Source organism: Arcobacter cryaerophilus gv. crypticus (genome assembly GCF_002993025.1).
Lineage (GTDB): Bacteria > Campylobacterota > Campylobacteria > Campylobacterales > Arcobacteraceae > Aliarcobacter > Aliarcobacter cryaerophilus_B.
Genome location: NZ_NXGI01000012.1, coordinates 147,222 through 204,892, shown reverse-complemented (window position 1 = coordinate 204,892; position 57,671 = coordinate 147,222). Strand labels below are relative to the sequence as shown.

The 57,671-nt window shown below is 26.3% G+C and carries 59 protein-coding genes and 1 pseudogene (2 of these 60 cut by a window edge); 40 read left to right on the top strand and 20 right to left on the bottom strand.

Going from position 1 to position 57,671, the window contains the following annotated elements; genetic code table 11:
- Positions 1-1,133 carry the 5' portion of an imelysin family protein gene (locus CJ670_RS06945; protein WP_105939409.1) on the bottom strand. Its footprint begins 217 nt before the window's first position, so the window shows 1,133 of its 1,350 coding nt (coding positions 1-1,133); its start codon is at positions 1,131-1,133; its stop codon lies off the left edge, out of view.
- 88 nt (positions 1,134-1,221) lie between these two features.
- Positions 1,222-2,676, bottom strand: coding sequence for a hypothetical protein (locus CJ670_RS06940; protein WP_133161064.1), 1,455 nt, complete (start codon positions 2,674-2,676; stop codon positions 1,222-1,224).
- Positions 2,677-2,866: 190 nt separating this feature from the next.
- Between CJ670_RS06940 and CJ670_RS06935 the strand changes: the two genes are divergently transcribed.
- Positions 2,867-3,181, top strand: coding sequence for a F0F1 ATP synthase subunit C (locus CJ670_RS06935; RefSeq protein WP_066156262.1), 315 nt, complete (start codon positions 2,867-2,869; stop codon positions 3,179-3,181).
- Between the two features lie 65 nt (positions 3,182-3,246).
- Here CJ670_RS06935 and CJ670_RS06930 read toward each other — a convergent pair whose 3' ends face one another.
- Genes CJ670_RS06930 through CJ670_RS06915 form a run of 4 tightly spaced genes read right to left on the bottom strand, consistent with a single transcriptional unit; the run spans position 3,247 to position 6,991 of the window.
- Positions 3,247-4,215 (bottom strand): ABC transporter substrate-binding protein, encoded by a 969-nt coding sequence (locus tag CJ670_RS06930; RefSeq protein WP_105939407.1) that lies wholly within the window; start codon positions 4,213-4,215, stop codon positions 3,247-3,249.
- Positions 4,216-4,245: 30 nt separating this feature from the next.
- Positions 4,246-5,457, bottom strand: a complete 1,212-nt coding sequence (locus CJ670_RS06925) for an NnrS family protein (protein WP_105939406.1) — start codon at positions 5,455-5,457, stop codon at positions 4,246-4,248.
- Positions 5,454-6,221, bottom strand: a complete 768-nt coding sequence (locus CJ670_RS06920) for an ABC transporter ATP-binding protein (RefSeq protein WP_105939405.1) — start codon at positions 6,219-6,221, stop codon at positions 5,454-5,456. Before CJ670_RS06920 ends, CJ670_RS06925 begins: the two co-directional genes overlap by 4 nt.
- Positions 6,209-6,991 (bottom strand): ABC transporter permease, encoded by a 783-nt coding sequence (locus CJ670_RS06915; RefSeq protein ID WP_105939404.1) that lies wholly within the window; start codon positions 6,989-6,991, stop codon positions 6,209-6,211. Before CJ670_RS06915 ends, CJ670_RS06920 begins: the two co-directional genes overlap by 13 nt.
- Positions 6,992-7,201: 210 nt before the next feature.
- Here CJ670_RS06915 and CJ670_RS06910 point away from each other — a divergent pair, with 210 nt between their 5' ends.
- The 3 genes from CJ670_RS06910 to CJ670_RS06900 are packed head-to-tail and all read left to right on the top strand — an operon-like array spanning position 7,202 to position 10,039.
- A complete protein-coding gene (locus CJ670_RS06910) occupies positions 7,202-8,194 on the top strand; it encodes a DctP family TRAP transporter solute-binding subunit (RefSeq protein ID WP_105911144.1) in 993 nt (330 codons plus the stop codon).
- A 13-nt stretch (positions 8,195-8,207) separates the two neighbouring features.
- Entirely contained in the window at positions 8,208-8,756 is a 549-nt protein-coding gene (locus tag CJ670_RS06905) for a TRAP transporter small permease (RefSeq protein WP_105939403.1), read from the top strand.
- Complete coding sequence (locus CJ670_RS06900; RefSeq protein WP_105911142.1) at positions 8,756-10,039, top strand: TRAP transporter large permease; 1,284 nt, start codon at positions 8,756-8,758, stop codon at positions 10,037-10,039. Before CJ670_RS06905 ends, CJ670_RS06900 begins: the two co-directional genes overlap by 1 nt.
- Positions 10,040-10,098: 59 nt before the next feature.
- Here CJ670_RS06900 and CJ670_RS06895 read toward each other — a convergent pair whose 3' ends face one another.
- A complete protein-coding gene (locus CJ670_RS06895; RefSeq protein WP_105939402.1) occupies positions 10,099-11,565 on the bottom strand; it encodes a cache domain-containing protein in 1,467 nt (488 codons plus the stop codon).
- A gap of 67 nt (positions 11,566-11,632) precedes the next feature.
- On the opposite strand from CJ670_RS06895, the gene CJ670_RS06890 reads away from it, so the two are divergent.
- Positions 11,633-12,313, top strand: a complete 681-nt coding sequence (locus CJ670_RS06890; RefSeq protein WP_105939401.1) for a response regulator transcription factor — start codon at positions 11,633-11,635, stop codon at positions 12,311-12,313.
- Between the two features lie 5 nt (positions 12,314-12,318).
- Here CJ670_RS06890 and CJ670_RS06885 read toward each other — a convergent pair whose 3' ends face one another.
- Together CJ670_RS06885 and CJ670_RS06880 are read right to left on the bottom strand one after the other, a co-directional pair.
- Positions 12,319-13,263, bottom strand: coding sequence for an endonuclease/exonuclease/phosphatase family protein (locus tag CJ670_RS06885; protein WP_105939400.1), 945 nt, complete (start codon positions 13,261-13,263; stop codon positions 12,319-12,321).
- Positions 13,264-15,369: a cache domain-containing protein gene (locus CJ670_RS06880; RefSeq protein ID WP_105939399.1), complete on the bottom strand. Its 2,106-nt coding sequence runs from the start codon at positions 15,367-15,369 to the stop codon at positions 13,264-13,266.
- A 148-nt stretch (positions 15,370-15,517) separates the two neighbouring features.
- On the opposite strand from CJ670_RS06880, the gene CJ670_RS06875 reads away from it, so the two are divergent.
- The 15 genes and pseudogenes from CJ670_RS06875 to CJ670_RS06810 all read left to right on the top strand — a co-directional run bounded on the left by CJ670_RS06875 (position 15,518) and on the right by CJ670_RS06810 (position 29,651).
- Positions 15,518-15,997, top strand: coding sequence for a Spy/CpxP family protein refolding chaperone (locus CJ670_RS06875; protein ID WP_105939398.1), 480 nt, complete (start codon positions 15,518-15,520; stop codon positions 15,995-15,997).
- Positions 15,998-16,027: 30 nt separating this feature from the next.
- Positions 16,028-16,708, top strand: a complete 681-nt coding sequence (locus tag CJ670_RS06870; RefSeq protein ID WP_105911134.1) for a response regulator transcription factor — start codon at positions 16,028-16,030, stop codon at positions 16,706-16,708.
- The gene (locus CJ670_RS06865; RefSeq protein ID WP_105939397.1) at positions 16,705-17,925 is read left to right on the top strand and encodes an ArsS family sensor histidine kinase; all 1,221 of its coding nucleotides are present in this window, start codon (positions 16,705-16,707) and stop codon (positions 17,923-17,925) included. The genes CJ670_RS06870 and CJ670_RS06865 overlap by 4 nt, the downstream gene beginning before the upstream one ends.
- A gap of 3 nt (positions 17,926-17,928) precedes the next feature.
- The gene (locus CJ670_RS06860; protein ID WP_105939396.1) at positions 17,929-19,089 is read left to right on the top strand and encodes a BaiN/RdsA family NAD(P)/FAD-dependent oxidoreductase; all 1,161 of its coding nucleotides are present in this window, start codon (positions 17,929-17,931) and stop codon (positions 19,087-19,089) included.
- A gap of 52 nt (positions 19,090-19,141) precedes the next feature.
- A pseudogene (locus CJ670_RS11065) lies at positions 19,142-20,128 on the top strand (methyl-accepting chemotaxis protein); the annotation flags it as partial.
- 6 nt (positions 20,129-20,134) lie between these two features.
- Positions 20,135-20,545, top strand: a complete 411-nt coding sequence (locus CJ670_RS11090; RefSeq protein WP_228154222.1) for a CZB domain-containing protein — start codon at positions 20,135-20,137, stop codon at positions 20,543-20,545.
- Between the two features lies 1 nt (position 20,546).
- Positions 20,547-20,924, top strand: a complete 378-nt coding sequence (locus tag CJ670_RS06850; protein WP_105939394.1) for a response regulator — start codon at positions 20,547-20,549, stop codon at positions 20,922-20,924.
- Between the two features lie 2 nt (positions 20,925-20,926).
- Complete coding sequence (locus tag CJ670_RS06845; protein WP_105939393.1) at positions 20,927-22,861, top strand: PAS domain-containing protein; 1,935 nt, start codon at positions 20,927-20,929, stop codon at positions 22,859-22,861.
- On the top strand, positions 22,858-25,281 hold the full coding sequence (locus CJ670_RS06840; RefSeq protein ID WP_105939392.1) for a PAS domain-containing sensor histidine kinase: 2,424 nt from the start codon (positions 22,858-22,860) through the stop codon (positions 25,279-25,281). Before CJ670_RS06845 ends, CJ670_RS06840 begins: the two co-directional genes overlap by 4 nt.
- Positions 25,278-26,102 (top strand): TIGR00282 family metallophosphoesterase, encoded by an 825-nt coding sequence (locus CJ670_RS06835; protein WP_105911128.1) that lies wholly within the window; start codon positions 25,278-25,280, stop codon positions 26,100-26,102. The genes CJ670_RS06840 and CJ670_RS06835 overlap by 4 nt, the downstream gene beginning before the upstream one ends.
- Positions 26,103-26,152: 50 nt before the next feature.
- Positions 26,153-26,944, top strand: coding sequence for a P-loop NTPase family protein (locus CJ670_RS06830; RefSeq protein WP_105911127.1), 792 nt, complete (start codon positions 26,153-26,155; stop codon positions 26,942-26,944).
- Positions 26,941-27,189, top strand: a complete 249-nt coding sequence (locus CJ670_RS06825) for a hypothetical protein (protein ID WP_105939391.1) — start codon at positions 26,941-26,943, stop codon at positions 27,187-27,189. The genes CJ670_RS06830 and CJ670_RS06825 overlap by 4 nt, the downstream gene beginning before the upstream one ends.
- 38 nt (positions 27,190-27,227) lie before the next feature.
- Positions 27,228-27,938, top strand: coding sequence for a bifunctional demethylmenaquinone methyltransferase/2-methoxy-6-polyprenyl-1,4-benzoquinol methylase UbiE (ubiE, locus tag CJ670_RS06820; protein ID WP_105939390.1), 711 nt, complete (start codon positions 27,228-27,230; stop codon positions 27,936-27,938).
- Positions 27,939-29,132, top strand: a complete 1,194-nt coding sequence (gene xseA, locus CJ670_RS06815; RefSeq protein ID WP_105939389.1) for an exodeoxyribonuclease VII large subunit — start codon at positions 27,939-27,941, stop codon at positions 29,130-29,132.
- Positions 29,133-29,174: 42 nt separating this feature from the next.
- On the top strand, positions 29,175-29,651 hold the full coding sequence (locus CJ670_RS06810; protein ID WP_105911123.1) for a chemotaxis protein CheW: 477 nt from the start codon (positions 29,175-29,177) through the stop codon (positions 29,649-29,651).
- A 26-nt stretch (positions 29,652-29,677) separates the two neighbouring features.
- On the opposite strand, the gene CJ670_RS06805 is transcribed toward CJ670_RS06810, so the two are convergent.
- Positions 29,678-30,226 (bottom strand): peptidylprolyl isomerase, encoded by a 549-nt coding sequence (locus CJ670_RS06805; RefSeq protein ID WP_105939388.1) that lies wholly within the window; start codon positions 30,224-30,226, stop codon positions 29,678-29,680.
- A gap of 78 nt (positions 30,227-30,304) precedes the next feature.
- Here CJ670_RS06805 and panD point away from each other — a divergent pair, with 78 nt between their 5' ends.
- The 7 genes from panD (at position 30,305) to CJ670_RS06770 (ending at position 37,238) form a co-directional block, all read left to right on the top strand.
- Positions 30,305-30,688, top strand: a complete 384-nt coding sequence (panD, locus tag CJ670_RS06800; RefSeq protein WP_105939387.1) for an aspartate 1-decarboxylase — start codon at positions 30,305-30,307, stop codon at positions 30,686-30,688.
- A complete protein-coding gene (locus tag CJ670_RS06795) occupies positions 30,681-31,010 on the top strand; it encodes a YbaB/EbfC family nucleoid-associated protein (protein WP_105939386.1) in 330 nt (109 codons plus the stop codon). Before panD ends, CJ670_RS06795 begins: the two co-directional genes overlap by 8 nt.
- Complete coding sequence (locus tag CJ670_RS06790; protein WP_105911119.1) at positions 31,011-31,883, top strand: polyprenyl synthetase family protein; 873 nt, start codon at positions 31,011-31,013, stop codon at positions 31,881-31,883. It abuts the gene before it with no gap.
- A 123-nt stretch (positions 31,884-32,006) separates the two neighbouring features.
- On the top strand, positions 32,007-32,264 hold the full coding sequence (gene groES / locus CJ670_RS06785) for a co-chaperone GroES (RefSeq protein WP_105939385.1): 258 nt from the start codon (positions 32,007-32,009) through the stop codon (positions 32,262-32,264).
- Positions 32,264-33,892, top strand: a complete 1,629-nt coding sequence (groL, locus tag CJ670_RS06780) for a chaperonin GroEL (RefSeq protein WP_105939384.1) — start codon at positions 32,264-32,266, stop codon at positions 33,890-33,892. The genes groES and groL overlap by 1 nt, the downstream gene beginning before the upstream one ends.
- Positions 33,893-34,172: 280 nt before the next feature.
- Positions 34,173-34,937 carry a D-alanyl-D-alanine carboxypeptidase family protein gene (locus CJ670_RS06775; protein ID WP_105939383.1) on the top strand — a complete coding sequence of 255 codons (765 nt, stop codon included), beginning with the start codon at positions 34,173-34,175 and terminating at the stop codon, positions 34,935-34,937.
- Between the two features lie 39 nt (positions 34,938-34,976).
- Positions 34,977-37,238, top strand: coding sequence for a diguanylate cyclase (locus CJ670_RS06770; protein ID WP_133161063.1), 2,262 nt, complete (start codon positions 34,977-34,979; stop codon positions 37,236-37,238).
- Here CJ670_RS06770 and CJ670_RS06765 read toward each other — a convergent pair.
- Genes CJ670_RS06765 through exbB form a run of 3 tightly spaced genes read right to left on the bottom strand, consistent with a single transcriptional unit; the run spans position 37,235 to position 38,753 of the window.
- Positions 37,235-37,954 (bottom strand): energy transducer TonB, encoded by a 720-nt coding sequence (locus CJ670_RS06765; protein WP_105939381.1) that lies wholly within the window; start codon positions 37,952-37,954, stop codon positions 37,235-37,237. The genes CJ670_RS06770 and CJ670_RS06765 overlap by 4 nt on opposite strands.
- A 9-nt stretch (positions 37,955-37,963) precedes the next feature.
- The gene (gene exbD / locus CJ670_RS06760; RefSeq protein WP_105911113.1) at positions 37,964-38,341 is read right to left on the bottom strand and encodes a TonB system transport protein ExbD; all 378 of its coding nucleotides are present in this window, start codon (positions 38,339-38,341) and stop codon (positions 37,964-37,966) included.
- Positions 38,322-38,753, bottom strand: coding sequence for a TonB-system energizer ExbB (gene exbB / locus CJ670_RS06755; RefSeq protein ID WP_105911112.1), 432 nt, complete (start codon positions 38,751-38,753; stop codon positions 38,322-38,324). The genes exbD and exbB overlap by 20 nt, the downstream gene beginning before the upstream one ends.
- Positions 38,754-38,899: 146 nt before the next feature.
- Between exbB and CJ670_RS06750 the strand changes: the two genes are divergently transcribed.
- From CJ670_RS06750 to CJ670_RS06735, 4 genes are read left to right on the top strand one after another with little or no spacing between them, the layout of a single operon-like run.
- On the top strand, positions 38,900-40,132 hold the full coding sequence (locus CJ670_RS06750) for a TolC family protein (protein ID WP_105939380.1): 1,233 nt from the start codon (positions 38,900-38,902) through the stop codon (positions 40,130-40,132).
- A 13-nt stretch (positions 40,133-40,145) separates the two neighbouring features.
- On the top strand, positions 40,146-41,399 hold the full coding sequence (locus CJ670_RS06745; RefSeq protein WP_105939379.1) for an efflux RND transporter periplasmic adaptor subunit: 1,254 nt from the start codon (positions 40,146-40,148) through the stop codon (positions 41,397-41,399).
- A 6-nt stretch (positions 41,400-41,405) separates the two neighbouring features.
- Positions 41,406-42,110, top strand: a complete 705-nt coding sequence (locus tag CJ670_RS06740; RefSeq protein WP_105939378.1) for an ABC transporter ATP-binding protein — start codon at positions 41,406-41,408, stop codon at positions 42,108-42,110.
- Positions 42,110-43,321 (top strand): ABC transporter permease, encoded by a 1,212-nt coding sequence (locus CJ670_RS06735; RefSeq protein WP_105939377.1) that lies wholly within the window; start codon positions 42,110-42,112, stop codon positions 43,319-43,321. Before CJ670_RS06740 ends, CJ670_RS06735 begins: the two co-directional genes overlap by 1 nt.
- A 7-nt stretch (positions 43,322-43,328) precedes the next feature.
- Here the strand turns inward: CJ670_RS06735 and CJ670_RS06730 are convergent, their stop codons facing one another.
- Positions 43,329-43,907 carry a ribonuclease HII gene (locus tag CJ670_RS06730; RefSeq protein ID WP_105939376.1) on the bottom strand — a complete coding sequence of 193 codons (579 nt, stop codon included), beginning with the start codon at positions 43,905-43,907 and terminating at the stop codon, positions 43,329-43,331.
- A 120-nt stretch (positions 43,908-44,027) separates the two neighbouring features.
- On the opposite strand from CJ670_RS06730, the gene CJ670_RS06725 reads away from it, so the two are divergent.
- The 8 genes from CJ670_RS06725 (at position 44,028) to CJ670_RS06690 (ending at position 51,694) form a co-directional block, all read left to right on the top strand.
- On the top strand, positions 44,028-46,607 hold the full coding sequence (locus CJ670_RS06725) for an ATP-dependent Clp protease ATP-binding subunit (RefSeq protein WP_105939375.1): 2,580 nt from the start codon (positions 44,028-44,030) through the stop codon (positions 46,605-46,607).
- A 77-nt stretch (positions 46,608-46,684) separates the two neighbouring features.
- On the top strand, positions 46,685-46,819 hold the full coding sequence (rpmH, locus tag CJ670_RS06720) for a 50S ribosomal protein L34 (protein WP_105911105.1): 135 nt from the start codon (positions 46,685-46,687) through the stop codon (positions 46,817-46,819).
- Positions 46,807-47,142 carry a ribonuclease P protein component gene (rnpA, locus tag CJ670_RS06715; RefSeq protein ID WP_105911104.1) on the top strand — a complete coding sequence of 112 codons (336 nt, stop codon included), beginning with the start codon at positions 46,807-46,809 and terminating at the stop codon, positions 47,140-47,142. The genes rpmH and rnpA overlap by 13 nt, the downstream gene beginning before the upstream one ends.
- The gene (yidD, locus tag CJ670_RS06710) at positions 47,139-47,465 is read left to right on the top strand and encodes a membrane protein insertion efficiency factor YidD (protein WP_105939374.1); all 327 of its coding nucleotides are present in this window, start codon (positions 47,139-47,141) and stop codon (positions 47,463-47,465) included. Before rnpA ends, yidD begins: the two co-directional genes overlap by 4 nt.
- Before the next feature lies 1 nt (position 47,466).
- A complete protein-coding gene (gene yidC / locus CJ670_RS06705; protein WP_105939373.1) occupies positions 47,467-49,050 on the top strand; it encodes a membrane protein insertase YidC in 1,584 nt (527 codons plus the stop codon).
- Between the two features lie 10 nt (positions 49,051-49,060).
- Positions 49,061-49,936, top strand: a complete 876-nt coding sequence (locus tag CJ670_RS06700; RefSeq protein ID WP_105939372.1) for a Jag N-terminal domain-containing protein — start codon at positions 49,061-49,063, stop codon at positions 49,934-49,936.
- 2 nt (positions 49,937-49,938) lie between these two features.
- On the top strand, positions 49,939-51,282 hold the full coding sequence (gene mnmE / locus CJ670_RS06695) for a tRNA uridine-5-carboxymethylaminomethyl(34) synthesis GTPase MnmE (RefSeq protein WP_105911100.1): 1,344 nt from the start codon (positions 49,939-49,941) through the stop codon (positions 51,280-51,282).
- Position 51,283: 1 nt separating this feature from the next.
- Entirely contained in the window at positions 51,284-51,694 is a 411-nt protein-coding gene (locus CJ670_RS06690; protein ID WP_105939371.1) for a hypothetical protein, read from the top strand.
- Between the two features lie 18 nt (positions 51,695-51,712).
- On the opposite strand, the gene CJ670_RS06685 is transcribed toward CJ670_RS06690, so the two are convergent.
- Positions 51,713-52,192, bottom strand: a complete 480-nt coding sequence (locus tag CJ670_RS06685) for a SixA phosphatase family protein (RefSeq protein ID WP_105939370.1) — start codon at positions 52,190-52,192, stop codon at positions 51,713-51,715.
- A 163-nt stretch (positions 52,193-52,355) separates the two neighbouring features.
- Between CJ670_RS06685 and CJ670_RS06680 the strand changes: the two genes are divergently transcribed.
- Positions 52,356-52,976: a TIGR02117 family protein gene (locus tag CJ670_RS06680; protein WP_228154219.1), complete on the top strand. Its 621-nt coding sequence runs from the start codon at positions 52,356-52,358 to the stop codon at positions 52,974-52,976.
- A 41-nt stretch (positions 52,977-53,017) separates the two neighbouring features.
- Here CJ670_RS06680 and CJ670_RS06675 read toward each other — a convergent pair whose 3' ends face one another.
- The 5 genes in view from CJ670_RS06675 to CJ670_RS06655 are tightly spaced (at most 53 nt apart) and all read right to left on the bottom strand, a layout consistent with a single transcriptional unit that may run on beyond the window.
- Positions 53,018-54,322, bottom strand: coding sequence for a diguanylate cyclase (locus CJ670_RS06675; protein ID WP_105939368.1), 1,305 nt, complete (start codon positions 54,320-54,322; stop codon positions 53,018-53,020).
- A gap of 53 nt (positions 54,323-54,375) precedes the next feature.
- A complete protein-coding gene (locus tag CJ670_RS06670) occupies positions 54,376-55,446 on the bottom strand; it encodes an ATP-binding protein (protein WP_105939367.1) in 1,071 nt (356 codons plus the stop codon).
- On the bottom strand, positions 55,443-56,369 hold the full coding sequence (gene pdxA / locus CJ670_RS06665; protein WP_105939366.1) for a 4-hydroxythreonine-4-phosphate dehydrogenase: 927 nt from the start codon (positions 56,367-56,369) through the stop codon (positions 55,443-55,445). Before pdxA ends, CJ670_RS06670 begins: the two co-directional genes overlap by 4 nt.
- The gene (locus CJ670_RS06660) at positions 56,366-57,148 is read right to left on the bottom strand and encodes a pyridoxine 5'-phosphate synthase (RefSeq protein ID WP_105939365.1); all 783 of its coding nucleotides are present in this window, start codon (positions 57,146-57,148) and stop codon (positions 56,366-56,368) included. Before CJ670_RS06660 ends, pdxA begins: the two co-directional genes overlap by 4 nt.
- Positions 57,149-57,171: 23 nt before the next feature.
- Positions 57,172-57,671, bottom strand: partial view of an anthranilate synthase component I family protein gene (locus tag CJ670_RS06655; RefSeq protein WP_105939364.1) — the 3' portion only. Its footprint extends 913 nt past the window's final position; only the last 500 of its 1,413 coding nucleotides appear in the window; the start codon falls outside the window, past its right edge; its stop codon occupies positions 57,172-57,174.

The window sequence follows — 57,671 nt, the reverse complement described above, 5'->3', positions numbered from 1 at the left end:
CTCATAAGTTTTAAAACTCTAGCTTTATCATCTTTGCTTAATGAATCAAGTAAAGATTCTCCATATTTTTTACCATTGTATGTTGAAGTTAAAATATTTTTAAACCCTTCATAGTTTTTTACTAAATCTCTATGAGTATTGTCTGAAAAACAAGAGTGTTCGTCTTCTTCACTAGGAGTTAAAACTGCAACTGCTAATCTCTCATTTGCAAGTTCTGATTTTATAAATACTCCCATTCCTGCAATAATTTGTTGCATTGTTACTTTTTTGTCTAAGTTTTTATTTTTTTCTTTACCTTTTAATTTTCCTAAAAGAGCAGCTCTATAAAGTCCAGCATTACCTTTAATATCTTTTTCCCAAGCACTTGTTACAACACTTAAATCTTCAACTAATTTTTGTGTAACAACACTTAAATACTCTAATCTTCTTTTTGAATCTTTGTCTGTCGTAAAATCACTAAGTGGTCTTAAACCAGCCTGCATTGCACCATTTGTAATTTTATCTTCTAAAAAATTGTTATAATCTTGGTCTTGTCCCCAAAGCAAAAATTCAATAGCATGGTAACCAGTTGAAACATTTGCTTCTCCACCATTTTCATTAAGTTCTGTTAAAGCTTCAACTGTAATTTTTGTTACATCAACTTCTTTTGATTCTTCACCACCTGGATTAAACTTTCCAATAGTATCAATAATATTTCCAGATGTTCTTTTTCCATCTGCATCAATAGTATAATCAATCATATTTTCATCAAGTGGCCAAGCATTAATTTGACCCTCTAAAGCACCATAAGTTTCTGCAATCCATCCATCTTCAGCATCAATTGGACCATTTGTAAGTCTAAAAATCTCTGTACTTCCATAAGACTCTCTTGATTGTAACCAAGCTTTTTTTGCACTATCAAGATTTTCTTGACTTGGATTTGCAACAAATTTATCAATAGAAATTTTTAAATTCTTTGCATCTTTTAGTGCATCTGTATAGTTGTCAAATGCTATATTTGCATAGCTTTCAAGAAATGTTAAATTTTTTGAAACACTAGAGTTTACCTCATTTTTTGAAGTAGCAGCCCCTGAACTTATAGCTAAAGCAGCCGCAATTGATAAAGAAACTAAAAGTTTATTTGTAAATCTCATTTTAAAATCCTCGTAATATTAAATTTTTTTAAAATTAAATCTAAAAAAAACTTTGAGTTTACTTAAAATGATAATAATTATCAAGATATTAAAAAAGAGATTTAATTCCTTTTAAAAGTTCAATTTTTTGTGCATCATCCTCTTTTTTTAGATATTTATCTAATTTTTTTTCTAAAATATTTTTTATTAAATCTTGTACATCTACACTTATTTTTGGCTTATTTAAATCATCTTCAAGTTTTACAGAAAATATATTTTTATTTAGATTTACATCTAGTTTTGTGTCTATTATATTTTTATTAAAATCTATAAAACTATCCTTTGATTTAATATCACTTTTTTTAGATGTTAAATTAAGATTTGAATATATTTTTTTGTTATCTATTTTGCTATTTATAGTCCCTGTTTCAAATATCTCTTTGCTTAAATCTATTTTTGTAAGATCTTCTATTTTTTGTACAAAGTTATTTTTTATAAAATTACCATTTTTAACTTCAATATTTATATTTCCAACCTTTGAGACAATATTATAATTTGAATCTAAAGATAAATTTGAGTTAAAAAATTCATCTTTATTTAAAAGATATAAAAGTTTTAAAGAGTTCGCATTTTTTAACTTTAAATCTAAATTATCATCTAAAAGTACAAAGTTTGCAACACCATCAGCAATATTTGAATTTCCATCTATTTTTAGAGTTTTTTGATTTTTGTTTATGTTACCAATTACTTTTAAATCTCCATTTAATGCAATATTTATAAACTCTTCAATTTGTCTTAAATTTAAGATATTTAAAATATAGTTAGAGCTTATATCTTTTGTAACTAAATCAATAATCAAATTTTCCATATCTAAATTTGCTAAACTTGAAATTAGTTTTATATCACTTAAAACTTTTGTATTTTCTAGTTTATTTAAGCTTTTTAACTCATAAGTTATGTTCTGTTTTATAGGAAAATTAAACTCTTTTTGAACTATTTCATTGTTTATCTTTCCATAATTTATATCAAATGAAAAATCACCATTAAATAAATCACTACTATTTTTTATGAGTTTTGTTTTTAAATTTAGTTTTCCAAAGCTATAAATAGGTTCGTTTAAAAGTGCTAAAAGTTCATCTATATTTGCATTTTTGATATCCAAATCTAAACTTTTTATGTAAGATTTATCTAAATTTATCTCATATTTTGTTGAGCTATTTGCTATATTTGAATTTCCTATTATTGTGCTTAATCCATCTTTTGTAATTAAATCCCCATTTGCTTCTAAAGAACCTTTTAACTCTTTTTGTGCAAGATTATTAAAAATCGATAAATCTTTTATATCTATTTTATAGACAAACTCTCCTTTTAAATCAATCAAAGAGCTAACTTTTCCATCTATTTTTATTTTAGAACTATCATTTATATTTGCAACTAAATTTATCTCATTTGTATTTATTATAAAAGTATCAAATTTTAGTTTGAAATCATTTTGTTTTTCATTAAAACTATTTTCAATATATTTAGAAACAATGCTGTTTCCACTTTTTGTAAAAAAAAGCATATAAAATATCCCAAAGATAGATATAACTAAAATAAATATAATTAATAGAAATTTTTTCATAAATCACTTCCCAAAGTTTAAATTGCTTTATCTTACTTTTAGTTTACTTAAAATATAATCCGAACCATCAAAGTACTTTGTAGGGATACGCAAGCCGAACAGACTTTGAAAATATTTATAAGGATTTAAGATGAAAAAAATCGTTCTTTTAGTACTAGCTTTCGCTGGTTTTGCATTTGCTGCAGATGCTGCAGTTGCAAATGAGACTTTAAAAGCATACTCTGTAGTTGCTGCTGGAATTGGACTTGGATTAGCTGCTCTTGGTGGAGCTATCGGTATGGGTAATACTGCTGCTGCAACTATTGCAGGAACTGCTAGAAACCCAGGTCTTGGTGGAAAATTAATGACTACAATGTTTATTGCACTAGCTATGATTGAAGCACAAGTTATTTATGCACTTGTTATTGCTATGATCGCACTTTATGCAAATCCATTTTTAGGGTAAGCTTTTAAATCTAACCAGATTTAATAAAAACCAAAAGGCTTGAGATTTTTATCTCAAGCCTTTTTTTATTTGTAATAAAAACCATCATCTGGTAACTTTCCTCCAATTATTTTACTATCATTTTCAAGTAATACATTAAAGAAAAACTCCAAATCTTTTTTACTATTTTGAGCATTTATATTTTCAAATTGAATATAATCAATTGAATCAGCTAAACCATTAATTTCTAGCATCGGTAGTGTTTTAACTACAAGTTCACTAGCCTCTTTTTGATTTGTTTTATACCATTTTATAGCTTTTTCATACTCTTCTAAGATTTTAGAAATCAACTCCTCTTTTCCTTTTGTTTCACCAATTATTGCTAATCCTGCTTGTGGAATTTTTGCTTCAACTTCAAATAATCTTCCCCACTCTTCTTGTATATTAACACTTCTATACAAATCAGGAGATATTAATTTAACAGGAAAAGAGCCTGTTTTTCGTAAGGCAATAGAAATTGCAGGTTCAGCTAAAAGTGCATGGTCTGCTCTTCTTAAAATCAACATCTGCATCGCATCAATAGGTGTTGCAACATAGGTTAATTTAAAATCTTTTTTTATATCAAGATTTGCTTTTTTTATAAGTGCTTGAAAAATAATATCAGGCATATCAGCTCTAAATGGAACAATAATTTCCTTATTTTTAAACTCTTCTATAGTTTTTAAATTTTTATCTCTACTTACAAGTCCCAAAATTCCCCAAGTTGAAACATTTAAAAGCTTTAAATCAACACCTTTATTATATAAATTTGCAGCTACATTTGTAGGAAGTGCTATAAAATCAACCTCTTTTTTAAGTATTAAGGCTCTTAGCTCATCAGGATTATTCCAAAGTTTAAACTCTATTTTTTTCCCAATATTTTTTAGAACATTTTGTTCTATCATATATAATATTGGGTGTGATACACTTGCTATTGGTCCTGCTATTACTATTGTATTTTCATCTTTTGCAAATAAATTTACTAAAAGAGTAAATATTAAAAATATTTTTTTCATAAATAAATCCTTATTATTTTTTATTATCTTTTAACCTTTTATACCATCAGCTCGAACTTGTAGCAAAAATGGGAAAAATATTTTCATATATATTATAAAAGGAATTGCCCAAATAATTGAAGATAGAATATATAAAGTCATACTATATTCAATATAAAATGGAATAAAAGCTCTCATAAATGTTGCAATAATTATTAAAATTAGACCCAAAGTTAAAGCCCAATTTGTAAAAATCTTTCTTCCTGTGTGAATCGTTGATACTATAATCATAATTACATAAAAAACCATTCCAAAGCTTCCTGTTGTTAAAAAATGTCTAAAGTGATTTGTGATATTTAACTCAAAAAGGTAGTTAAAACCTAAAAAGAAAAATCCAATAGCAGTTATAGAAATTGTAGAGATTATGTATAAAACAAAAGGTTTAAATAAAATATTGTTTTCTTTTAAAACAAAATCATTTAAAAGAGCAAAAGTAGCTGAACCACAAGCAAAACAAATATAAGCTAAAGTTGAATTATTTGGAAAAAAGAGTTCAACAAAACCATATAAAAGTAGACAAAAAATAGCAAGATTGTATCTAAAAGATTTTGCTAAAAATATTTCACTTATATTTTCTTGATTTAATAACTCATTTATTGACTCCATACTAACTCTTCTTAAAGCCAATAAAATTAAAACCAAAAATAAAATCATAGACAAAAGAAGAATTTTGTATGAATCTATTTTTAAAACTTCTGCTTCACTTAAAAAAAAGATAGTTTGAATAATAACTATTGAAACCATAGAGTATGCAAGAGAAGTATGTCTTTTGTTTCTATCACGAAAAGCTGGAATTGCTGCAAGATATGAGATATAAGCTGTTAGACCAATATTTATAAATCCTGTAAAAAATATTCCAAAATAGTCAATAAACCAAAAGCTAAATCTTCCTAAAACCCACAAAGCAACTATAAAAGCTAAATGTCTTCCAACTATTGGAACAACTCCAGGAAAAAGTTCAGGTAAACCAGTTAGAAAAAATGCCACTATCATAGCAGTTCCAACTCCAAAAATCATCTCATAAATGTGCCAATTTAGACTGTTTTCAATGGGTAAGTTTATGTAACCTGCGAAAATAAAAGCCCATAAAATAATACTCAATACAATATATGGAGCAAGAAGAAGGAAAATAGGGCGAAAACCATATGCCAAATAGATTGGAAAATCACCTTTTGGATAGTTTAAATAGTGAGAACTGCTCATCTTAACTCCAATTCAAAGCTAGAGATAATATCTTTATCTTTTAAAATCTCTGCGGTTTTACTATATACAAATTCATCATCTCTTTTTTCTCTTGGTTCGTTTATAGTAAATATTTTTTTGATATGACCAATTGGCTGTGCTTTTAAAACAACTATTTTATCACTTAGTTTTATAGCTTCCATCAAATCGTGAGTAATAAAAAGTACACTTAATTTTTTATTTTCTATATTTTCTATCAATAAATTTTGAAGCTCTTTTTTAAGACCAATATCTAAAGCCGAAAAAGGTTCATCTAAAAAAAGTAAACTAGGATTTACAACCAAAGCTCTAGCAAATGATACTCTTTGTTTCATTCCACCACTTAAATCTTTTGGAAATTTAGAAAAATCACTCTCTTGTAATCCAAATAAAATTGCAATATCTTTTGCTTTTTGTTCTGCTATTTTTGTTTTTTCACATTTTGCTTTAAGAACTAAAGCAATATTGTCAATCACATTTTTCCAAGGCAAAAGCCGTGGTTCTTGAAAAGCAAAAGTAGATGATAAAAAACTATTTTTTATCTTTCCAGTATCAAGTTTTAAAAGTTTTGAACAAAGATGAAGTAGGGTAGTTTTCCCACCACCACTAGGTCCAACTATAGATACCACTTCCCCTTTTTTTAAAGTAAAATTTATATCTTTTAAAATCTCTTTAAAACCAAAAGAAAAATTAACATTTTCTACTATAAGTTCCTCTATAACTTCTTTATTAGCTATTTTCTCCATAGTTCAAGCTCCTTTTTAATAGGTTCTAAAACTATATATTCTATCAAAAGAAGTGTTCCTATCATAATAGCAACAATCGCTAAAGCAGTTGAAGTTTCAAGCTGACTTCTTGCTATTGCTAAACTTGAACCTAATCCATCACTTGTTGCTAATAGTTCTGCCATTATTACTATTTTCCAAGACATTCCTAATGCACTTATATATGCTGGAAAAATATATGAAAAAATATGAGGAAAATAGATATCAAAAAGTTTCATAAAAAATGGTAATTTAAAACTATCTGCCATCTGCTTTAAATCACCTTCAATAGTCCTAGTTCCTTGTAAAGCACCTACAAAAACAATAGGAAAAGATGCAATAAATACTGTAAAAATAACTGTTGTGTCACCCATACCAAACCAAATCATGGCTAGAACTATCCAAGCAATTGGTGGCATTCCAAAAAGAATTGTGACTATTGGACGGCTCATAATAGATGCAGTTACAAAAAGTCCTGCAAGAAGTCCTAAAATAGAGCCAATCAAAATTGCTAAACCAAAACCACTTAATGCTCTTTTTAGAGTTATCATAATCTCATTTTGCATTGAGCTATCCTGCAGTATAGAACTCATTGCTATAAATGTATCTTTTGGACTAGGAAGAATTAAATCTCCATAAATTTGGTGTCCAAAATCCCAAAAAGCAAAAAATAGAAATATTGAAGCAATAGACGCCCATCCTCCCCAAAGATAAGAGGGAAAATCTCTTAAGATTTTAATAAAAAATTTCATTTTCTTTCCATAATTTAAGATAATTAGAATTGTATTATAAAATGATATTAATTATCATTGAGTTTGGTCAAGGGAATATTCATTTTCTTTAAGATAGCTTAAGTTTTTTTAAACAAAATAGTAATTTATCAAAAATTTATCTACAGTGACACAACATTTACATAATTTTTGGATAAACTTAAAATCAAACTTTCAATTTTAGGAGTATTTATGAAAAGAAGTATATTTGGAATAGCTGCTGCTGCAATACTTGCAACTTCAAGCTTTGGTGCTGATTATGTTATGAAGATTAGCCATGTTGTAAGTTCTAGTACGCCAAAAGGTATGGCTGCTGATTTCTTAGAAAAAAGAATAGAGGAGCTAAGTGCTGGAAAAATTGATGTTCAAGTTTTCCCAAACTCTCAATTATATGGTGATGCAGATGAGATGAAAGCTTTAGCTATGAACAATGTTCAATTAATTATGCCAAGTCTTTCAAAATTCCCATCAATTGTTCCACAAATTCAACTATTTGATTTACCATTTCTTTTTAGAGACAAAGAACACTTATATAAAGTTATGGATGGAGAAGTTGGAGCAAAACTTAAATCTTATGTAGATGCAAAAAAACAGATGATAGCATTTGATTATTGGGATGCTGGATTTAAACACTTTTCAAGTAGTAAAAAAGCTATTATAAATCCTGAAGATGCTAAAGGTCAAAAATTTAGAATTCAATCTTCAAAAGTTTTAGAAGCTCAGTTTAAAGCTGTTGGTGGAAATCCACAAATTTTACCATTCTCTGAAGTTTATTCAGCACTTCAACAAGGTGTTGTTGATGCAACTGAAAATCCTTTATCAAATTTTTATACAAAAAAATTTAATGAAGTTCAATCTAGTCTTACTTTAAGTAGCCATGGATATTTAGGTTATTTGGTTGTAATGAATCAACAATTCTGGGATAAATTACCAAAAGATTTACAAGAAAAAGTTTCACAAGCTATGAAAGAAGCAACAGAGTTTGAAAGAAAAGCAACTGCAGAAGATGATGCAAAAATTATGGCAGACTTAAAAAAATATGCGGCTGAGTCAAAAAGACTTGAGATTTTTGAATTAAATGACACACAAAAAGCAAACTGGAGAAAAGTTATGGAAGGTATTTATCCACAATTTTACGATGTAATTGGTGAAGATTTAATCAAAAAAGCTATTGATACAAAATAAGTAAAGCGGAAAAATGACTAAAGTTTTTAAAATTATTGATTTAATAGTTGGTACAATAAACCAAACAATAGCAGTCTATGGAATGGTATTGGGAGTTTTATTGGCATTTATTAATGTAGTTCTAAGATATGTCTTTGATATGAGTCTTCCTTGGGCTGCTGAACTTACAAACTATTTATTTATATGGTCGGCACTTTTTGGTGCCGCCTATGGGTTTAAGCAAGGTGCTCACATCTCTATTACTTTGTTAATAGAGAAGTTTTCACCTTCTGTTATGAAAATGTTTTTGCTTTTTGCAAATTTACTTTCTATTATTTATCTTCTTCTGATTTCATATTTTGGATATAAGCTAATTTTTATGTTGATGGATTTTGGTGAAATTAATGTAGATTTACAAGTTCCACTTTGGATACCTCAATTAGTTATTCCTATTGCATTTTTTTTAGCTGCATATAGAGTTGCTGAGAAACTTGTAGAACTTTATAGAACAGATGCGAATGATATCAAACTATTTAGTGAACATGAAGCTATAATAGAAGAGATTAAAGGAGAAAATAAATAATGGTTATTGCAACACTTTTTATTTTACTTTTTGGTTTGATGCTAGTAGGAGTTCCTGTAGCTGTTGCTTTAGGAGCTAGTACATTAGTTTCTGCATTTTTATTTACAAACAACGATTTAATGGGAATTTCATCTTATATTTTTGATGGTTTAAATAAATATACACTTATGGCAATTCCTATGTTCGTTTTAGCTGGTTCTTTACTTTCAAGAGGAAGTGCAGCAACAAGAATTATAAATTTTGCTAAAAGTTTAGTTGGTCATCTTCCAGGTGGTTTGCCAATTGCTGCTATTTTAGCTTCTATTATTTTTGCTGCTATTAGTGGAAGTTCACCTGCAACGGTTGCTGCTATTGGTTCTGTTATGTATGGAGCTATTAAAAGTGCTGGATACAATGAACAATTTGCTATTGGTACAATTACAACTTCTGGAACATTAGGAATTTTAATTCCACCATCTGTTGTATTTATTGTTTACGGTGTTAGTGCTGATCAATCTATTGGAAAACTATTTATGGCTGGGGTAATTCCTGGGCTTATGATAGGTGGTATGATGATGATAGCAACTTATATTCTTGCTAGAAGAAGTGGATTTAAAGCCGAAAAAATGGCTAGCTTGTCTGAAATATTTAAAGCTTTTAAAGATTCTTTTTGGGCATTATTAATTATTTTCGTAGTTATTGGTGGAATTTATGGAGGTATTTTTACTCCAACAGAAGCTGGTGCAGTTAGTGTTATGTATGCATTTTTTATCTCTTTCTTTGTTTATAAAGATATAAAACTAAAAGATTTATATAAAATTACATTAGATTCTGCACAAACAAGCTCAATGATTTTCTTTATCATTGCAAATGCTATGATTTTTGCACACTTCTTAACAGATGAGCAAATTCCTCAAGCAATTACTCAAATGATAATAGATGCAAATGTAAGTCCTTTAATGTTCTTATTAATTGTAAATATTTTACTTTTAGTTATGGGACAATTTATGGAGCCTAGTTCAGTTGTTATGATTACAGTTCCTCTGCTTCTTCCTATTGGAATGGCTCTTGGAATTGACCCAATTCATTTGGGAGTTATAATGGTTGTAAATATGGAAATAGGGATGTTAACTCCACCTGTTGGACTTAATTTATTTGTCGCAAGTGGAATAACTGGATTATCCATGGGGCAAGTTATAAAAGCTTCTATACCTATGACTTTAGTTTTACTTTTTGGATTGGTTTTAATTACTTATATACCAGCTATATCTTTATGGCTTCCAAATTTGATGTTTGGTTACTAAAAAGTTTAGAAATATTAAAAATTGAAAATAGAAAACTGAAAATAAATTTTTCAGTTTTCTTATAATTTTATTGTAAACCTAGCTCCCTTTTCTACATTTTCTACAAATAATTTACCTTTCATACTTTTTTCTAAAATCATTTTTGACATATAAAGCCCAATTCCCATCCCTTTACTTTGATCTTTTGTAGTAAAATATGCTTCAAATATTTTATTTATTGGCTCTGTTGTAATTCCACCTGCATTATCAGTTATAGACAAATATATATTTTTTTCATCTAATTTTGCTTCAATTTTTATATATGGATCTTTTATATTGTTTTCAACTAAAGCATCTTTTGCATTTTTCAAAATATTTAAAACTACTTGTTGCAGTTCGTTTAAATAGTTGTTTAAAATTAGATTCTTATCAATATCGCATACTATTTCTATATTATTGTTTTTAAACATATTTGAGCTAATTAATAGGATATTTTCTATAAGTTCATATAGATAAAATCTCTCTTTCTCTTTCGTTGGAGAAAAGAATCCTCTAAAATCATCAATTGTATGGGACATATATTCTAAAACTTGTGTTGCATCTTCTATTTTATTTTCCATAATTTTAGTATCTAAGGTTTTTGTATCGAATTTCAGTTTTATAAACATTAAAATAGAAGATAGCTCTGTTAATGGTTGCCTCCATTGATGAGCAATATTAGAAATCATCTCTTCAAGAGATTTATTCAAAATCTTTAACTCTTTTTCATTTTCAACAACTTTTTGTTTGTAGTTTTTTAAAATTTTATAAATCTTATTTGAAATAAGAGCTAGTGTAAAAATTGCAATAATTAAAAAAATTAAAAATAGAATAATATTTTGTAGTATCTGCTTTCTTATCTCCTCTTTTAGCTCATCTTTTTTTATTTTTAACTCATTTTCAATATCATCAATATAAACTCCAGCTGCTATTATCCAGTTGAAATTTGGGTAATATTTGAAATAAGATAGCTTATATTTGAGTTCTTTGCTATCTGGTTTTTTGTATGAATATTTTGTATAAGATTCACCATATTTTTTTATATTTTCTAAAAACTCTTCTCTAAATTTTTTTCCATCTCCATCTTCTTCATTTGTTGAGATATGTTTACCAAATAAATCAGGTCTATTTGGATTTACTAACATCTTTGCAAAATCATCTCCACCTTCAAAATTTAAAACTTCATAAACGAATATATAGTTACTGTTATTTTCATCAAATGTAAGATTATTTAAGAAATTAATTGTGTATTTTTTTATATCTTCTTGGCTTAAATTTAAGTTTTTAACGTTGTAGTCTAAAATATCCATTACCATTGTTATTTTCATTTTTAAAGCATCTTCTATTTCAATATAATAATCACTCTTATATTTCAATAGTTGTTTTTCAAAATTATCTTGTGTATTTTTTACATAAAAAAATGATATTGCTAAAATCATAGATGAACTTATTGCAATAAATATAAATAGTATGGTTTTTAATAGATTTTTTTCTATATTGTTATTCAAAATTACCTCATTAATTAAACAGTTTGCTATAATATCATATCTTTACTAATATGGATTTTTATAAAATATGAATAATTTACTAAAAAAACTTCGAGCATTTACTATTTTATATGTTGAAGATGATAGAGGAATAAGAGAAAATTTTGAAGAGATTTTAAAGCACTATTTTAAAGAAGTTTTTGTTGCAAAAAATTCTAAAGAGGCATATGAAAAGTATATTTTAGAAAAACCAGATTTATTAATGACTGATATAAAGATGGAAAATGAATCAGGAATTGATTTAATAAAAAAGATTAGAGAAAATGACAAAGATATAAAAGTAGTAATAACTTCTGCATATACAAATTTGGACTATCTTTTAGAGGCAACTGAACTTAACTTAATAAAATATATAGTAAAACCTATTACAAATGCAAAATTAATTGAGGCATTTGAATCTTTTTTGAAATCAAATCAGAATGTGAGTATTCAAATACTAAAAGATAATTGGTATTTTAATATCCAAAAATCTATTATCTCAAATGATAATGAAGAGTTTGTTTTAACAAAAAAAGAGATTTTGTTTTTGGAGCTTTTGCTCTCAAAAAAATCAGTTATTTCATATGAAGAGATTTTTAATCATATATGTTATGACAATATTTTAATGAGCCAAAATGCAATGAGACAATTTATAAAAAATTTTAGAAAGAAATTACCTTTGAACTATTTAAAAAATATTCAAGGAGTTGGATATTATATAGAGACTTAAAACTTTTAAATCTCTATTTCACAAACAACTTGAGCATGATCACTTTGTTTTAGAGTTCCATTTTTGTTTTTTTTTAAATGCTCATCAAAAATTTTATGATTTTTTATACTATTTTCTAAATCTTTTGATACAAAAATAAAATCAAGAGTGTTTCCATATCCTACAAAATAGCTCGTAGGTACTCTTTTGAATCCTTTAAACTCAGGGTGTGGGTTATAAATTTTTTTTGGAGAAATATCATAACTATCAAAAAGTATAAAATCATCTTTTTTTAACTCATTTATATAAAATCTCTTATTTGTCAAAGCATCAATAGTTATTGAAAACTCTCTATCATTTAAGTCACAAAGTAGAATTGAAGCTATTTTTTCTTTTTTTATATCAAAATGGAGTGTTTTTGCTTCATTAAGTCTTTGTTTAAGTGATAGTGAATAGTTGTTTTTAAGCGCGATATTTAGTTTTTCTTTCTTCTCTTCAAGTGTTGAGTCTTTTGTAAATTTATACTCAAACTCATTTAATCTATTTGATTTTAAATGAGCTACATATACATTTATATCTAAATCATTTTTTAAAGATATTGTTGCTTTTATAGGTTCCCTAGCAAAAGTAAAATTATCACTTTTTGAAACTTTTTTAATCTCTTTTATTGGAAATTTACTAGCTAAGGCTACTGTTGTTGTTTTGTAAACTTTATTTTTTTCATCTAATTTTGCTTCATCAACTACAATAAAATCTTTAAATCCACACTCAAAAACTAACTTTTTTAACTCTTCTTGAGAAAAAACCTCTTGAAAACCTACAATATCACAATCCATTTTTTGTAACTGCACTTTTATCCAAATTTTTTTTTCTTCCCAATCCTCTTTTTTAAACTTCTCTTTTTTTGTATAAAATGAAAAGTCAGGTGAGCAAAACTGAAAAAGATTAAAAGTAGCAATTTTTATTATCATCTATTTTACAACCACACAGTTTCTTCCGCTTTTTTTTGCTTCGTAAAGATTATCATCAGCTTGTTTATATATCTCTTCACTACTATTTATCTCAATAGCATTTTTACAAACTACTCCTAGAGAAATTGTTACATATTTTGAAACTTTATTTAAAGAGTGTTCTATTTTTAGATTCTCTATATCATCTTTAATAGACATTGCATAGTCAAAAACTTTCTCTTTTTCAATATGAGTAATTATTGTAAACTCTTCTCCACCAACTCTAAATGCAAAATCATCAGCTCTATTTGTTTTGTTTTTTAAAATATTTGCTACACTTTTTATTACAATATCACCTTTAGGATGACCGTAAGTGTCATTGTATTGCTTAAAAAAGTCAATATCTAAAATAATTAAACAAAGCTCTTTATTATCTCTTTTTGCTCTATTTATCTCCTCTTCGATTTTTATATTAAAAAATCTTCTATTGTATATTTTTGTTAATTCATCTGTTATTGAAAGCTCTTCTATATGTTTTTTATTTGTTATATTTGATTTAATTGATGTAAAACCTACAATCTCATTATTTTTTAAAATAGGAGTTATAATTGCATAAATCCAATAAATATCTTGATTTTTAGCAAGATTTTTAATTTCGCCTCTCCACTCTTTTTTACTTAAAAGAGTATCCCACATCTCTTTATAAAAACTAGCAGGAGTATTAGGGTGTCTTACAATATTGTGTGATTTTCCTATTAATTCATCTTTTTTATATCCTGAAATTTCGCAAAATGCTTCACTAACTTCAGTTATAACTCCTTGTATATTTGTAGATGAAATTATTACATTTTGATTAACAATATTTATATAATCTTGAAGCTTTTTTTCAACCATATTTTTATTTTCAAGGGTTTTATTTAGACTATTTGCAAGAATTATAAACTCTTTAAAATTAAGTTTATTTGTATCTATCTTTTCATTTTTTAAAGCCGCTTTACTAAAAGAGTAAATTAGATTTTTTATATTTTTATTTATAAAATCTGATATATATTTTGATATAAAATAAATAGCAAGTAAAATAAATAAAAATATAATAAACATAGAAACTATTTGTTGAGTTATATTTTTCTTAAAAATTTCATTTTTTCTTTGTAATTCTTTTTCTATTTCATCTAAATATACTCCACAACCAATAATCCAATTATAATCTTCATAAGTTTTCATAAAAGATATTTTTTCAAACTCTTCATTGCTATTTGGTTTTTTAAACTTATATTCAAAAAAATCACCATTTGGATTTTTAGAAATTTCTAATTGTTGTTTAAATAACTCAGGATATGGATGAGGTTTTGGCTCAACTTTTTTGCCTTCAAAAATTAGAGTATATCCATCTGTAGTATTTAAAAAAGAGTAACTACTATTTTCATATTTTAGAGTATTTAGCCAATTTAGTATCTCTTCTTGATTATTTTTAGTTAATTCATCTATATATTCACCAGTTCCAATATGCCAATCAAAAGGTTCAAAAAGTTTTATATAAGATATTTTTGAGTAATTATTTTTATCGTTTGAGTTTGGTTTTGTAAAGTTATTTGTTGAAAATCCCTCTTTTTGCTCTTTTGCTATTTGTGCTTGAATTTGTATTATATAATCATCATTTGAATCTTTTAAATCCCAAACATCAAGATAATTTTCAAGAGTTATTTTATTATCAAATAGTATAGCTTGACCTTTATTGCTATTTATAAAAAAATAGTTGTTATGGTCTTTAAATTTAAAATTATTTAAAGATTGTGCTATTAAATATTTTATTTCATCTTCAGTTTTTATTTGTTTATTAGTTTGATAAATATCCATAGCTAAAGCATAAGCTTGATTTACTCTATCTATTAATCTATCTTCTACAGTTTTTCTTAATAACTCTTCTTTATATTTTATTAATCCATAAATCATTAAAACTTCATTTTTTACTTCTTTCTTTTTTTGTTCTGTAAACTCTTTTTTGTAGTGGTTAAACTCATTTTTAAAATTTTGATATTGAAAAAAAATAGAGATTAAGAATGCTGCTATAATAGATGAAAATGAAGTAATAAATATAAATTTTGTTATAAATTTTGATAATTTCAAATTAGACCTTTAAATTTATTGAATATGTAAATTTTAACATAATAGATATTATTGTTTGATTTATCTATTAAGTTTGCATTAATATAAAATTTAAATATGATTAAGAAATTTGTGTAATAATTTCACATATCAAAAAAAAGGATAGAAAATGATGAAACAAAGTGGAATCCTGATTTCAGGTAAAAAAATCGTTTCAAGTTTAGCATTAGCTTCAATATTAGTAAGTGGTTTGTACGCACAACAAGGTGATAGAAATTCTGATTTTAAAAAGGATAACAAAAATTGTCCTATGAATCAAAAAGATGGTAAAAAAATGTCAAAACAAAATTATGGTATTGTAGGAATGTTTTATGAACTAAATTTAACAGCAGATCAAAAAACAAAAATTGATAACATAATTGGTGAAAGTAGAAAAAATCAGGAACTTCCTTGTGATGCATTTACTAAAGATAGTTTCGATAAAGATAAATTTGAAAAAATAATGAAAAATAAAAGAGAGAAAAATCAAGAGTTACATGCAGATTTAATTGATAAAGCTTATAAAGTTTTAGATTCAAAACAAAAAGAGCAATTAAGAACTTTACTTGATTCAAGAAAAGATAAGATGAAAAAAAGATTTGAAGACTAAAAATTAAAAACTAGAAAATAAGGAGTTGCTTTGATAAAAATTGCAATGATAGAAGATGATTTAGAATTAGCAGAGGTTTTATCTTTGTATCTAAAGCAGTTTAATATTGAAGTAGTAAATTTTGAAGAGCCATTTTTGGCTCTTTCTAGTTTAAAACTACAAAAGTTTGATTTACTAATTTTAGATTTGACTCTTCCTGGAATGGATGGATTAGATGTTTGTAAAAGAGTTGTAGATGAGTTTCATATTCCAATAATAATTTCAAGCGCAAGAAGCGATATAAGTGATAAAGTGACAGCTTTGAAGCTTGGTGCTGATGATTATTTACCAAAGCCTTATGACCCAAGAGAGTTAGAAGTAAGAATAAGAACAATTTTACGAAGATTTAATAAATCAATGCAAATAGATGAGCCAAATATTAAAAAAACTTTTGTTTTAGATGAAGAAAAAAAAGATATTACTAAAGATGGATTTTCTATAAAATTAACGGCTGCAGAGTTTGAGATTTTAAGTTTATTTATAAAAAGAGAAGGATTTATTGTAAGCCGTGATGATATTTTTGAAAACTCTGATATTTTAAATAGTGATTATGAAAGTAGTGGCTCACTTGCAGTTATTATAAATAGAATAAGGCATAAAATAGAAGATAATCAAAAAGAGCCAAAATATCTTCAAACAATTCGAGGAATGGGATATAAATTTGTACAATGAATAAAAATTCAATAATATTTTCTACAACGCTAAATTTTCTTATAACATCTGTTTTATTGATAATATCTTTTATATTTTTGTTAAGCCACGAAAACTTCAAAAAAAATGAACAAATCTTTGAAAGATATAAACCAATAATAAAAATGGTAAGTGGTAAGAAATTTTATTTTGATAAAGATTTTCATAAAAATTTATCAGATATGAATTATGAACTATTTGAAAGTAAAGAAGAGATAAAAAATATTTTAAGTAATAATAAAAAAATCATTTTTGCAAGATCAAATAAACATAATGAAACTTTTAAAATATTTGAAATAGATGGAAAAATTTATCTATTTTTTGAAAAATTAGATAGTCAAATTTTAATAAAAGATTTAGACACCCAAAATCTTACAAATAGTTTTTATACTATTTTTGTATTTGTTTCTCTTTTAATTGTAATTACAATTTTATATATAAATACTCTCAAAAAACTACTTCCACTAAAAGAGTTAAAAGATAAGGTTATAAATTTTGGTGATGAAAAGTTTGATTTTGAATTATCAAATAGTAGTAGTAAAGATGAAGTTACTCTTTTGGCAAATGAGTTCAAAAAAAGTGCAATAAAACTTAAAAATATAAAAGAGTCAAGAAATATTTTTATAAGAAATATTATGCATGAACTTAAAACTCCAATAACAAAAGGAAAATTTCTTTTGCAACTTGAAAAGAGTGAAGAAAATATTGAAAAACTAAAGATGGTTTTTAACCGCTTAGAAAGTTTAATAAACGAATTTGCAACAATCGAAGAGCTTATTTCTCAAAATAAAGTTTTAGAAAAGAAGAGTTATTTTTTGGAAGATTTACTTGATAATGCAAAAGATATTTTGATGATAGATGATAATTGTGTTAAAAGTTCATACGAAAATATAAAATTAAATGTAAATTTCAAACTATTTTCAATAGCTATAAAAAACTTAATTGATAATGCAATAAAATATTCAAATAATAAAAAAGTGGAAATTTTGACACAAAATGAAAATATATTATTTGTAAATAGTGGAAAAAAACTAGAAGGAGATTTTGAAAAATATCTTGAACCTTTTTATAGTAAATCCTCAAATGAGTCTTTTGGTTTAGGTCTTTATATTGTTTTTAATATTTTAAAGGCAAATGGATATAATTTGCTTTATAAATATGAAGATAGTAAAAATATTTTTACTATCAAAAAAGGATAAAAAATTTTCGATATAGCAATTATTGGAGCAGGTGCAAGTGGACTTATGCTTGCTTCAAATTTGGATAAAAATAAGTTTAAAAATATTTGTCTCATAGAATCAAATAACAAAATAGGGCAAAAAATAAAGGTTTCAGGTGGAGCTAAATGCAATATTACAAATGAGTTTGTAAGTGATAAAAACTATTTAGGAGATAGAACTTTTGCAAAAGAGATTTTAGAAAAATTTTCAAAAAATGATTTATTAAATTTTTTAAATAAAAATCAAGTTTTTCCAAAAATTAACCCTAAAATTGTAAAAGGAACATATTTTTGTAACTCTAGTCAAGATATTATTGATATGTTCTCTTTAAAAACTTCTCATATTAAAAAATATTTTGAAACAAAAGTTTTGGATGTAGATTTTAATAACTTTTTTACAATTCAAACATCAAATGGAAAAATAGAGTCAAAAAAAGTTGTAGTTGCAAGTGGTGGATTATCTTATAGCTCTTTAGGAGCTTCGAGTTTTGCTTTTGATTTAGCAAAAAAATTTGAGCATACAATCAACAAATTAAACCCAGCTCTTGTGGGTTTTACTGTTCAAAAAGAGCAGTTTTGGTTTAAAGAGTTATCAGGATTATCAATATTTGTAAATATTTTTGTAGATGGTAAAGATGGAAAAAAGAAAATTGAAGGAAATCTTCTTTTTGCTCACAAAGGATTTAGTGGACCAGCTGTTTTAACATCTTCTTTATATTGGGAAAAAGGAAAAATACAAATAGATTTTTTACCAAATAAAAAATTAGAGAGTTTTTTAACTGGAAATAAAAATATTTCAACTGCACTTCCTTTGCCAAAAAGATTTATTCAAGAGTTTTTATCTTCAGTTGATTTAGAAGATAAAAATTGTTCAAAATTAACACAAGAAGATTTAGAGAAATTAAAACTTCTAAAAAATTATGAGTTAAGTCCTGCTGGAAATTTTGGATATACAAAAGCTGAAGTTACAAAAGGTGGTATTGATACAAATGAGATAAATCATAACTCTTTTGAGAGTTTAAAGCAAAAAGATTTATATTTTATAGGAGAGTGTTTGGATTTAACAGGAGAGTTAGGTGGCTTTAATTTTCAAATAGTATTTTCTCAAGCTTTTATCTGTGCAAATGAGCTAAATAAGAATTAAGTTATTTTTGGATACTTTTCAAACAATAATAATACAAAAAGGGGATTGTTTTATGTTCTTTGGAAACAAAAAAAATGATATTTTGATAGAATCTTTAAATAATGAGATTTTAGAGCTTAAAAATAGGCTTGAAGATAAAGATAATGAATTAAAAAATTTGGCTAATTCAAGCTCTTTAAAACTAGAGAATATTATTAAAAATAAAGATGAAGAGATTGAACTTTACAAAACTATCTCAGCTTTTTCACAAGAAGAAGGAGTTGTAGTTTTAGATAAAGAGGATAAAGTTTTTTTTGTAAATGATTTATCAAAATCAAATATAAAAGATTTTTCAGAAATTATAAATGCTGTTAAAGCCAATGAAGATAAAGTGATTCTTGAAGAGTGTGAAGCAAAAATCTCAGTAAAAAAATATAATAACTACAATATTATATCTTTGGTAAAAACATCTATTCATGATAATAAAGAAGGTGGACTTTTAGAGCGACATAATAAAAATATGACAAGATCTTTAGGTGATACTCAAACTACATATTTGGAACTTTTAAAAGAGCTTCAAGAAATGCAAAAAGAATCAAAAGAGACAGCAATTGGCTCAACACAAGGATTAACTCTTACAAAAGAAGTTGTAATTGATACAGATAATTTATACAAAGAGATTGCTAGTGAAAATGAGGTTGTAGATTCTTTGGTTTCAAAAAGTAAAGATATCGCTCAAGTTATAAATATAATTCAAGAAATTGCATTTCAAACAAATATTCTTTCATTAAATGCAGCGGTTGAAGCAGCAACTGCTGGAGAAGCTGGAAAAGGTTTTGCTGTTGTTGCACAAGAGGTTCGAAATCTTGCAAGTAGAAGTGCGGATGCTGCAAAACAGATAAAAGATGTTGTTACAACTATTCAAAAAGAGACTGAAAAGATAAAAGAGAGTTCAGATACTGTTACATCGGTTGTAAATGAGACAAAAGGAAGAATTGAAGCTTTAAGTAAATTAATGAATACATTCCAAAAAAATTCAAATAGAGCTGTTTTTGAAGTTGAAAGTATCTCAAATAAAATCTTTATAAATCTTGCAAAACTCGACCATGTTATTTATAAAAATAATTTATATCAACTAATTTTTGGAAACTCTCATAACTTTAAACCAGTTGACCATACACAGTGTAGACTAGGGCAGTGGTACAGTTCAGGACTTGGAAAACAAGAGTTTAGTTTCACACACTCTTATAAAGGATTGGATAATCCACACTCAATTGTGCATAAAGAGGCAAATATTCTTGCAAATGAGTGTTCTGGAAATGAGATATCTTGCTCTAAAGAGTTAATTGAAAATAAAATTGATCTTGTTGAAAAAGCAAGTGAACAAGTGTTTATATTCTTAGATAGAATTCTTGAAGAGAAAAATGAGCAAGTTATGAAAGAAGCTGCAAATAAACTATTTAATGAGGAGAAATAAAATGAGTAAAAAGTATTCAATTTTAGTAATTGATGATGAAATAGAAATTTTAGATATGTTAAGCAGATTTCTAAATAGAAATCCAGATTTTAGTGTTCAAACATTTTCAAATCCTGTTTCTGCTTTGAGTTCAATAAATAGTAGCACAAAGTATGATTTAGTTTTACTTGATATTATGATGCCACAGATGAATGGCTTAGATGTTTTAGAAAAATTAAAAGAGATAAATAGTGATCAAAAAGTTATTATGATGACTGCTTATTTAACTTTGGATAAGGTTTTAAAATCTCATAAAATAGGTGCAACAAACTATGTTATGAAACCTTTTAGTTCTCTTGATTCATTAGAAAAAAAGGTAATTGAAGTTCTAGAAGCTTAAAAATGAAAAATAAAAACCTAATTTTTAGGTATTTTTTATATTTTATTTTATCTTTTTCTATAGCTATTTTTGTAATAAATTGGTTTAAAAATAGTAGTTTTGAAGATATTTTAAATGAGTATAAACAAGAGACTTTAACTAAATATAACAGATATTATGAAGAGTTGATTAAAACAAGTGATTTTATATATTTTAATGGATTTATCAAAAATAAAAAACTAATATCTATTTTTCAAAAAAATGATGAAAATAAGATAAAAGATGAGCTTTATTTTGAGTTTGAGCCAGAGTTTTCATATTATAAAACTTTAGGAATATATGATATTAGTTTTTACTCTTTACAAAATAATCCAATACTAAACTTTAAAGATATAAATTTTGATGATAATTTTAATCTAAAAATTACACAAAAAGTAGTAGCTTCAAAAAAAGAGTTAGTTTCTATAAAATATAGTGATAAAAATAGCATTGTTGTATTTTCAAAACCAATTATTGATGAAAAATTAAATTTGTTAGCAGTTGTAAATTTTGAGTTTAATTTTAATCAAATTTTAAATAAGTTAAATTCAAATTCAGAATTAATATTTGAAAAATTTGTTTCAAACTCTTCTGATATTGAAGAAAATAAACTTTTTATTTTAATCCCAATTTTTGAATTAGAAGATAAAAAAACTCTTTATTTAAAATCAAACTTATTAGAAAAAAATAAAAAAATAAAAAAATTAAATGATTTTTATAATTTTTTGACTATATTTTTAGGTTTGAGTTTTGCAGTTATTGTTTTTTTATTTTATAGAACAAGAATTCAAGAGTTTAGAAATAAACTTTTAAAAAATAGTTATGATGAATTATTATCTCAAGTAGATAGATATGTTTTGAAACTTGATACAGATTTGGACGGGAAAATTACTTTTGCAACAAAATATTTTTGTGAAATGTCAGGATATTCTAAAGATGAACTTATTGATAAAAATGTAAATATTTTACGACATCCTGATATGTCACAAAACTTTTATAAAAACCTTTGGAAAGAATTAAGAGCAAAAAAAACATGGCAAGGTGAAGTAAAAAATATAGATAAATTTGGAAATACATATTGGGTTAAAACATCTTTGTTTCCAAAATACAATGAGAAAAAACAACATATTGGATATTCTTCTATAAGAACAGATATAACTGCAACAAAACAGCTTGAAAAAACAAATAGATTGTTAAAAGATGATTTATCAAATAGATTAAATGATTTGAAAATTCAAGATGAAACAGCTTTGAATTCTTTAAAAGTTGCACTTATGTCAAAAATTTTGGATAGTTTTTCACACCAATGGAAAACACCAATATCAAAAATATATTTTGAGTTATTAAAACTAGAAAATATTAAAAATGATTTTGATATCTCAAAAATAGAAGAGGTCAAAAATAGTATTGAAAATGAATTAAGAGAGTTATCAGATATGTTAAATGAGACAAAAACTCTATTTTCTTCAAGACAAAATATGAGTTCAAATCTTTTTGATATAGTAAATAAAATATCAAATAAATTTGATAATTCATGGCTTGAAATAATATATGATTTTGATGAAAATATTAAACTCAATATTGCGCATAATGATTTGAAAAATATTATTCTTAATATTCTTTCTACTATTTTAGATTTTGTAAAAAATTACTCTTTAGAAAAAGTTATTGTAAATATTTCACTGCAAATAGAAGAAAATTCAGATGAAATAGTTTTAAAAATTGAAGATAATATAAAAGACATAAGAAAAAAAGAGTTTCTTGAACAACTTTTAAACTTTGAAGATGAGAATAAATTTGATTCAAAAATATATTTAGTGAAACTTTTAGCAGATAAAAATCAAGCTATATTTTTATGCAATATTTTAGAAAATAGTACAGGTTATTATATAAAATTCAAAAAGGCAAAAATATTTTGAAAACTTCATTTTATATAAAACTTTTTGGTGCATTTACTATTTTTATTTTAATACTTTTATTTCTTATAAATATTGCTTTTAATAATTTTTACTCAATGTATAGTACTAAAATAGAAGTAAAAAAAATTGAGTATATTTTAGATACTCAAGCCGAAAAATTTGAAGATTATATAAAAAATTACACTGATAAACTTTTATTTATAGAGCCAATTTTATCAAAAATAAATAATCAAAATGAGATAAAAACTTTTGTAAATGATAGTTTATTTAAAGATTTAAATATTGCAACTTTTAGAGTTGTTGATTTTGATTCAAAAGAGAGTTTAAATCTAGTAAATAAAAATAAAAAAGATAACTACTTTTCGCAACGATTAAAATCTATATTTATGGAGCCATACTTTAAAGAGTTACAATCTTTAAATAAGTTTGAGATTTTCCAATATTGTGAAGATGAAGAGAATAATTTTTTAAATTTTGCAATTAGAGGTGAAAACAAGTTTTATATTTTAAAAGTTGATTTAAAAGCTATTTTAGATGAAATTTCAAGCTCTTATAACAAAAAAATACTAATCAAAGATACAAATGGCAATTTTTTAGATAAAGATATGTTTCAAATTCCGCTCGATGAATATATTTATAAAAAAGTTTTTATAAAAAATGATAAGTTTTATACTTTTTTGATGGATAAAAGTATTGACGAAAAAAGTAGTTTTATACAAAATTATTATAAAGTTGTTGTCTTTATTGTTTTTATTTTGGCTTTACTTTTGGCATCTGTTTTTACATATATTATAAATAAAGAGAATAAAAAGATAGAAGATGAAAACAAAAAATTAAATTTTGATATAGTAGAAAATTCTCTTGTATTAAATGAAAATCAAAAAATTATGAATGAGCATATTATGTTTATTCAAATTGATAAAGATGGGATAATAAATGAAGTTAGTATTGCTTTTAGTGACTTTTTAGGATATTCAAGAAGCGAACTTTTAGGACATAGTTATAAACTTTTTGTATTTAAAGATATGAAGCAAGTTTTTAAAAAAGCTGTAAAAAATGAGTTAAATAAATCAACTTTTGAACTAAGAAATGTTCAAGGAAAAAGAAAAAATTTAGAGAGTTTTTGGGTAGATATTTTTGTTGAAGAGCAAATTGAAAATGAGCAAACAATCGCTTACAATATAATATGTCAAGATGCAACTGATAAAAAAAGAATTTATAATCTATATAAAAACTTGAATCTTAAAATTGAAGAGTACGATGCTATTTTTGAAAATGTTCATAGCGGTATTGCTTTATTGAATTTAGAAAATAAATTTGTGAAAGCTAACAGTAAAATATCAGAACTTCTTGGATATTCGCAAGATGAGATACTTAAATTATCACCAGTTGATATAATTAGTAATAGTTCAAAAGAGTTATTGGAAAATATGTTAAGAGGGATTGTTGATTTTACAAAAATATTAAAAATTGAAAAGATATTTATAAAAAAAGATAATACTCCTATCCATCTTGAGTTATCTTTAATTTTAATTGCAAAAAAGGCTAGAATTATTTTTATAATAAACTCACTAGAAGATAAAAGAAAGCTTCAGGAGTTAAATCTAAATCTTGAAAAAAGAATTAAAAAAGAGTTAGAAAAGAGCAAAACAAAAGATAAAATCCATTATCAAGAACAGTTAAAAAGTGCAAAACTAAGCTACATTGGAGTTTTATCAGCTGGAATTACACATGAAATAAATACTCCTTTGACATATGTAAAAGGAAATTTAGAGCTTATGCACTACGATATTGAAGCTCTTGATAATTCAGATATAAAAAATAGAATGTTGCAAGATAGTAAAAAAATAAAAGAGGGTTTAAATAGAATTGCAAATATAGTCGAAAGTATGAGAGAAATTTCTCATTCAAATGAAAGTGAAAAAACAGATTTTAATATATATGCGACTATACTTACGGCTTTGACTATGGCACATAATAGAGCAAAACATATTAGTAAAATATATTTAAATGGTGAAATTTTTGATATAAATAATATTGACAACAATAGATTTATTTTTATGAGTAATATTCAAAAACAAAGAATTGAGCAAATTTGGATTATTATTATAAATAATGCTCTTGATGAATTAGTAAAGATAGAAAACTATGAAAATAGAGAGCTTAAAATTGATATTTTAGAAGAGAAAAATAATATTCTTATAAAATTTAAAGATAATGCTGGTGGATTAAATAAAGAGATATTAAAAAAACTATTTGAACCATTTACAAGTTCTAAAAGTCAAGGTGGAATGGGAATTGGTCTATCTATTGCAAAAAAAATAATAGAAGAGCATAATGGTAGTATAAAAGCTTACAATGAAGATAATGGAGCACTTTTTGAAATAAGGCTCAAAAAAATAAAAGAGGATAAGGTTTGAGAATAGGATTTATAGGCGATATAGTTGGTCGTCCTGGAAGAAAGATTATAAAAGATAGTTTAAAAACTATTAAAGAAGAGCAAAAAATAGATTTTATTATAGCAAATGGTGAAAATGCAAGTCATGGTTTTGGGCTTACAATTGATAGTTCAAAAGAGCTATTTTCTAGTGGAATTGATTTGATTACAGGTGGAAATCATAGCTTTGATAAGAAAAAAGATGTTCAATATTTACATGAAAGTGGAAATGTTTTAAGACCAGATAATTATCCAGAAGGTGTAGTTGGAACTGGTTTGAAAATATGTGATATTAAAATTGAAGAAAAAGATGAAAAACTAGCGGTTATAAATCTTATGGGACAATTTGCAATGCCTTTGGTTGAAAATCCATTTAACTGGGCTACAAAATTAATAAAAAGTTTAGAGGAACAAAATATTAAAAATATTTTTGTAGATTTTCACGGTGAAGCAACTAGTGAAAAAAGAGTTATGCTTATGATGTTTAAAAATAAAGTTAGTGCAATTTGCGGAACTCATACTCATGTAGGAACAGATGATTTGCAAATTTTTCAAAATACTGCATATTTAACAGATATTGGATTAACTGGTTGCTATGATAATGTTATAGGAATGGATGAAAAAGCACCAATAAAAAGAGCAACAACTGGAATTGGTAGCCACTTTGAAGTCCCAAACTCTTGTAAAGCAATACTTCAAATGATGGTTGTAGATATAGAAGATGGAAAAGCTATCAACTCTTTTAAGATAAAAAAATATTGTAATAGTAGTAAATTGCATATTAGTGATGCAATAATTATTTAATGATACTTTAGATAAAATCAAAGAATATTTGTTTAAAAAAGGCTTATAAAATGATAATAATTCCGCAAACAAAAGGTGGGGTAGGTAAATCTACTGTTGCTATGCAAGTTATTGCTCCATATTTGTATAAAAAACATGGTAAAAAAATCACTTATATAGAAATTGATGATGAAAATAATGATTCACAATCTTTTACAAGAACTGAAATAGTAAACAAAAGAATGCTAGGAACAAATAAAATTACAGAGCTAGATGAACTTATATTAATGGATGACAAGCATGAAGTTATTGTTGATGTTGGTGGAAATAAAACTTCAAGTTTAGTACTTGATGAGATAAAAAAAGTTGGAAGTTTTGGAAATGTTAAGTGGATTATTCCTTTAGGAGATGGTGAGCTTGATGGAAAAAATGCAATTGCAACTATGAAAAAAATTAGAAAAATTGAGAAAAATCCAGAAGATAATATTATTTTTGCTCTAACACGTTCTATTTCTATGGAAGAGGATTATTACAGCGAGCAGTTTATAAACTTCTTTGGACATAAATATCTTGATTCAAACTCAGTGATTTGTGATTTTGTAAAAGATCCAAAATATTTTCCAGTTCAAAATGACAAAATTATCACTATGAGTAGATATTTGGGAAGTACAGTTTGGGAGATGGCTTACAATAATACAGATTTTGCTAAAAAAGCTATTGAAGCAAAAGAGTTAGGAGATGTTGAAGCTGCTAGAAAATATCTATTTTTTAGAAGAATTCAAACTGAAGCAAAAGATTATGTGCTTAATACTTTAAATAAAATATTTTGTGATTTAGATAAATGGATAGAGATTAAAAAATGAGCGAGATGAGCTTTAAACAAGCAAAAGAGCTTGTTGAAAGAATGGAATTTAGCGAAATTGCGATTAGAACATCAATTGATAATTTAGAAAAAGCATCTTCTAGTTTTCAAGAGAGTTTAAAACTTCAAGAAGATATTGTAAATAGAATCCCTTATTCTGATAAAAAATTATCAATTATGAAAGTTGCAGTTGCTTTAAATATTGGTTTAATTATTGGTATTTTGATAGGAAAATATCTTTTATAATAAAGTGTAAAAATATATACAAAATAGGAAAAATTTAGATGGAAAAACAAGAAAAAATAGTATCAATGTTTAATAATATAGCCCCAACTTATGATAAAGCAAATAGAGTTTTATCAATGGGAATTGATAAAAGTTGGAGAGATAAAGCTTGTAATAAAACATTTGAATTATATGGTCAAAAAGAGATAGAAAAAATAGTAGATGTTGCTTGTGGAACAGGTGATATGATAATTTTTTGGAAGCAAAATGCAGCTAAAAAAAATATTACTTTAAAAAATATTGTGGGAATAGATCCAAGTGTTGGAATGATGGAAGTTGGAAAGAAAAAACTTCCAGAAGTTGAATTTATAGAAGCATTTGCAACATCTATGCCACTTGAAAATGAAAGCACTGATATTGTATCAATATCTTATGGAATAAGAAATGTAGTAAAAAGACAAGAGGCTTTTGTAGAGTTTGCAAGAGTTTTGAAAAAAGGTGGTTTAGTTGTGATTAGTGAATTTACAAAAAACCAAAAAGAGACACCTATTGATTATTTAACAGCTTTTTATATGGATAAAATTTTACCAGTTGTTGGTGGAATAATCTCAAAAAATAAAGAGGCTTATAGATATTTGCCAGATTCTATTGATGAGTTTTTAACAACATCAAATTTGCAAAAAGAGCTAAAAAATGCTGGATTAGAGCCAATATACACAAAAGCATTTTCTATGAAAATTTCTACACTAATAATTGCAAAAAAAATCTAAATGAATACAATTAGTGTAACTACTTTAAATACACAAATAAAATCTCTTTTAGAGACAACTTTTATGCAAGTTTTTGTTTCTGGAGAGATTTCAAATCTAGTAAATCATAGTTCTGGGCATATATATTTTTCAATAAAAGATGAGAACTCAACAATCTCTTGTGTGATGTTTAAAGGAAATACAAAATACTTAAAATTTGAGTTAGAAAATGGACAAAAAGTACAAATAACAGCAAATATTACTGTTTTTGTTCCAAGAGGAAATTATCAACTTCTTTGTACTAAAATTGAGCCAGATGGAATAGGAAGTTTGGCTTTGGCTTATGAGCAACTTAAAGCAAAACTACAAGCAAAAGGTTATTTTGAACAAAGTATTAAAAAAGCTCTTCCAAAATATCCAAAAAAAATAGCAATTGTTACAAGTGGCACAGGAGCTGCAATAGAAGATATGAAAAAAGTTGCAAGTGCTAGATGGAATTTAGTTGAGTTAATACTTATTCCAACTTTAGTTCAAGGAGCTGGAAGTATTGAAGATATTGTAAAAAATATCAAAATTGCAGATAGTTTAAACTGTGACATTATGATTGTTGGTCGAGGAGGAGGTAGTATTGAAGATTTATGGTCTTTTAATAGTGAACTTGTTGCCAATGCTATATATGAAGCAAAAACACCAATAATCTCAGCAGTTGGGCATGAAATAGATTATCTAATAAGTGATTTTGTAGCAGATATAAGAGCTGCAACTCCATCAAATGCTATGGAAATAGCACTTCCTAGTCAAAATGAACATCTTTTATATATAGATAGTTTAATTGAAAATTTTCAAAAGGTACTAAAGACAACTTTAGAAAAAAAAGAGCAAGAACTGAAAAACTTGAAATCAAATTTTGAACAAAATTCAATAAACTCTAAACTAATTTTTGTAGAGTCACAAATAAAACTCTTAAAAGAGCAGTTTTCTCAAAGTTTAAATCAAAAGTTACAAATTGCTTTTAATATTTTGGAAAATTTAAAATCAAACTACTCTTTAAATAATCCAGCAAATAGACAAAAAGATGGTTTAGTTGAATTGAGTAAAAATAAGAAGCTTATAAATTTGGATTTAGTAAAAGTAGATGATATTGTAGAGTTACAATCTATTGATATAATTGCAGAGTGTAAAATAATTAGTTTAAGTAAACAAAAGGTAAAATAACGACAATTTTGCTTGCTAAAATATTGAAATAAGGGGATTAAAATGGAACATAATCATGAAAAAAGTGTTACTCCAAATATAACTGAGTTTATGACATTTGAATTGGGAAAAATGAAATATGCTATTGAGTTACCAAAAATAAAAGAGATATTGACTTATCCAGATAATATTACTATTTTACCAAATACTTCTGATTGGGTAAAAGGTTTAATTAATTCAAGGGGAGAAGTTGTTCCTATTTTGGATATTAGAGTTAAGTTTAACACAGGTCCAGCTCTTTATGATGTAAATACTTCTATTATTATTGTAATTACTGAAGACAAAAGAATGGTTGGAATTGTAGTTGATTTAGTTGATGATACACAAAAAATAGATACTTCAATGTTAGCTTCAGTTTCTGAGATGGGTTCTGGAATTCCTGCTAGATACCTAAAAGGTTATGTAAGAGTTGAAGATAATAAAATGCTAGTTATTATGGATATAGAAAAAGTTGTTTGTAAAGAAGAGTTAGAGGATTAATTTTATAATCCTCTACTTTTAATTTTTTAATCTTCTATTGTAATTTTATTTATTTTTACATCTTCCAAAGGCTTATCACCAGCATTTCTTCCATTTGTTTTTACATTTTCAATATCTTTTACAACATCTTTCCCACTAATTACATATCCAAAAATTGTGTGCATTCCATTTAACCAGTATGTTGGAGCTGTTGTTATGAAAAATTGACTTCCATTTGTATTTTTACCTCTATTTGCCATAGCTAAAATAAATGGTTTATCAAAAACTGCATTTGGTGCAAACTCATCTTCAAAACTTTTATTCCAAATAGATTCTCCACCAGCACCTGTCCCTGTAGGATCACCACCTTGAATCATAAATCCTTTTATAACTCTGTGAAAAATTTGCCCGTCGTAGTATCCTTTTTTTGCTAAAGTAATAAAATTTTCAACAGCTTTTGGAGCTATTTTTGGCTTTAATTCTACTTTTACAATACCTTTTGATGTATCAAAAATAGCGATAGGATCTTTTTTTGTATCATCATTTGCAAATACAAAAAGTGCAAAAGATAAAAACACAAATATAATCTTTTTCATAGTTCTTTCCTTTAATTTAGTTTTATAATAAATTAGTATAGTATAATAGCTTTGAAAAAATAATAAAGGATTTTCTAAATGACTTTTGAAATGTTATACAGCAAAATTCATAGAGCAACGGTAAGTGATGCAAATCTTAACTATGTTGGTTCAATTACTATTGATGAAGAGCTTATGAATGCTAGTAATCTTAGAGTTGGTCAAAAAGTTGATATTGTAAATATTAATAATGGTGAAAGATTTCAAACTTATGTAATAAAAGGTGAGTTTGGTAAAAAAGATATGTGTCTAAATGGTGCAGCTGCAAGAAAAGTAGCTATTGGTGATAAAATAATTATAATAGCTTATGCAACATATAATGAAGAAGAATTAAAAAATTATAAACCAACAGTTGTATTAGTTGATGATAAAAATAATATAGAGCTTATTACAAATGAGCTAGTAGGAAGTGATTATGTTTGATGGAATTGATTTAAAAAATTTAAATCTTGGAGATATGATAAATAAATTTCAAGATATGGCAAAAGAGCAAGAATCAAAAAATGCAGAAAATCTTTTTACTGCAAAAGCTGGTGGTGGAATGGTTGAAATTTCAATCAATGGTAATTCTGAAGTAGTTGATTTAAAAATTGATGATTCACTTCTTGAAGATAAAGATTCATTGCAAATTTTATTGATATCTTGTATGAATGATATTATAAAACAAAGTGAAGAGAATAAAAAAAGAATGGCTATGAGTTTGATGGGAAATTTAGGTGGATTAGGAAATTTAGGTCAAAAATAGATGAAAGAACTTTTAGAAAAATTTGAGGATTATTTACTTAATAATCTTCCAAAAATAGATACTTTTCACCCAAATTTTGAAGAAGCTATGCAAGATATGCTAATAGCTGGTGGAAAAAGATTTCGACCAATGTTACTTTTAAGTGTTGTAAACTCAAATAAACCACTTTTAGTTGAAAATAGTTTAAAAGTGGCACTTGCTGTTGAATTTTTACATACATACTCACTAATTCATGATGATTTACCATCTATGGATAATTCTGATTTAAGAAGAGGTTTTACTACATTACACAAAAAATATGATGAAGTAACAGCTATTTTAGTAGGAGATGCTCTAAATAGTGAGAGCTTTAATCTAATAGCAAATTCATCACTTCATAATGATGTAAAAATAGAGCTAATTAAACTTTTGGGTGAAAATGGTGGATTAAATGGTATGATAATTGGTCAAGCAATAGATTGCTACTTTGAAAAGCAAATATTGGAACTTGAAAAGTTAGAGTTTTTACATACTCATAAAACAGCAAAGTTAATAGCAGCAAGTTTAAAAATGGGTGCTGTTATTTCAAATTATGATGAAAAGATACAAGAAGATTTATATAATTTTGGCTTGGATATAGGACTTCTTTTCCAAATCCAAGATGATATTATAGATGAACTTGAAAGTAGTGAAATTGCTGGAAAAACTACACAAAATGACAGTTTTAAAAACTCTTTTGTAAATTTATTGGGACTTGAAGAAGCAATGAATAGTGCTGATAAGTTGGCTACAAAATGTTTAAAAACATTAGATGGTTTTGATAAAAACTTAAAAGATTCTCTTTTAGAACTTCTAATAAACTATATAAATAGACACAAAAAATACAACTCTTAGTATATTTGACTAAAGGTTTATTGACAAAAAAGAAAAAATTGTATAAAATTTGGCACTTGGAATTTGCAAGTGCTAAATTCTAAGCTACAAAAGAAAATTAATTATAAAAACAAAGGAAAGAAAATGAATTTTAAACCACTAGGTGAGAGAGTTCTTGTTGAAAGAACAGAAGTTGAGAATAAAACTGCAAGTGGAATTATAATTCCAGATAATGCTAAAGAAAAACCACAAACTGCAAAAGTAGTTGCTGTTGGAAACAAAGTTGAAGATATTAAAGTTGGTGAAGTAGTTGTTTTTGAACAATTTAGAGGAACTGAAATTAAATTAGATGGAAAAGATTATTTGGTTTTAAATATTGAAAATATTATAGGAGTTATGTAATGGCAAAAGAGATTATATTTAGTGATAATGCAAGAAATAGACTGTTTGCTGGAGTTGAAAAACTTTGCGATGCAGTTAAAGTTACAATGGGACCACGAGGAAGAAATGTTTTACTTCAAAAATCTTTTGGAGCACCAACAATTACAAAAGATGGTGTAAGTGTTGCAAGAGAGATAGAACTTGCTGATACAATCGAAAATATGGGAGCTCAACTTGTAAAAGAGGTTGCTAGTAAAACTGCTGATGAAGCTGGAGATGGAACAACAACAGCAACTATTTTAGCTCACTCAATTTTCAAAGAAGGTCTTAGAAACGTAACAGCAGGTGCAAATCCAATATCTTTAAAAAGAGGTATGGATAAAGCTTGTGAAGCTATTTTAGCTGAGCTTAAAAAAGCTTCAAAAGTAGTTGCAAATAAAACAGAAATAGAGCAAGTTGCTACAATTTCAGCAAACTCTGATAGTGCAATTGGAAAAATGATTGCTGAAGCTATGGAAAAAGTTGGAAAAGACGGTGTTATAACTGTTGAAGAAGCAAAAGGTATTTCAGATGAGCTTGATGTTGTTGAAGGAATGCAGTTTGATAGAGGATATTTAAGTCCATATTTTGTTACAAATCCTGAAAAAATGACAACAGAGTTTAACAATCCATTTATTTTACTTTATGATAAAAAAATCTCTTCATTAAAAGAGATGTTACCAATACTTGAAGGTGTTAATAAATCTGGAAGACCTTTATTAATTATTGCTGAAGATGTAGATGGTGAAGCACTTGCAACACTTGTTGTAAATAGATTAAGAGGTGCATTACAAATTGCAGCTGTAAAAGCTCCAGGATTTGGTGATAGAAGAAAAGCTATGCTTGAAGATATTGCTGTTTTAACAGGTGCCATAGTTGTATCTGAAGAGATGGGAATGAAACTTGAAACTACAGATTTAAGTGCACTTGGAACTGCTTCAAAAATTGTAATTGATAAAGATAATACAACGATTGTAGATGGAAGTGGAAGTAAAGATGCAGTTGTAGGAAGAGTTAATCAAATTAAAGCAGAAATTGCAAATACAACAAGTGATTATGATAGAGAAAAACTTCAAGAAAGACTTGCAAAATTAAGTGGTGGAGTTGCTGTTATTAAAGTTGGAGCTGCAACTGAAACTGAAATGAAAGAGAAAAAAGATAGAGTTGATGATGCATTAAGTGCAACAAGAGCTGCTGTTGAAGAGGGAATTGTAATTGGTGGAGGAGCTGCACTAATAAGAGCTGCTGCTAAAGTAAAACTAGAGCTTTGTGGTGATGAGCAAATTGGGGCTGCTATTGTTTTAAGAGCTATTAAAGCACCATTAAAACAAATTGCTTTAAATGCTGGATATGATGCTGGTGTTGTTGCAAATGAAGTTGAAAAATCTTCAAATGAAAATTTAGGATTTAATGCAGCAACTGGTGAGTATGTAGATATGTTTGAAGCTGGAATTGTAGATCCTGCAAAAGTTGAAAGAGTTGCTATGCAAAATGCTGTTTCAGTAGCATCACTACTTTTAACAACAGAAGCAACTGTTACAGATATTAAAGAAGATAAACCTGCGATGCCTGATATGAGCGGTATGGGTGGAATGCCTGGAATGATGTAGAAAGGAGATTTTTTAATTTTTATAAATTAGAAAGTTAAATCTACTTTGAAAGGAGAGTGATTTTCACTCTCCTTTTTTATTATTAAAAATAAAATAAATCACAAATTTACTTTCAAAAAACCATTCTTCAAAAGCCTTTATAACTATATAATAGTTATTTTTTATTTTGGATAAAATTATTTTTTTTGGAAATATAAAATTTATATAGTTTTGATATAATTAAAAAAATGATTTTATATATTAACTTAGAATCAATATTTTAGAATAAAAAAGGTCTTAAATGAAAAGATTTTACTATGTAATAGTATTATTTTTTATTTTTAATATTTCTTTGTTTGCACAAAGTGATAAATCATTTATAGTAATAGATGCTGATACAAATAAAGTTTTAATAGAAGAAAAATCAAATAAAAAATATAAAATAGCAAGTCTGACAAAAATTTGGACTGCTTTAATTGTTTTGGAAAATATTAATTTAGATGATAAAGTGGTAATTTCAAAAAAAGCATCCTTGCAAGAAGGCTCATCTGTTTATTTAAAAGAGAAGCAAATTTGTACTATAAAAGATTTGGTTTATGGAATGTTGCTTCGCTCTGGAAATGATGCTTCTGTTGCTTTGGCAGAACATATTGCTGGAAGTGAAAAAGAGTTTGTAACTCTTATGAATAAAAGAGCAAAAGAATTTGGCATAAAGAATACAAAATTTGTAGATGTTACAGGTCTTGGAAATAATATATCAACAGCAAAAGATGTAGCAATTATGTTTGAATTGGCTTTAAAAAATAACAAATTTAAAGATATATCAAGCCAACCATCATATAAAAATAGTTTAGATGGTCAAATTTGGAAAAATAAGCATAAACTAGTTGTATATGATAGTAAGGCTTTTGCAGGGAAAACTGGATATACAAAACAAAGTGGAAGAACTTTAGCTACTGCTTTTTATGATGAGAAAAGCTCTAAGTCATTTATAGTAGTTACATTAAATGAAAAAGATGATTGGAAAGTTCATAAATCTTTGGCTCAAAAAGTTTTTATGAAATAAGATTAATTTAAAAAAATATATATAAATTATGGAGTGTTTGTGAAATTATTTTTATTATTTTTAGTAAGCACATTTTTGTATTCATCAAGCTTAGAAAAAGTATCTATTCAGTTTAATTGGAAATATCAGTTTGAAGTTGCTGGATTTATTGCTGCAAAAGAGAAAAGATTTTATGAGAATGCTGGTTTGGATGTTGAGCTTAAAGAGTATAATCCAGAAGTAGATATACTTTTTGATGTTTTAAATAAGAAAGTTACATATGGAATATCAAGTTCAAATATAGTTTTAGAAAATAAGAAGTTAGCTTCAATAGTTCTTTTGGCAACTTATTTACAAAAATCACCTTTAGTTTTTATAACAAAACCAGAGATAAAAACTCCTTCACAGTTTTTGGGAAAAACTATTATGGGAAATAAGGATGAGTTTAAAAATAGCTCTTTAGCACTTCTTTTATCTCATTTTAATATAAATTTCTCAAATACAAAATTTAGACCACATAATTTTAAAATAGATGATTTTATTAGTGGTAAAGTTGAAATAATGAGTGCTTTTAGGTCAAATCAACTATATGAATTAGATAAAAGAAATATAGATTACAACATAATAGATCCAGCTGATTATGGCTTTGTTATGAGTGCTATAAATTTATATACTTCAAAAGAGGAAGCTTTTAATAATAAAGCTAGAACACAAAAATTTATAGAAGCAACAAATCGTGGTTGGGAATATGCTTTAAATAATAAAGAAGAGATTATAGATATTTTAATAAACAAATATAGAGTTGATAAGTCAAAAGAAGCACTTCTTTATGAAACAGATGTTGTAAGTCAAGTTATGATGAGAGATTTTTATCCTATTGGAAAAGTAAGTCCTGAATTAACACAAAGATTGGTAAAACAGTTGAGTTACTCTGGCATGATAGAAGTAAATCAAAAAGTAAATAATATTTTTTTTGAAAATATAGTAGATAAGATTCCTAGTGATTTTTCTTTAACAAAAAATGAAAAAGAGTATTTAAATAGTAAACATAGCGTAAAGATGTGTATTGACCCTTATTGGTATCCAATAGAGTTTATAAAAGATGGAGAAATATCTGGAATAACATCTGATTTAAAGAGATATTTTGAAGAAAAAATTCAAACAAATATAGAGTTGGTTTCTACAAATAATTGGAAAGAATCTCTTGAATTTATAAAAAATAAAAAGTGTGATATTATCTCTTCAATTTCTCCTAGCTACGATAGAATGAGCTATTTAAATTTTACAAAACCAATATTAACTCTTCCTGTTGTAGTTGCAACACAAAAAGACAAACCTTTTTTAAGAGATATTTCACTTCTTGGAAATGAAAAAATAGCTATTTTAAAAGGACATTTTATTGCTGAATATTTCAAAGATAATTTACCATATATGAAAATAGTTGAAGTTTCTTCTATGAATGAAGGGCTTGATTTAGTAGAGAAAGGAGATGTTTATGGATATGTTGATAATTCACTTGTTTTATCTTCAACAATACAAAAAGAGTTTTCAAATAGTTTAAAAATTAGTTTTAGATTTGATATTTTAGATGAACTTTCAATAGGAACAAGAAATGATGAGCCTATTTTAAATGAGATATTTTCAAGGCTTGTAGATGATTTAGATGAAGTAAAAAAACAAGAGTTTTTAAATAATTGGACAATTATTACCGAACAAGTTGGTTGGTTTAGCTTAAAAGAGATGATATTTTTAGTAATATTTACAACTACTATTTTTGGTGGATTAGTATTTTATCAAAGAAGATTAAAAGTATTAAACAAAAAGCTTCAAAAACTATATTTAACAGATAAATTAACAGGACTTTATAATAGATTTAAAATTGATAAAGAGCTTTTTTTGCAAAAAGAGAAGATAGATAGAAATAGTAGTTATTCATGTGGTTTAATGCTTATTGATATTGATTATTTTAAAAGTATAAACGATACTTTTGGACACTTAGAAGGAGATAATATTTTAAAAGATATTTCTAATTTACTAAAAAATAATCTTAGAAAAATTGATATTGTTGGAAGATGGGGAGGAGAAGAGTTTTTGATTATTCTTCCATTTACTTCAAAAGAGATTTCAAAAAAAGTTGCTGAAAATTTAAGAGTTCTTATTGAAGAAAATAATTTTACTTATATGATGGATAGAAAAATAACGATTAGCGTAGGAGTAACAGAGTTTTCAAAGAGTAAAAGTGTAGAAGATACTCTTTTACTCGTAGATAATTTACTTTATAAAGCTAAAGAAAATGGAAGAAATAGGGTTGAGCTATCTTAATTTATTTGATAGTTTATAGGAATTTGAATATTCCAAACAGTTTTATTTAGTTCGTTTGGGATAGATTCAAAAAATCCTATATTTGTAAGAAGTTCAATACTTGCTTCATCTAGCTTTTCAAATTTTGATTTATTAATAATTTTTATATTTGTAACTTTTCCATCTTTTAAAATATCAAAAGATACTATAACTTTTCCAGTTTGATTTAAGCGTTTTGCAACTTTTGGATAGACTTTATTTTTCTCTATTTTATTTTTTACTTTTGCTAAATATTCACTCTCTAAATTTTGATTTGTTTGGTTATTTGAATTTTCCTGAATAGAAGATTCTTGTTTTGATTGAGTTTGATTTTGTGCAAGTTGGTCTACTTTTTCAATATTTTCAGTTGGTTTTTCAACAATTTCTTGAACAACTTTCTCAATTTTTTTCTCTTGTTTTACAATCTTTTTTTCAACTTTTTTTGGTTTTTCAATAACTTTTGGAGCAGGTTTTTCAACAATTTTTTCAATAATTGGTTCAGGAATAATCTCTTTTTCTACCTCTTTTGCAACTTCTTCTACTTTTTGAATGGCAACACTATTTAAAGATATTTTTGTAATACTCTCTTCTTCTTTCTTTGTTTCAAAACTTACATCATTTATTACATTAATAAAAATTAAAGCAATAGACAAATATAAGAAGCTAGTTATAAAAAAAGAGTTTAAATATCGTTTCATTTTAAGCCTTTACTTTTTTGTTACTATTGATACATTCGAGAATTCATTTTTCTTTAACATATCTAAAACATTTACAAAATGTTCAAATTTTGTCTCTTTATCAGTATTTAAATGAATTGGTGTATCTTTAGATTTTTCTAAAAGTTCAAACTCAATATTTTCTAAAGATATGTTTATATCTTCTAAAAATAATTCACCTTGATTATTTATAACTATAATTATCTCTTTGTCGCTTTTTAAGTTGCTAGCATTTTTAGAATCTGGCAAATTTACGGGAATTATTCCTTTTGTTATAAATGTAGAAGTTAATAAAACTATTGCTAGAAGTACTAATAAAACATCTATAAATGGAATTACATTTATTGAATCATACTTCTGTAGCTTCATAATCACTTTCCAAAACTTCTGCAAATCTACTTAAGATATTGTAAAAAACCATTGAAATAATGGCAACAACTAAACCAGCAGCAGTTGCTTTAAGTGCAAGCGCTAAGCTTTCCATAATTTTTGAAGCATCTATATCTCCTGCATTTCCCATTGTCATAAATGTAAGCATAATTGCTAAAACTGTTCCTAAAAGTCCAATATATGGAGAGTTTGAAGCAATAGTACCGATTATTGTAAGATGTTTTGTAAGTGCAATATCTAAAGCTTTTTTTGTTTTATAGCTTTTTACATCTATTTTTTTGTAAAATAAAACTCTTTCAATAAAGAAAAATACAGCAATAAAGCTCATAACTACTAATAATGCTATTACCCCATAATCAACTAAATGTTTTAATGTTTCAATATCTTGCATAAAATCAAACCTTTTTTTAAATTTTCAAAATTTTATTACAATATTGATAATAATTATCTTAATTTTGCAATAAAATTAATTTTTTGTTAAAATAGCATTAAAATATATTATATATAATTTCGCATAAACTTAATAAGGAAAGAGAATTGAGAAAACTACTATTATTTTTATTTTTCTTGAATATATTTATAAATCATTTAAATGCAAACGAGAAAGATTTACAAATTATTCAAAAAGATAAAAAAGAGTATAGACTTTTGGATAAAGAATCTATACAAACAAGACAACAAAGTCAAAAATATGATTGGATAAGTCCTATTGATTTAAGCGGAAATATTGGAAGAAATCACTCATTTTCTGATGAAAATAGCCGTAATTTAAATAATAAAAACACAAAAAGTGCATCTATTGGATTTACTCAATCTATTTATGAATCAGGTGGAATAGGTTTTAAAATGGATTATGCTGATAATAGATTTAAATATGAGATGTTGTCATGGGAGAATCAAAATTCACAATTGATTTATACAATTTATAATACTTTATTAGATATTAAAAAATTAAATCTAGAGATAAAGCAAAATGAGTATAGGATTGTAAATAAAGATATTGAATTAATAATTAAAAAAATTCAATATGATGCTGGAAGAGCTGATATTATAGAGCTAAATAATGCAATTATGAGTAAAAATTTAATACAAAAAGAAGAGATAGTTTTAAAAAATAGTTTAAAAGACAAAGAGCAAGAATTAGCAAAATATACAGATTTGAAGTATGAAGATATAGAAATCTTAGATTTTCAAGGAACTCAAAAAGATATTTTTTTGGATAAAAACTATTCAATTTTGGAAGCAGATGCAAAAGTTGAGATGTTAAATAGTGAATATAAAATAAAAAAAAGTCAATATCTTCCAAAACTAAGTTTAAGAGCAAATGCTAGTTATTCAAATCAAGATGAGAAGTTTAATAGTATGATTAATGATACAAATAAGGATGATGCAAGTTCTAGTGGAAGTTTGATTTTGTCTATGCCTTTATATGATTATACAAAATCTTCAAAAATTCAAGAGTCAAAAATAGAAGTTTTAAAACAAAAAGCTTTGGTAAATGATTTGAAAAATGAAACAGCATTTGAGTATGAACAGATTTTTACAAAAATTGATACATATTCAAAACAAAATGAGACAATAAATAAAAATATAAAACTTTATGAAGAGTTAATAGGTGCAAACCAAATCTCAAGTGAAGCTGGAATGACATCAAAGTATGATTTAGAGATTTTAGAAAATACAAAAACTGTAAATGAGTTTGATATTTTGATAAACAACATAAATATTTTGCAACAATATGCAAAACTATATTTTAAGATAAAAAATTAAAGGTTAAAAGATTATGAGTAACTTAAAAGACGAGCTAAATAATTACAAAGATAAGAAAAGTTCTTACAAATATATAATTTTGGGAATTGTTGTTTTTGTTATTGCTATTTTAATTTATATGTTTTTCCCAAAAAATGATAACCAAAAAGTAGAATATGTAACTTCAAAAGTAAAAACTGGTGATTTGATGGTTGTTGTTAGTGCTAGTGGAAATATAAAACCTACAAATAGTGTTGAAATTGGAATTGAAGTATCTGGAACTATAAAAGAGATTTTTGTAGATTTTAATGATGAAGTTAAGGTTGGACAAGTTTTAGCAAAAATTGATACATTAAAGCTAGATGCACAAGTTGAAAGTTCAAAAGCAGCTTTAGCTATTGCAAAAGCAAATCAAAAAGAGAGTGAAGTAGCTCTTAAAAATAAAAAATTACTATATGATAGAACAAAAAAAATGTTTGATAACTCAGGTGGAAAATATCCATCACAAAATGAGTTTGATGATACAAGATTTTCTTATGAATCAGCCCTTGCAAGTTTAGAAGCATCAAAATCAAAAGTTCTTCAAGCTTCATCAAACTTAAAAAATGATTTACAAAATTTAGAAAAAGCTTCTGTTAAATCTTCTATTGATGGAATAGTTTTAAATAGAGAAGTAGAAATAGGGCAGACATTAGCAGCTACTATGCAAGCTCCAAAACTTTTTACTCTTGCAAAAGATTTGACAAATATGGATTTAGTTGTAAGTATTGATGAAGCAGATGTTGCTGATATTAAAGATAATTTAGATGTAACTTTTACAGTTGATGCATATCCAAATAAAGAGTTCAAAGGGAAAATAAAACAAGTAAGATTAAATCCAATTACTACAAATGGTGTTGTAACTTATGAAACTGTTGTAAGTGTTGATAATAGTGAACTTCTTTTAAAACCAGGAATGACAGCAAATGCAAAGATTATTACAAAAAATATAAAAGAGCAGGTTTTAATTCCAAATAGTGCATTAAGATTTATACCAAAAAATAGTACTGAAAAAATAGGTGCAAAACCAGCTAGTTTTGGAACTCCACCAAATTTTAGACCTCAAGGAAGTGTTACAAAAGATAATAAAGCAAAAGATGGTTTGTCAACTATTTATATTCTTGAATCTGGAAAACCAAAAGAGTTAAAAGTTAAAGTAGTAGATAGTGATTCAAAACAGTCATCTGTGTTATCTGAAACTTTAAAAATTGGTGATGAAGTAATTATTTCACAAAAATCTGGAAATTAAAAATTTATGAAAAATAGTGAAATTTTAATTGAATTTAAAAATATAAAAAAGAGCTATGGAAAAGATGCAAATGAGACTTTTGCTTTAAATGGAGTTGATTTAAAGATTTATAAAGGTGAATTTGTAGCTATTATGGGAGCTAGTGGAAGTGGGAAATCTACTTCTATGAATATTATTGGATGTTTGGATAAGCCAAGTAGTGGAGAATATTTATTTGATGGTGTAAATGTTGAAAATTTAAATCTAAATCAAATGGCAATTTTACGAAGAAATTATATAGGTTTTGTTTTTCAAGGTTTTAATTTACTAGGAAGAACAACTGCTTTAGAAAATGTTGAATTACCGCTTGTCTATAGAAAAATAGCAAAAGATAAACGATATGAGATGGCAAAAGAAGCTTTAAAAAAAGTAGGTCTTGAAAGTGTTATTAAACATACTCCAGCAGAACTAAGTGGTGGACAGCAACAACGTGTTGCAATAGCACGTGCTATTGTTACAGACCCACTTTTGCTTTTAGCAGATGAGCCTACTGGAAATCTTGATAGTATTAAAAGTATTGAAGTTATGGAGCTATTAAAAAAATTAAATGAAGAGTTGAATATTACTATTATTATGGTGACACATGAAGAAGAGATGGCTGCTTATGCTTCAAGAGTTATATATTTTAGAGATGGAAATATAGAAGATTCTTTAAAAAAAGGATTTAAATAATGTTGTTAAATGCTTTATTAATAGCAATTAAAGAGATAAGAAGAAATATATTAAGATCTATTCTTACAATATTAGGAATTGTAATTGGTGTTGCTTCTGTAATTGCTATGGTTATGATAGGAGATGGAACAACAGCAAATGTAACAGCAAATATAGAAAAACTTGGAAGCAATATGTTAAATGTTCGAGTTGGTCAAGAAAAAAGAGGAGCTCCTAGAGATGATAATAGTGCAAAACCTTTTAAAATCGAAGATATAATTGCTATAAAAAATGAAGTGGCAAATCTAAAAGGAGTTACAGCAGAAAACTCTGGTATGGCAAATGTTGTTTTTGGAAATAAAAGTAATTCATCTTTGATTGTTGGAACTACAAGTGATTATTTTATTATAAAAGATTGGGAAGTTGAACAAGGAAGAGCTTTCGATGAAAATGAACTTTCAAGTGGAAAAAGTGTTTGTATTTTGGGAACAACAGTTGTGAAAAATCTTTTTGGAGATGAAAATCCAATAGGTGCAACTATTAGATTAAAAAACTTTCCTTGTAGTGTAATTGGAGTTTTAGCTTCAAAAGGAGCAAGTAGTTTTGGAAGAGATCAAGATGAGGTTGTAATAACTCCACTTAAAATGTATCAAAGAAAAATTCAAGGAAATTTAGATGTATCTACGATAATTGTGTCAGTTATGGAAGAAAAATATATTGAAGATGCTAAAGCTGAAATAATCACATTAATGCAAGATAGAAGAGCTATAAAAGTAGGCGAGAGTGATAATTTCCATATCCGTGATATGAAAGATATTTTAAATACAATGACAAGTACAACAAAGATGTTAACATATTTATTGGGTTCTATTGCTGCTATTTCTTTACTTGTTGGTGGGATTGGGATTATGAATATTATGCTTGTTTCGGTGACTGAAAGAACAAGAGAGATTGGAATACGACTTGCTATTGGTGCTATGCAAAGTGAAGTTTTACTTCAATTTCTAATTGAAGCAATAGTTCTTTCAACTTGGGGTGGTATTATTGGTATTTTACTTGGTCTTGGGGTAGGTTATGGAGTTGTTGGAATATTTGAATTACCGTATATTATAAACACTCAAATTATTTTAATATCGTTTATATTCTCAACTTTAATAGGTGTAGTTTTTGGATATTTTCCTGCAAGAAAAGCTGCAAGATTAAATCCAATAGATGCTTTGAGGTATGAGTAAAATAAAATTAAAACAGAGTTTTTTGTAATAAAGACTCTGTTTCTCCTAAAGCTTTTAGCTTAAAACTAAATCTATGAATATCACTTCTTCCAAACTCTTTGATAGCTTCAATATGAGCTTTTGTTCCATATCCCTTATGTTTATGAAAGTTATAGTTTGCATAAAGTGGTGAAATTTCATCCATAAATCTATCTCGGCTTACTTTTGCTAAAATTGAAGCAGCACTAACTTGCGGATATTTTGCATCTGCTTTTATCTCTTTTTTAAGATTTTGTATACCAAAATTTGTATTTCCATCCATCAAAAAATTACTACTAAACTCTTGTAAGTGTTCCATTATTTCTAAAATTGAAGATTTTAAACAAAAACTAATACCAAAATCATCTATCTCTTTTGCACTTTTGAAAACTATATGATATTTTGATTTCTCTTTTATTTCATCAAAGAGTTTTTCTCTTTTTTTTTCACTCAAGACTTTTGAATCATCTAATCCTAAAATATTTTTTTCCAAAATAACACCAGCAACAACCAATGGACCAGCAAGTGGACCACGACCTGCTTCATCTATTCCACATAAATTTTTCATAAAAACCTTTTATTTTTCTTAGAAAAGTATTATAATAGAAAATATATTTTATATAAAACTTGACAAGACTTGACTAAAGTTATATAATAACATTAGCAATTAAACAATAGGAGTGCTAATATGAATGACAATATTTTTGAAAAAATGACAAATCAACTAAGAGAAACAATAGATAGTAGCGTAGCTTTAGCTTTGCATAATAAAAATCAAGAGGTACAAATAGTTCACTTAATTTGGGCATTGCTTACAAATACTAATTCAGTTTTGAATCAATTATTAAATAAAATGAATGTAAATAAAGCTGCAATTGAGCTTGAAGCAAAATCAAATGCAAATAAACTTCCAAGTGTAAGTAGTGTTACAAAAGAGAGTATAAAATTATCACGTGAGCTTTATGAGAGTTTCCAAAAATCGCAAGGACAAATGGCAAGCAATGGAGATAAGTTTATAGCAATTGATACATGGTTAATTGCAAACTTTGATAATAGTTTTGTAAAAGATATTTTAGGTAAATATATAGATTTAAAAGAAGCAAAAAAAGAGCTTGAAGCTATGAGAGCTGGGAAAACAATTGATAGTAATAGTGGAGATGATAATCTTGAAGCTTTAAATAAATATGGAATAGATTTAAATAAAATGGCAATTGATGGGAAGTTAGATCCTGTTATTGGAAGAGATGAGCAAATTAGCAGAATGATGCAAATTTTGATAAGAAAAACAAAAAATAATCCTATTTTAATAGGAGAACCAGGAACTGGAAAAACAGCAATTGCAGAAGGCTTAGCTCAAAGAATAGTAAATAAAGATGTACCTACAAGCTTACTTAATAAAAGAGTTGTAACTTTAGATATGAGTTCACTTATTGCTGGTGCAAAATATAGAGGTGAGTTTGAAGATAGACTTAAATCTGTAATTGATGAAGTTAAAGAAGCTGGAAATATAATTTTATTTATTGATGAGATTCATACAATTATTGGAGCAGGTGCAAGTGAAGGTTCTATGGATGCTGCAAATATCCTAAAACCAAGCCTTGCAAGGGGAGAATTACATACAATTGGTGCAACAACACTAAAAGAGTATAGAAAGTATTTTGAAAAAGATACAGCAATGCAAAGAAGATTTCAGCCTATAAAAGTAGATGAACCAAGTGTTAATGAAGCTTTACAAATTTTAAGAGGTATAAAAGAGAAGCTTGAAACTCATCACAATGTTACTATAAATGATAGTGCATTAGTTGCAGCTGCAAAATTATCAAATAGATATATAACAGATAGATTTTTACCAGATAAAGCAATAGATTTAATAGATGAAGCAGCAGCTGAACTTAAAATGCAAATAGAGAGTGAACCAACAGTTTTATCAACTATTAAAAGAGAGATTCAGACTTTAAATGTTGAAAAAGAAGCTCTTAAAATGGAAAAAAATAAGAAAAATGATGAGAGAGTTTTAGAAATTGAAAAAGAAATTGCAAATAAAAAAGAAGAAAAACAAAGTTTAGAGTCAAGATTTGAAAATGAAAAACAAGTATTTAACTCTGCAAGTGAGTTAAAAGTTAAAATTGATGAACTTAAAACAAAAGCAAATATAGCTAAACGTGAGTCAAAATTTGAAGAAGCTGCAAAAATAGAGTATGGAGAGATTCCAGCTTTAGAGCTTAAAATAAAAGAAAATGAAGAAAAATGGGCAATTATGCAAAAAGAGGGGACTTTATTAAGAAATAGTGTTGATGAAGAGTCAATTGCATCTATTGTTTCAAGATGGACAGGAATTCCTGTTAATAAGATGATGGATAGTGAAAAACAGAAAATTTTAAAAGTTGAAGAGGTTTTAAAGCAGGATGTAATAGGTCAAGATGAAGCAATAAAAGCAATAAGCAGGGCAATTAAAAGAAATAAAGCAGGCTTGAGTGAAACTTCACGACCAATAGGAAGTTTCTTATTTTTAGGACCAACAGGAGTTGGAAAAACTGAAAGTGCAAAAACATTAGCAAAATTCTTGTTTGATGACCAAAAATCACTTATTAGATTTGATATGAGTGAATATATGGAAAAACATGCAGTTTCAAGATTAGTTGGAGCAGCACCAGGATATGTTGGATATGAAGAAGGTGGTCAGCTAACAGAAGCTGTAAGAAGAAAACCTTATAGTGTAATATTATTTGATGAGGTTGAAAAAGCACATCCAGATGTATTTAATATACTTTTACAAGTGCTTGATGATGGAAGATTAACTGATAACAAAGGTGTTACAGTTGATTTTAAAAATACAATTATAATTTTGACTTCAAATATTGGAAGTTCAAGAATTATTGAAATCAGTGATAAAGAAGATAGAAGAAAAGCAGTTTTAGATGAGTTAAAATCTCATTTTAGACCTGAGTTTTTAAATAGACTTGATGATATTGTAATTTTTGAACAATTAGGAATTGAGGCTATTACAAATATTGTAGAAATATTATTTAATAATATTAAGAAAAAAGTTGAAGAAAAAGGTATAAAAATATCTTTAACAAATGAAGCAAAAGAGTATATTGCAAAAGTTGGTTTTGATCCTGTTTATGGAGCTAGACCTCTTAAAAGAGCTATTTATGAGATAGTTGAAGATAAGCTTGCTGATTTAATACTTGAAGATAGTATTGGTGAGGGAAGTCATGTTGAATTTGATATCAAAAAAGATGAGATTGTTGTAAGTGTATCTTAAAGAAAAGAATAGTTTAAGTAAAAATTGCCTATAATCCACAACTTAATTTTGAAAAAATATAAAAGGGTAAGAGTAAGATGAAAAGAACATATCAACCACATAACACTCCTAAGAAAAGAACTCACGGGTTTAGAGTAAGAATGGCTACGAAAAATGGTAGAAGAGTAATTAATGCAAGAAGAGCTAAAGGTAGAAGCAGATTAGCTGTTTAAGTAAGGACTTTAGGCTTAATAGCCAAAAAGAGTTCAACAAACTTTATAAAAGCGGTAAAAGTTGGCATACGCCGACTTTTGTCGCTTTTTTTATGCCAAAAAATGATCTAAAATTGGCTTTCGTTGCTTCAAAAAAGATTGGAAATGCAGTTTTTAGAGCAAAGGCAAAGAGAAGACTAAGAGCTTGCATTTTGAATTATGAAGATAGACTAAAAGAAGGAAGCTATATTTTTGTAGCTAAAAATCTAATACACGAGAAGAATTTTCAAGATTTAAAAAGAGATTTTAATTTTGCTTTCAAAAGGCTAGAAGTTCTTAAATGAAAGCTCTCTCAAGACTTTTTATAAGGTTTTATCAAAAATATTTAACAGTTTTATCATATGGTTCGTGTAGATACTATCCAACATGTTCACAATATGCACTTTGGCAACTTGATAATAATGGTTTTTTTAAGGCTATTTTTTATACAATAATACGCATTTTAAAGTGTAACCAACTTTTTGATGGTGGTTTTGACTATCCAGTAATAAATAGGTTAAAAAAAAATCAAAATATCAAATATAATAAAATCAAAATAGTATATTGGTATGTGCCTTTAAAAAATGGAAAATTTTTAGTAGTAAAAAACAGGGAGTGGAAGAAGTAGGATGAATAGTAGTAATAATCAAAACAGTGGTTTACAAAAACGAATGATAATAATGACCGTATTGGTTTTTGTATTTTTTATAGCTTATGAATTTTTGGTTTTAAAGCCAAAACAGATTGAGAAGATGGAACAACAAAAAATAGAGCAAGAGCAAAAAGCAAATTTGGCTCCAGAGATAAAAGAGCAAATAAATGATAATACAAGCTCTTTAGCACCAGTAGTTAATGAGAGTAAAAATATTGTTGCTACAATTAAAACAGAGAAAAATATTATAGAAATTGACAACTTAGGTCGTATATATCAAGTTACTTTGCTTGAAGAAAAGTATAAAGATGATAAAAATAATCGAATTAAACTTTTTTCTGATAATCAGTTAAGACCTTTAGAAGTTAGATTTTCAAATAGAGTTTTAAATGATGAAGCTTTTAAAGTAGATGTAATAGCTAGTTCTTCTGCTATCGATGCTACAACAAATAATCAAGAGCTAACTTTAACTCAAACTCTAAGTGGTACAACTTTGACAAAAAAGTTTACATTTTATCCAGATGGACACTATGATTTAGCTGTTAGTTCTACAAATAATGAGCAGTTTTTTATTACAAATGGATTTAGACCAAATGTTTTGGCTGATATGTACGCTGTTCATGGATTTATTGCAAAGCTAAATGATGGAACTTTAGATACTATAGAAGATGGTGATTTAAAAAGCAATAAAGATTTAGTAGGTGTTAAATTTATATCAAATTTTGATAGATATTATGCAACTGTTATTTATAACTTTGAAAAATCACTAGCAGTTACTCTTATGCCTGATGCAAACAATGATCCTCAAGCATTTATTCAAGCAGGAACTAGTACAAATTTTAGTGGATTTACAGGACCAAAAAATTATAAAGATTTAGAAGCCTTAAATCCTGAATTAATTGATGTAATAGATTACGGTTGGTTTACATTTATTGCAAAACCAATGTTTGTACTTCTTCAATTTTTACAAGGATATATTGGAAACTGGGGTTGGACTATTGTTGCTTTAACTATTTTAATTAAACTTGTGCTTTATCCTTTATCATATAAAGGTATGATGAGTATGCAAAAACTTAAAGATTTAGCACCAAAAATGAAAGATATTCAAGCAAAATATAAAGGCGATAAGCAAAAACAATCAATGGCAATGATGGAATTGTATAAAAAACATGGTGCAAACCCAATGGGTGGATGTTTACCATTAATTTTACAAATTCCAGTTTTCTTTGCTATTTATAGAGTTTTAATTAATGCAATTGAGTTAAAAGGTGCTGAATGGATTTTTTGGATACATGATTTAGCTGAGATGGATCCATATTTTGTATTACCAATTTTAATGGGTGCAACAATGTATATTCAACAAAAAATTACACCAAATACAATGCAAGATGAGATGCAAAAGAAGATTTTCCAACTATTACCAATAGTATTTACATTCTTCTTCTTGTGGTTCCCAGCAGGACTTACTCTATATTGGTTTGTAAATAACTTATTTACTATAGCTCAACAATATACTATTAATAGAATATTTGAGAAAAAAAGAGTCGCAAATACTAATTAAGTAGGAAGTTATGAAAAAGTTTGAAGCAGATAGTTTAGAAAAAGCCTACGAAATGGCAACTTTAGAGTTTGGATGTTCAATTACAGAGCTTTCAATCGAAGTATTTCAGCAACCAAGTAATGGTTTTTTGGGTTTTGGAAAAAAACAAGCGATAATATGTGCTGTTTGTAAAACAGATAAAGTAGATAACAACAATTCTTTGAAATCTTATAAAAATAAGAGTGTAAATATAGAAGATGTTAGCTCAAGATTAGAAAGTTCTAATAAGAATAGTGTTGAAAAAGATTACAAGATAATTTTAGAAACTGAAGAAGTTTCTTGTAATGTTCCAAAAGTTGAATCAAAAGAGAAGATTTTTGATAAGTTTTATCATGAGGAAAAATCAAATGATATTTCAAAAATTATAATCAAAAAATCAAAAGATGAAATAATATCTGAGATAAAAAATGGTTTAAATCTTTTGTTTGAGAAATCTTGTTTTAGATTAGAAGATATAAAAGTTAGTTTTTATGATGATGAGACAATTTTTATTGAATTTTTGGGAGAAGATTCTGCACTACTTATTGGTAAAGAGGGCTATAGATACAAGGCTTTATCATATATCTTATTTAACTGGATAAATGATAAATTTGGATTGATGCTTCGCCTTGAAGTTGCTGAATTTTTGAAAAATCAAGAAGCTGCTATTTGTCTATACCTAGAGCCTGTAATTGAGATAATCAAAGAGAAAGGAAGCTTTAAAACAAAGCCTCTTGATGGTATTTTAGTGCATATTGCTCTTAAAAGATTAAGAGAAGAGTTTCCTTTAAAATATGTTGCTGTTAAAACAAATATAAAAGGTGAAAAATATGTACTTGTAAATGAGTACAAACAAAAAGAAGATTAATATTGTATAACGATGACACTATTGTAGCAATTGCTACAGCATCTGGAATAGGTTCTATTTCCATAGTTAGAGTTTCAGGAGCAAAAGCTCTTGAAATTGCTTTTAAAATTTCACAAAAAACTACTATAAATCCAAGAGTTGCAACACTTTCTTATTTGTATGATAAAGATCAAAATATTATAGATGAAGCTATTGTTTTATATTTCAAAGCTCCAAACTCTTTTACAGGAGAAGATATAGTTGAGTTTCAAATTCATGGTGGATTTGCTATTGCTTCAATTGTTTTGGATACAGTTTTAGAATATGGCGGAAGAATGGCAACTGCTGGAGAGTTTTCAAAAAGAGCTTTTTTGAATAATAAAATAGATTTGAGTAAAGCAGAAGCTATATCAAAAATAATTGAAGCAAGAAGTAGTGATGCTGTAAAATTATTAGCTAGACAACTAAAGGGTGAGCTTAAAGATTTTGTAGAAGATATTAGAGAAGATTTGCTTTTTATGCTTGCATATACAGAGGTTAGTATTGATTATGCTGAAGAAGATTTACCTAGTGATATTTTTTTGAAAATTGAAGAAAAGATAGCTTCAATAGAACAAAAACTGGAAAATACGCTAGAAGCTAGCAAAAGAAGAGAAGGTATGATTGATGGGTTTAAAGTTGCAATCATTGGAAAGCCAAATGTTGGAAAATCTAGTCTTTTAAACAAGCTACTTAACTATGATAGAGCTATTATTTCTGATATTGCAGGAACTACAAGAGATACTATTGAAGAGAGTGTAAAAATAGGAACTCATATTATTAAAATAGTCGATACTGCTGGAATTAGAGAAAATACAAGTGATGTAATTGAACAAATTGGAATTGAAAAATCAATAAATGCTATAAATGAAGCTGATATTATTGTGGCTTTGTTTGATAATAGCAGAATTAAAGATAGTGAAGATGATAAGATTTTAGAGCTTTTAACTTCACAAGAAAATAAAAATATTATTAAAATTTTAAATAAAACAGATTTACCAACATCTTTTGAAAAAGATTTAATAGGTGAATTTATTGAGCTTTCAACAAAACAAAATATTAATTTACTTATTAAGAGTATAGAAAAAATATTAGATGAAAATAGTGGAACAGATGAGCTGACACTAGTTTCAAAAAGACAAATAAATAGTGTTGAAAATACATTACAAAATATAAAAATGGCAAAAACTCCACTATATAGTGGAGAATTAGAGTTTTTTGCACACCATATAACAGAAGCTTTACATGATATCTCAAATATTACTAGACCTTATGAAAATGATGAGATGTTAGATGTTATGTTTGGTGAATTTTGTTTAGGAAAATAGTATGAAAAAAATTTTACTTTTTGTTTTACTTTTGTTATCTACGAATATTTATGCAGATAAATGGGATGACTTTTTAAAAGATAGTGGTTTTCCAAAAAAAGTAGTAGATGATGGAAGTTTGGTAAGTGGTAAGATTTTAGATGCAAAGGTAAGCTATCAAATTAAAAATAATGATGGAATAAAAGGAAACTTTGAAAATAGTGATAGTGCAAAAGTTATAATTAAAAATAAGAAAGGTCAAACTTTAAGTACTGAAAAGTTTTTGAATGTAGCTCAACTTAGAGTTTGGGGAAGAGATAATTTTATTGAGATTTTTAGTTTTGTTATTGGGGATAGAAAATTAGACTCAAAAACATTAAATGAGATTACAAATTTGGCAACTATCGCTTTGATGAATAAAAATATAAAGTAAATTAAGATTTAAGCTAAACTATTTTGGAATAGTGTAGCTTATTAATTTTGCATTATTTTTATCAATATCAATCCAGCTATTACAATCAAAATCTATTTGCATAACTGCACCCTCTTCGAATTTCTCTTTAAATCCTAAAAGTGTAACTGCTAAAGCAGTTAAAGATGGATTATGACCTACTAGTAACATAGTATCAACTGTATCATAAGTGTATGTGATAGTTTCTATTAGTTCATTTACAAATGCCATATATAAAACTTCATTAAGCATAATAGTTTTGTTATATCCTAACTCACTTGCAAAAATTTCTGCTGTGTGCCTTGTTCTTACTGCAGGACTTGCTACTATTAAATCAATTTGATGATTTTCCAAAGCCAGTTTTTGAGCCATTTGAGTCGCTTTTTCTATACCATCTTTAGTTAATTCTGTATCATAATCGTATTCATTTTGTGTTTCTCTTTGTTTTGTTGTGTGTCTTACTATAAAAAGTTTTTTCATTTTTCCCTACTTTAAATAAAAATGCCAGATTTTAACTATATTTTTATAAATTAATAATAAAATTATCAAAAATAGATATAAGGAAATATTGTTAATGTTTAAAATTTTTTTTAAAGTTATCTTTTTTGCTCTCTTGTCAATATTTTTATTTGTATTTATATATATGTTAAGTGAAAGTATTCTTTCAAAAATTACAACAAATTACTCTATAAATGAGGATCTTGAGTATGAAATTTTTATAAAATCAAATGGAGTTCATACAGATGTGGTTTTGCCTATAAAAAGTGATATTGTAAACTGGTTTGAGTTTTTCAATTTTGAAGATACTTTAAGCAAAAGAGATGATTTTTCATATATTAGTATTGGTTGGGGTGACAAAGGCTTTTATTTGGATACTCCAACTTGGGCGCAATTAAAACTTAGCACTGCTTTGATTGCAGGATTTGGGCTTGGAAATGCTGCTTTACATATTACATATTATGATGAGATTGTAAAAGATGATTTAACATACAAAATAAAAATCTCTAAAAAGCAGTATAATTCAATAATATCTACAATAAAAGACTCTTTGCAATATAAAGATGAAAAACCAATAAATATAAAAACAACATCTCAATATGGACAAAATGATGCTTTTTATGAGGCAATAGGAAGTTATAGTATTTTTCACACTTGTAACACTTGGACAAATAATTTGTTAAAAAAAGCATCTTTACCAGCTTCTTTTTGGCTAGCATTTGATGATGGAATTTTGTATCAATATAATAAAAAAAGCAACCCTTGACCAAAGAGTTGCTTTAAGATTTTATTTTAACCAAATCTATCTTAATTTTTAAAAGCGATAACTTTATTTCTTCCTTCTTTTTTTGCTTTGTATAAAGCAAGATCAACTTTTTTTAGAAGTTCTGTACTTAAAATTGGTTCATTTGCTTCTGCTACACCTAAGCTTATTGTTAGTTTTGGAATATCTTTGAACTTATGTTGTTCAATGTTTTGTCTTATTCTTTGAGCTATATAAAAGGCATCTTCTATATTTGTATTTGGTAGTAATATTAAAAATTCTTCACCACCAATTCTAGCAAAAGTATCATTTTCTCTTAAGTCTTTTTCAACAATTCTACAAGTCTCATGAAGTACATAATCACCAACATCATGTCCATAATTGTCGTTTACATTTTTAAAATGGTCTAAGTCAAGCATTATTAAACTAAAGATTGTTTTATCTGATTTTAATTTTTCTAATTGCTGATTAAAAATATTAAAAAAATAGTACCTATTGTATATTTTTGTTAAATCATCAATAGATGCTAAATCTTTCATTTTTTTGTAAGCATTTTTTAGTTTATTTGTACGATTTTCAACTTTTATTTCAAGTTCGCTATTTAATTTTTGAAGTTCAATAGATTTCTCTTTTAATGATTTATTCAAAATATTAAAAGCATTTAAAAGCATTCTTGAAATTATATAAGAAATAATAAAAGATAATATAGCAAAAATAATAGCCAAAGATAAAGTAACATTTATATTTTTATTATGCTCTTTTAGCTCTATATCTCTTTGTTTTTCTATAATATTATTAATATCTTCTAAATAAAAACCACTTCCAATGATTAAATCACTGTTTGGTAGTTGTCTTACAAAAGATACTTTATCTTCTATTAAATTTGTATTAGGATTTAGCCATTGGTATGTTACAAATCTATCTGCAGATGAGTTTTGTGTTATTATTTTTACTACATTATTATAATTTTCATTATCCACAATATATAGGTTTTGACCCTCAAGATGACTTAAAAATGAGTGAATAATTACATCACCTTTTGTATTAAAGATAAAATAGTAATCACTAGCTGTATTATTTATATTTTTTATTAGATTCAAGAAAGATTTATAAGCTTCCTCTTTATTTTCAGTCAACAAAACTTGATTTTTAAATATTTGAGTAGCAATTTGGATATTTGTTTTCACCAAACTCTTTTGCTTATCTATTAAATCATTTTTATATAGTTCGAAATTACTATTAAGTGTAGATTTATAACCAGTTATTATTAGATAAAAAACTAAAAAAACAACCAAAGGAATAAAAATCATAGGAGCATATTTTATAAAATTAACTAATCTTTTTTCCATATCAACTACTTTTTAAAATTATAAGGAAATTATATCATAAAAGAATAATAATCCTAAATTAAAGCCCATTCATAAAATGCAATTGTTTCAATATTTATTTTTTTATTATCTATTTTTTGATTATTTGAAATAGTAATAATCTCTATTTTATCTATATTTAGCTCTAAGGCATTTTTTATAATTTTTTTTAGTAAATTTGAATTTAATTCAATATTAAAAAAAGGAATACAAACAATTGCTAAATTATCCTCTTTTATATAAAAATCAATGTTGTCAAGATAATAAATAGTTTTTTTCTCTTTTAAAAGCTCCAAAAAAATCATATTTGAAAACTCTTGTTTAAATTTTTTTGAAAAACTAATAGCACCCAAAAAAGCATAATTATAAGAGTATATTTTTTTCAAACTCTTCTCTTGATTGTATTTTCCTACAAAAAAAATAGAATTTTTATCTTCTAACTCTTTGCACTCTTCATAAAATCTATCTTTTGAAATTTTTATTTTTATTTTTAATTGATTAAATAGTTGGAAAATTGATTTTTTTTCATCAATATTTTCTATTAAAATTTTAAAAATTTCATAGCTTGTATCATCTTTTGAGTTCATTTTTATAGTATCTTGAAGTTTTGATATTTTTTTATGTTCTTCTATATTTATAGAAAGTGGTAAATTTCCATATTTTAAAAAATTATTGAAACTTTGAGTAATATTTTGATGTTTATTATCAAACATAAGATACTCTTCAAAATCCAAGGCAAAAAGTTCTATTTTTTTGAAATTTTTATATTCGATATTCTTTTGAGAAGTCAAAATTATATTTTCACAATTTGGAATTTTACATTCATTATTAAAATTTTCTAAAACTAAAACTCTTATATTTTTTAAAGATATAAAATCATTTAATAAGCTTAACTCTTGGTTTATATTACTATTTCTTAAATCAAAAAAATCAATATATAAATACTCTTCATTTTTAAAGTTACTTAAAAAATCAAATACTAAATAAGATTTTCCAACTTTTGAAGCTCCACATATTATAGTTTTTTTGTGTTCAATTTTTATTCTTCTATCAAAAAAATTTATTTTGGAGAAGTTTATTTCATAGTTTTCTTCAAGTAGTTTCATTTTTTACTCAAGTTTATCGCCTCTTTTATTGCATTTATATAGCTTTTTGTATTTGGATTCTTATTTTTATATGCTATATCAAAAGCTGTTCCATGGTCTACACTAGTTCTTATAATTGGAAGATTTAAACTAATATTTATACTCTCATCAAAATATAGAGCTTTTAATGGAGTTAATCCTTGGTCATGATACATAGCAATAAAATATTTGTAGTTTTTTCTATTATTTGGAGAAAAAGCAGTATCAGGAACAAGCGGATTTGAGAAAATATTTTCACCTAAAATTTTATTTGCTTTTTTTATAGCTTTTTGGATTTTATTCTCTTCTTTTCCTAGTACTCCACCATCTCCTGCATGTGGATTTAGTGCTAGAACGGCTACTTTTTTTGCATTTGTGCAAGAGTGAAAATTTTTTAAAAAATTAATAAGCTTTTTTGTTTTTATACTTTTTGCAACATTTTTTAAAGCAATATGTTCTGTAAATAGTGCTACATACATCTTTTGGCAACCTAGCATCATAATTGCATCTTTATTATAAAAATCTCTTAAAACCTCTGTATGACCCTTATATTTTAGCTTTGCTTTTCCCCATGATTCTTTGTTTATTGGCAAAGTACAAATTGCATCTACACTTTTTATATTTGCAAGATTTATTGCATCCATAAAAGATAGATATGAAAAAATACCAGATTCTTTTGTAGTTTTTGAAGGTAATATTTCGAAGTCACCAAAAGTCTCATGTAGCATAAAATCATTAGGAATGGGAACTCCTAAAAGCATAGAAGCTTGTTCAAGCATTTGGCGATTTATGCAATATATAGGTTGGCAAATTTTTTTTATAGTATCGTGAGATTTTAATGCAATTTCTACACCAATACCGTTTAAATCTCCAATACTAATAGCAATTTTAGGAAGAGTTGTCATTTTGAAATAAGATTTCTCATCTCAACTATTGCAGAAGATAGTCCTGTAAAAACAGATCTTGCAATAATACTTTGACCTATATTTAACTCAATAATATCTTTTATTTCACAAATATTTCTTATATTTTGATAATTTAATCCATGACCAGCTGCGACTTTTAAGCCTAAATTTACAGCATAGCCTGAAGATATTTTGATATTTTCTAAACTTTTTTCTAATTTGTCTTTAAGTTTTTCTTTTGGAAGTTCTAACTCTTTTATTGAGTGTTGAGTATGTTTTAAATTTGTATGTAACATAGCATAGATATTTGCAAAAGTTCCTGTGTGAAGCTCTACCCAAGAGGCTCCTAACATATTTGAAAGTTCTATTGATTTTAAAGTAGGGTCTATGAAAAGTGAAACTTCAATATCATTTGATTTTAATTGCTCTATTGTACGGCTTATTTTTTGGAAATTATTTTCCAAATCAAGACCACCTTCAGTTGTTACTTCTGCTCTATTTTCAGGTACCAAAGTTACTCTATATGGTTTTAAATTACAAACAATATCTATAATATCACTATTAATAGAACACTCTAAATTTATTGGAAGTGCTGATTGTTCGATTATAGCTTTTGCATCTAAATCGTGGATATGTCTTCTATCTTCTCTTAAATGAATAGTTATTTGATCTGCACCTGCAAGTTTACAAATACTAACAGCATCTAGTGGATTTGGATCATTTATTTTTCTAGCCTCTCTTAGAGTTGCTATATGGTCAATATTTACACCTAAAAGCATATTTTTTCCTCTTTTTCTTTTGTTTACGATAAATCTTTTAATGTTGCAATATTTGCTGCTAGTTTATTGTGAACTTCTAAATACTCATCTTCATTTATAGAGTCTGCAACAATTCCAGCACCTGATTGGAAAATTATTTTATCTTTTGTTAAAAGTGAAGTTCGAATAGTTATTGCACTATCCATATTTCCATCAAACCCAAAGTAAGCAATGCTTCCAGAGTAGAAATTTCTTTTTATTTTTTCAAAATTTGCTATTAATTCCATAGCTCTTATTTTTGGAGCTCCTGTCATTGTTCCTGCTGTAAATGTTGCCATAAATAGGTCAAACATATCGTATTTTTCATCTAAAATTGCTTCAACATCTGAAACTATATGCATAACATGAGAGTATCTTTCTATTCTCATAAGCTCTGTTACTTTTACACTTCCAGCACGTGCAACTCTTCCAACATCATTTCTTCCTAAATCAACAAGCATTAGATGTTCGGCTCTCTCTTTTTTGTCGTTTATTAGTTCATTTT

Bases quoted from the DNA above. Each gene is read 5' to 3' on its own strand.
- CJ670_RS06940 (WP_133161064.1), bottom strand. From the start codon at position 2,676: ATGCTTTTTTTTACAAAAAGTGGAAACAGCATTGTTTCTAAATATATT.
- CJ670_RS06935 (WP_066156262.1), top strand. From the start codon at position 2,867: ATGAAAAAAATCGTTCTTTTAGTACTAGCTTTCGCTGGTTTTGCATTT.
- CJ670_RS06930 (WP_105939407.1), bottom strand. From the start codon at position 4,215: ATGAAAAAAATATTTTTAATATTTACTCTTTTAGTAAATTTATTTGCA.
- CJ670_RS06925 (WP_105939406.1), bottom strand. From the start codon at position 5,457: ATGAGCAGTTCTCACTATTTAAACTATCCAAAAGGTGATTTTCCAATC.
- CJ670_RS06920 (WP_105939405.1), bottom strand. From the start codon at position 6,221: ATGGAGAAAATAGCTAATAAAGAAGTTATAGAGGAACTTATAGTAGAA.
- CJ670_RS06915 (WP_105939404.1), bottom strand. From the start codon at position 6,991: ATGAAATTTTTTATTAAAATCTTAAGAGATTTTCCCTCTTATCTTTGG.
- CJ670_RS06910 (WP_105911144.1), top strand. From the start codon at position 7,202: ATGAAAAGAAGTATATTTGGAATAGCTGCTGCTGCAATACTTGCAACT.
- CJ670_RS06905 (WP_105939403.1), top strand. From the start codon at position 8,208: ATGACTAAAGTTTTTAAAATTATTGATTTAATAGTTGGTACAATAAAC.
- CJ670_RS06900 (WP_105911142.1), top strand. From the start codon at position 8,756: ATGGTTATTGCAACACTTTTTATTTTACTTTTTGGTTTGATGCTAGTA.
- CJ670_RS06890 (WP_105939401.1), top strand. From the start codon at position 11,633: ATGAATAATTTACTAAAAAAACTTCGAGCATTTACTATTTTATATGTT.
- CJ670_RS06885 (WP_105939400.1), bottom strand. From the start codon at position 13,263: ATGATAATAAAAATTGCTACTTTTAATCTTTTTCAGTTTTGCTCACCT.
- CJ670_RS06875 (WP_105939398.1), top strand. From the start codon at position 15,518: ATGATGAAACAAAGTGGAATCCTGATTTCAGGTAAAAAAATCGTTTCA.
- CJ670_RS06865 (WP_105939397.1), top strand. From the start codon at position 16,705: ATGAATAAAAATTCAATAATATTTTCTACAACGCTAAATTTTCTTATA.
- CJ670_RS06850 (WP_105939394.1), top strand. From the start codon at position 20,547: ATGAGTAAAAAGTATTCAATTTTAGTAATTGATGATGAAATAGAAATT.
- CJ670_RS06845 (WP_105939393.1), top strand. From the start codon at position 20,927: ATGAAAAATAAAAACCTAATTTTTAGGTATTTTTTATATTTTATTTTA.
- CJ670_RS06830 (WP_105911127.1), top strand. From the start codon at position 26,153: ATGATAATAATTCCGCAAACAAAAGGTGGGGTAGGTAAATCTACTGTT.
- CJ670_RS06825 (WP_105939391.1), top strand. From the start codon at position 26,941: ATGAGCGAGATGAGCTTTAAACAAGCAAAAGAGCTTGTTGAAAGAATG.
- ubiE (WP_105939390.1), top strand. From the start codon at position 27,228: ATGGAAAAACAAGAAAAAATAGTATCAATGTTTAATAATATAGCCCCA.
- xseA (WP_105939389.1), top strand. From the start codon at position 27,939: ATGAATACAATTAGTGTAACTACTTTAAATACACAAATAAAATCTCTT.
- CJ670_RS06810 (WP_105911123.1), top strand. From the start codon at position 29,175: ATGGAACATAATCATGAAAAAAGTGTTACTCCAAATATAACTGAGTTT.
- CJ670_RS06805 (WP_105939388.1), bottom strand. From the start codon at position 30,226: ATGAAAAAGATTATATTTGTGTTTTTATCTTTTGCACTTTTTGTATTT.
- panD (WP_105939387.1), top strand. From the start codon at position 30,305: ATGACTTTTGAAATGTTATACAGCAAAATTCATAGAGCAACGGTAAGT.
- CJ670_RS06795 (WP_105939386.1), top strand. From the start codon at position 30,681: ATGTTTGATGGAATTGATTTAAAAAATTTAAATCTTGGAGATATGATA.
- CJ670_RS06790 (WP_105911119.1), top strand. From the start codon at position 31,011: ATGAAAGAACTTTTAGAAAAATTTGAGGATTATTTACTTAATAATCTT.
- groES (WP_105939385.1), top strand. From the start codon at position 32,007: ATGAATTTTAAACCACTAGGTGAGAGAGTTCTTGTTGAAAGAACAGAA.
- groL (WP_105939384.1), top strand. From the start codon at position 32,264: ATGGCAAAAGAGATTATATTTAGTGATAATGCAAGAAATAGACTGTTT.
- CJ670_RS06775 (WP_105939383.1), top strand. From the start codon at position 34,173: ATGAAAAGATTTTACTATGTAATAGTATTATTTTTTATTTTTAATATT.
- CJ670_RS06765 (WP_105939381.1), bottom strand. From the start codon at position 37,954: ATGAAACGATATTTAAACTCTTTTTTTATAACTAGCTTCTTATATTTG.
- exbD (WP_105911113.1), bottom strand. From the start codon at position 38,341: ATGAAGCTACAGAAGTATGATTCAATAAATGTAATTCCATTTATAGAT.
- exbB (WP_105911112.1), bottom strand. From the start codon at position 38,753: ATGCAAGATATTGAAACATTAAAACATTTAGTTGATTATGGGGTAATA.
- CJ670_RS06745 (WP_105939379.1), top strand. From the start codon at position 40,146: ATGAGTAACTTAAAAGACGAGCTAAATAATTACAAAGATAAGAAAAGT.
- CJ670_RS06740 (WP_105939378.1), top strand. From the start codon at position 41,406: ATGAAAAATAGTGAAATTTTAATTGAATTTAAAAATATAAAAAAGAGC.
- CJ670_RS06735 (WP_105939377.1), top strand. From the start codon at position 42,110: ATGTTGTTAAATGCTTTATTAATAGCAATTAAAGAGATAAGAAGAAAT.
- CJ670_RS06730 (WP_105939376.1), bottom strand. From the start codon at position 43,907: ATGAAAAATTTATGTGGAATAGATGAAGCAGGTCGTGGTCCACTTGCT.
- CJ670_RS06725 (WP_105939375.1), top strand. From the start codon at position 44,028: ATGAATGACAATATTTTTGAAAAAATGACAAATCAACTAAGAGAAACA.
- rpmH (WP_105911105.1), top strand. From the start codon at position 46,685: ATGAAAAGAACATATCAACCACATAACACTCCTAAGAAAAGAACTCAC.
- yidD (WP_105939374.1), top strand. From the start codon at position 47,139: ATGAAAGCTCTCTCAAGACTTTTTATAAGGTTTTATCAAAAATATTTA.
- yidC (WP_105939373.1), top strand. From the start codon at position 47,467: ATGAATAGTAGTAATAATCAAAACAGTGGTTTACAAAAACGAATGATA.
- CJ670_RS06700 (WP_105939372.1), top strand. From the start codon at position 49,061: ATGAAAAAGTTTGAAGCAGATAGTTTAGAAAAAGCCTACGAAATGGCA.
- CJ670_RS06690 (WP_105939371.1), top strand. From the start codon at position 51,284: ATGAAAAAAATTTTACTTTTTGTTTTACTTTTGTTATCTACGAATATT.
- CJ670_RS06685 (WP_105939370.1), bottom strand. From the start codon at position 52,192: ATGAAAAAACTTTTTATAGTAAGACACACAACAAAACAAAGAGAAACA.
- CJ670_RS06680 (WP_228154219.1), top strand. From the start codon at position 52,356: ATGTTAAGTGAAAGTATTCTTTCAAAAATTACAACAAATTACTCTATA.
- CJ670_RS06675 (WP_105939368.1), bottom strand. From the start codon at position 54,322: ATGGAAAAAAGATTAGTTAATTTTATAAAATATGCTCCTATGATTTTT.
- CJ670_RS06670 (WP_105939367.1), bottom strand. From the start codon at position 55,446: ATGAAACTACTTGAAGAAAACTATGAAATAAACTTCTCCAAAATAAAT.
- pdxA (WP_105939366.1), bottom strand. From the start codon at position 56,369: ATGACAACTCTTCCTAAAATTGCTATTAGTATTGGAGATTTAAACGGT.
- CJ670_RS06660 (WP_105939365.1), bottom strand. From the start codon at position 57,148: ATGCTTTTAGGTGTAAATATTGACCATATAGCAACTCTAAGAGAGGCT.